Source organism: Lutimaribacter pacificus, from assembly GCF_900142185.1.
In the GTDB taxonomy this organism is placed as follows: Bacteria; Pseudomonadota; Alphaproteobacteria; order Rhodobacterales; family Rhodobacteraceae; genus Lutimaribacter; species Lutimaribacter pacificus.
Window position 1 is genome coordinate 1 of record NZ_FQZZ01000002.1, and the last position, 57671, is coordinate 57671.

Below are 57671 nucleotides of genomic sequence, written 5' to 3' on the forward strand. Positions count from 1 at the left end.
CGAAATCCGAAAGGGCAAAAGTGGACGACTTTTACGCCGCCCGCGACAACACTATGCCGTCGCTACCGTGGCCGAGTATTGCTCCGCCGTTCACAGACGATGACGACGGGAAACGGCTGGCTTTCCTGCTGTCGTGAAAATGGTTTCATCTACACGGATCACAGTAGCCGGGAATAACCCCTGCAGTCAATCAATTCACAACGTGATTTCATGTAGTTACGGGTGGAATGCCACCTCCTGAACCGGACGCCATGCAGAGCATATTCCGAGTCGTCCGCATCCCCCCTTTCGGGGGTGCGCAGGTCAGGGGCAGGCCCCGCATCGCGGCAAGGTGGACACCCGCCGCCCATCCGGTCTCATCCTGCCAGATCCGGCCCGGCATCGCCTTGCAACCGGGCGGCCCCGCCCCATGGCAATAGGGGCTTGCGCGTTCCCCGCCGACCGTTTACATCGGCGCGCGTGCCGGTGTAGCTCAGCTGGTAGAGCACGTCATTCGTAATGATGGGGTCGTAGGTTCGAGTCCTATCACCGGCACCAGCTTTCCCTGATGGGTTTGAAATTCCCCGATAGCCCGGCGATTTCCCGAGACGCCAGACCGGTGGCGCGCAAGGGTATGCCGGTTACGTGAAGGTTTCCTTCTTTTCTGAAACCGCCGGGGCACATGTCGCGCCGGACATGTCCATGCAGGAGCAGGCCGGCTGAACCCGGGGCACCCCCCAAGAATGACGCTAATTCGCTCCGCTGCCGCTCGACGCAAGAACGGAATGTCGGCCGCGGCTATGATTCTGCGCCAGGAGGACTCGTGCATCCGGGACGAACGGTTGCGCGACTGTTCTGGGCATTCGACTGCCGTAACAATGTAGCCGCAGGGCGCATGGCAGGCGAACACGGGGTCGACAGGAGGAGAAACCCATCATGACTATCTTCAAACGGATTATGCTGGCCGGTGGTTCAATCATTGCGCTTGCGGCACCGGCGGTGCAGGCCGACACCCTGAGCTATGCAAGCGGCTGGCCCCCCAGTGCGAGGGTGACGCCTGTTTTCGAAAAATACGCGGACACGATCGAAGAGAGGACCAATGGCGACCTCTCGATGAAGATATATCCTCTGAGCCTGCTGAACTTTCTTGAGGCGAACGAAGGCGTCAAGAACGGGATCGCGGATCTGGCCACCATGCTGACGCCCTATTTCGCGGCCGAATATCCCCGCATGAACATGCTGTCCGAGGCATCGTCGGTCATGGCGCTGGAAGGCAACGAGTCGTCGGTGCCGGCCATCGCCTATGCCGGGATGATGACGGAGCTGGTGATGCTCGATTGCCCGTCCTGCCAGGACGAGGTGAAGCGGCAGAACCAGGTCTCTCTGGGTGTTGCGATGACCCCGCCGTACCTGATGGCGTGCATGACCGAAATCACCTCGGCCGAGGAGCTGAAGGGCAAGCGGGTTCGTGCAGGCGGCGCATTCTGGTCGCGCTGGGTGGAGGCGATGGAGGCGGTGCCGGTTTCGCTGTCGATCAACGAAACCTTCGAGGCACTGGAGCAGGGCGTTCTGGATTGTTCGCTCGGCACCGCGCCCGACCTGGACAATTTCAGCCTGAACGAAGTCGTCAAGCATGTCTATCTCGGCGCGCCGAGCGGCATGTTCCCGTTCCCGACGAACATGAACCTCAACCGCTGGCAGGGGCTGAGCGAGGAACAGCGCGCGGTGATGCTGGATGCGAGCGCGGAGCTGATCGCCGGCCTGGCATGGGAATATCACCTGACCGGGCAGCAGGCGCTGGAGGATGTCGTTTCCGGCGGGAACGAGCTGACCGAGGTGTCGGACGATCTGCGCGCCAAGAGCCGGGCGTTCCTGCAAAGCGATCTCGACGCGCTGGCCGGCGCCTACAAGGCGAATTTCGGGATGGAAGGCGGCGATGAGCTTGTGCAGAAGATCTCGGCGCTTGCCCCCCGCTGGATCGAACTGGTCGAAGACGTGAACGGCCCCGATGAACTGGCCGAGATCCTCAAGCGCGAGATCTTCTCCAAAGTGGATGCAAAGACTTACGGAATGTAAGTTCCGGCGGCGCGTGGCGTTTCGGACGCCGCGCGCCTGTCTTTCGCTGAATGTCTTTTCACCGGCACGAGTGAACCTGATGAAATTTCTTGCCAACGGTTTGACCTTACTGGAAAAACTGGCCTCCTTCGCCGGCATGGCCTGCGTGGTGCTGATGATGATCCACGTCACCGCCGATGTCGCCGGACGTTCCTTTTTCGGGCACCCGGTTCCCGGAACGATTACCGTGGTTTCGAGCTTTTACATGGTCGCGCTCAGCTTCATACCCCTGGCCGTGGCCGAAAGGCTGAACGCGCATATCTCGGTCGATATCATCTTCGAAAGATTGCCCGCCTGGATGAAGCGCGCCCTCGTGTCGCTGAACTATCTTTTCGTCACGACCGTCCTGGCCTTTGCGACCGTCCGCACCTGGCAGGTGGCCGTCGACAAGACGAATATCGGCGCAGCCATACAGCAGGGAACCGCCATGGTTCCCGTCTGGCAAAGCTACTGGCTTCTCCCCGTCGGTCTGGGGCTGATGGCGCTGCTCTGCGTGACGAAACTCGGGCTGAGTCTGGTGAACCCCGACGCGCTGCTGGACGAGCAGGGCCCGAAAACGGAGAACATCTATGAGTGATGTTGCGATCGGGCTGAGCGGGCTCGGCATTCTTTTCGTGCTTATCGCACTGCGTTTTCACATCGGATTCGTGCTGATCGGCGTGTCTTTCTTCGGCCTGTGGCTTTTGCGGGGCTGGGGCCTGGCGTGGGGATCTCTTGGCCTCATTCCGTATCAGTTCACGGCGAACTGGGTGCTCAGTTCGATCCCGATGTTCCTGTTTCTCGGCTATATCAGCTACTATACCAACCTGACGGCCGGGCTGTTCAGCGCCGCGCGGGTCTGGACCTCGGCCCTGCCCGGCGGGCTGGCGATCGCCTCGATCTTCGGATCGGCGGGGTTCGCGGCGGTTTCGGGATCGTCGCTGGCCTGTTCGGCGGCCATGGGGCGGATCGCCGTCCCGGAAATGATCAAGCACAAGTATCACCCGGAACTGGCGACCGGGACGGTCGCCGTGGCGGGCACGATCGGTGCGCTGATCCCGCCCTCGATCATCCTTATCCTCTATGGGGTGATCGCGCAGGTCTCGGTGTCCGATCTGTTCCTTGGCGGAACCGCGGTCGGTATCATGACCATGGTCGGCTATGTTCTGGTGGTGTTCCTGCGGGTCAAGCTGAACCCTTCGCTTGCGCCGATGAGGGACGAGACGATGACCTTCGCCGAGCGAGTGTACCACCTCAAGGACACCTGGCCGATCCTGCTGGTCATGCTGGGCATCTTCGGCGGCCTTTTCGGCGGGATCTTCACGCCGACCGAGGCGGGGGCGGTGGGGGCATCGCTTGCCTGCCTGATCGCCCTGCTGCGCGGTGACATGACGCTCGAGCGGTTCAGCGACGCGGCCCGCGACACGATGACGGCGACCGGCTCGCTTATCATCATCGCGGTAGGGGCAAGCCTGCTGACCCGGTTCCTGGTGCTTTCCGGCGCGGGCGACTACCTGTCCGAAGCGATCATCGCCTTCGGCGCCAATCCCGTTTTGCTGATGGCCTGCGTGATCCTGGTCTATCTCGTCCTGGGCATGTTCCTGGAGCCCATCGGGTCGATGTTGCTGACGCTTCCCATCATCCTGCCGGTCATCGACGACGCGGGGTGGAGCCTGCTGTGGTTCGGCGTCGTGCTGACCAAGCTGCTGGAAATCGGGATGATCACGCCCCCGGTCGGCATGAACGTGTTTGTCATCAAGGGGGTTGTCGGAAAACTCGTATCCGTCGGCGCGATCTTCCGGGGTGTGGCGTGGTTCATCGTGTTCGACCTTCTGCTGGTCGTGCTGATCTCGATCTTCCCGGGAATGGTCGAGTTTCTGCCTGCCTTGCTGAAATGAGGTAAGCCGGGAAATCCCTGCCGCGACACCGTGTCTTGACGGCATGTTATGGCGCGCCCCGGCTATGCGCCCGATGCGAGAGGAGATGAGGATGGACAAGACCACTGCGACGCTTGCCGATGCGGTTGCCGGGATTCATGACGGGGCGACCGTCATGATCGGCGGCTTCGGCGGATCGGGTGCTCCGATAGAGCTGATCCACGCGCTGATCGACAAGGGCCCCAGGGGGCTGACGGTGATCAACAACAATGCCGGGAACGGGCATGTCGGCATCGCTGCGATGATCGAGCAGGGACTGGTGGCCAAAATGATCTGTTCGTTCCCGCGCTCACCGGAAACGGTGGCCTTCAACGAGGCATATATGGCCGGGCGGGTCGAGCTGGAACTGGTGCCGCAGGGCACGCTGGCCGAGCGTATCCGCGCCGCCGGGGCCGGTATTCCTGCATTCTATACCGCGGCCAGCTATGGCACCGAACTGGCCGAGGGCAAATCCACCGAGGAATTCGATGGCAAGCATTACGTGCGTGAACGCTGGCTCAAGGCCGATTTCGCGCTGATCAAGGCCCATACCGGCGACCGTCACGGCAACCTGACCTACCGGATGGCGGGGCGCAACTTTAACCCGGTGATGGCGATGGCGGCGACCCGCACGATCGCGCAGGTGTCGCGGCTTGTCGCGCCGGGCGGGATCGACCCCGAACATGTCGTCACCCCCGGTATCTTCGTGAATGCCGTGGTCGAGGTGCCCGACCCGGTGCAGGAGGAAATACTTATCCGTGAAGGAGCCGTCTATCCATGACCCTCGCACTCGACACGATCAAGCTGAGCAATGCCCAGATCGCCTGGCGCGCGGCGCAGGACATCGAGGATGGCGCCTATGTCAACCTCGGCATCGGTTTCCCCGAGATGGTGGCGCAATATACCGTCGCGGGGCGTGTTCCGGTCTTTCACACCGAAAACGGCGTGCTGGGTTTCGGCCCGACCCCGGCCCCCGGGGACGAGGACTGGGACCTGATCAACGCGGGCAAGAAGGCGATCACGCTGAAACCGGGCGCCGCGTTCTTTCACCACGCGGACAGCTTTGCGATGGTGCGCGGCGGGCATCTCGACCTTGCGGTTCTGGGCGCCTACCAGGTTGCGCAGAACGGCGATCTGGCGAACTGGTCCACCGGCAAGGGCGCGATCCCGGCGGTCGGCGGGGCGATGGACCTTGTGCAAAGCGCAAAGCGCGTGGCGGTCGTCACCGATCACGTCACCAAGAAAGGTGAGCCCAAGCTGGTCAATCGCTGCACCATGCCGCTGACGGGCGTATCCTGCGTGACCCGTGTCTATACCTCGCTTGCCGTGGTGGATATCGCGGACGGTCATTTCGTTCTGCGCGAAAAGCTTTCGGCCATTTCCTTCGATGACCTGCAGGCGGTGACCGGCGCCGAGCTGAAGACCGAGGGCGCCATAGGCGACCTGGTCGTTCCCGCGGCCTGAACCGGCCGGGTGGGGCGCAGGGCGTTCATCATCCGACGATGTTCCTTGCAGGCCAGCGGCTGCCGCCGGGCTTTGTCGCGCAGGCGACAGACCGGCGGGTGAACCGCCGCTATGGAATGCACAAGCCTAACTGCACGGGAGGACTCGATATGAACAAGCACGCCACGGCGTCTTCGTGGAAGACGGATGTGACCCTCTCGGACAAGTTCGTGAAACGGGACGGGCGAATCCTGATCTCGGGTGTGCAGGCGCTTGTCCGCCTGATGATCCTGCAGGCCGAACGCGACCGGCTGGCCGGCCTGCGGACCGGGGGCTTCGTCAGCGGCTATCGTGGATCGCCGCTCGGCACGCTGGATTCGGCCTTCGAACGCGCCGGCGGGTTGCCGCAGGAGGCCGGGATCGTCGTGAAACCGGCGGTCAACGAGGATCTGGCCGCGACCGCTGTCGCCGGCTCGCAGCAGCTCGAACGGTCGCCGGGGGCAAAGGTGGATGGCGTCTTTGCGCTGTGGTACGGCAAGGGGCCGGGGCTGGATCGGGCGGCCGATGCCGTCCGGCACGGCAACTATCAGGGATCTTCCGCGCATGGCGGTGTCGTGCTGGCGGTGGGGGACGACCATGTTGCGAAATCCTCCAGCATCATTTGCTACAGCGACGAGACGGTCGCCAGCCTTCAGGTGCCGCTGCTTTACCCGTCGGACCCCTATGAAACCGTTGTTTACGGTATGCACGGCTTTGCCATGTCGCGGCACACGGGATCGTGGGCGGCGCTCAAGATCGCCACCGAAGTGGCGGATTCCACCCGCTCGGTTCCTGCGAACGAGCTTGAGACCCCGATCGTTCTGCCGGATATCGGAAAACCGGCGACCGGGCTGCACAACCACTGGCCGGAAACGCCGGGGGATCAGGAAATCAAGCAGCAGACCTACCGGCTGCCGGCGGTCCATACCTATGTCCGCGCGAACGACCTGGACCGGATCGTGATCAAGGGCGACAAGGCCCGGATCGGTATCATGGCCGCGGGCAAGTCGTGGCTGGACCTGCGCGAGGGGCTGCGGCTTCTCGGTCTCGATGACGCCGATCTCGAACGGCTCGGCATCGCCCTTTACAAGCCGGCGATGATCTGGCCGCTGGAACCCCGGCGCCTGGCCGAATTCGCCGAGGGCCTTGAAACGCTGGTAGTTGTCGAGGAAAAGGCGCCTTTCGTCGAGGCACAGGTGAAGTCGATCCTGTATGGCATTGCCGACGCACCGCAGGTGTTCGGCAAGGAAGGCGAGGCGGGGCGCGTCCTGTTTCCCAAGACCGGCGACCTGACGCCGGAATACATCGCGGCCGAGCTAGGCGCGATCCTGGCGCGGGCAACCCACGACAACGCGCTTGGCGCCACTGTCGAGGAACGGCACAAGGATTTGCAGACGCTGATGGCATTCGCCCTGCCGCCGGTCGTGCGCAAGCCGTTCTTTTGCTCGGGCTGCCCGCATAACCGCTCGACCACGACCCTGCCCGACGGAAGCCGCGCGCTGGCGGGGATCGGCTGTCACGGTCTGGCGGCCTATAACCAGCCCGGCACGGAAACCTTCGCGCAGATGGGCGGTGAGGGCGTGCACTGGATGGGCCTGTCGCCCTTCACCGAAGAGCCCCATGTTTTCGTGAACATGGGCGACGGGACCTATTTCCATTCCGGGCTTCTGGCGATCCGTCAGGCGGTCGCGGCAAAGCTGAACGTCACTTACAAACTGCTTTACAACAGCGCCGTGGCGATGACCGGCGGGCAGCATGTCGACGGAGAGCTTTCGGTGGCCCAGGTGATCGACCAGGTGCGCGCCGAAGGGGTGGACACTATCGTTGTCTGCACCGACGATCCAGAGCGGTATCCGGCGCGCAGCGATGTCGGCGCAAAGGCGGACCGGATCGCGCATCGGGACGATCTGAACAAGGTTCAGGACGAGCTGCGCGCGAAACCCGGAGTAAGCGTGATCGTCTACGAGCAGATGTGCGCGACCGAAAAGCGCCGCCTGCGCAAGCGCGGCAAGCTGCCCGATCCCACCACGCGGGTGATGATCAACGAACGTGTGTGCGAGGATTGCGGCGATTGCTCGGCCGCCTCGAACTGCCTGTCGGTCGAGCCGGTGGAGTCGGAATTCGAGACGAAACGGCGCATCAACCAGTCGTCCTGCAACAAGGATTACAGTTGTCTCAACGGGTTCTGCCCCAGCTTCGTGACGGTCGAAGGCGCAACTATCCGCAAGCCCGTGCTTGTCGCCCCGCAGGATGATGCGGACCTGCCGCTTCCGGTCGGGGATGGGGTGGCGCCCGGTCGCCAGCGGGTTCTCGTGGCGGGGATCGGCGGAACCGGGGTGGTTACGACCACCGCCCTGTTGTCGATGGCGGCGCATATGTCCGGCCGGGATACGGCGGTGCTCGACCAGGTGGGCATGGCGCAAAAGGGCGGGGCAGTGACCAGCCACGTCCATATCTCGGACGGTGTGCCGATCAACGCCCTGCGCATTCCGGTCGGGACGGCCGATACCGTCATCGTCTGCGACGAGGTTGTGGGTAATGCCCGCGATGTGATTTCTGCAGTCGATCCAAGCCAAAGCTACGTGGTGGCAAATGCCGATGTGGCCATTACCGGGGATTTCACCCGGAACAGATCGGCACGCCCGGATGCCAGCCTGCTGGCCCGGCGGCTGGAAAAACGGGCGGGTGAAGGGCGTTTCGCTGCCTATCCGTTCACGCGCCTTGCCGAAAGGTTGTTCGGCGATGCCATCGCCTCGAACCTGATGATGGTGGGGTTTGCCTATCAGAAAGGGTGGCTGCACCTGGACAAGGCTGCGTTCGACGGGGCCATCGCGCTCAACGGGGCAGGTGTGGCGCTGAACCGGCAGGCGTTTGCTTGGGGCCGTCAACTGGCGCTGGACCCAAAGGCGGTGTTCAAGGCGGCGGATCTTCTGGAAAAGGCCCCCGAGACACTGGACGAGCGTATCGCGCGGCGTGCGAAATTCCTGTCCGAATACCAGGATCAGGCCTATGCCGACAGATACCTTGCCCGGATCGCGCGGCTGCGAGAGGCCGAGGCGCGTGTTTCCCCCGCCACGGCTGTCACCGAGGCGGCTACGCAGGCGCTGTTCCGGCTGATGTCCTACAAGGACGAATACGAGGTTGCGCGCCTTTACACTGACGGGGCCTTTGCGCAGTCTCTGTCCGAGCAGTTCGAAGGACCAGCCCGGTTGTCGTTCCACCTTGCCCCGCCCATCCTCGGCCGGCGGGACAAGCAGACGGGGCACCTGAAAAAGCGGAAATTCGGCCCGTGGGTTCTGCCGCTGTTCAGGACTATGAGCAGGTTCAAGGGGCTGCGCGGAACGCGCCTCGATCCGTTCGGATACACGGCGGAACGGCGCATGGAGCGGGCGCTTGTCACCGAGTTCGAGGCGATCCTCGACCGGATCGCGGCTGAGCTGACGGCCGGGAACCTGGGTGCAGCGGCGGAACTGGCTGCAATGCCGCTGTCAGTGCGTGGCTATGGCCACGTCAAGGAACGTGCCGTCACGCAATACCGGGCCGCGCTGGCAGGGAAACTGCGGGATTTCGCCGACAGTCCGCCCGCTGGCGGCAATGCCCCGTCCGCCCCGGCAAGTGCGATGGCCGCCCCCGCCGGACAGAATTGAGGCAAGCGCCGGAGGATATCCGGTTACGGCCTGCCGTCAGTGGGGACCGGAGCCTAGAGTACGAAAAGATCCTTCTCCGGCTGTGAGCCCGGAACGGCGGCGTATTCGCTGAAATCGCGGATGCCCGCCGATGCCAGAGCGTCCTCGTCGAGAAAGAAGTTTCCCGTACATGCCGCTGCGTCCTGCACAAGGATCGCATGTGCCGCATCGGCCATGATCCGGGGGTGCCGGCATCTGGAGGCTTCCGCGCCGACATGGTTCATGGCCGCGGTGTTGATCAGGGTCGCGGGCCAGAGGGCGTTGACGGCGATTCCCACATCGCGGAATTCCTCGGCCATGCCGAGCACAGTCATGCTCATTCCGAACTTGGACATGGTGTATCCGCAATGATCCCCGAACCATTGCGGCACCAGGTTGAGGGGCGGGGACAACACCAGGACATGCGGGTTTTCCGCCCTGACCAGATGGGGATAGCACGCCTGCGTCATGGCAAAGGTGCCGCGGACATTGACCTGATGCATCAGGTCAAACCGCTTCATCGGCAGTTCCGGGGTCTTGGACAGGTTGATGGCGCTTGCGTTGTTGATAAGGATGTCGATCCCGCCGAAGGTTTCGACCGCCTGTTCCACGGTGGCGGCGATCGCATCGTCATCGCGCACGTCCAGCACCAGCGGCAGGGCCTGCCCGCCCGCGTTGCGGATTTCCTCTGCGGCGGAATGGATCGTGCCCTCAAGCTTGGGGTTGGGTGACGACGTCTTTGACGCGACGACGATATTGGCGCCATCGCGCGCCGCACGCAGTGCGATTTCGCGTCCGATTCCACGGCTCGCGCCGGTGATAAGGATCGTCTTGCCCTTCAGGGATGCGGTCATGTTTTCGTGCCTCGCGCCGGATGTCTGTCTTGATTAGTCCGAATGATATGGTATGATTCGGACTATGTCAAAGCCAAAGACCACGCTGCCTGCATCCGATCCCATCCGCCTGAGCCCTGTTTCATACGTGGTGCTGGGCTTGATCCGGCTGCGCGGGCCCTCCACCTCCTATGACCTCAAGCGTGCCGTGGGGCGGTCCATCCAATACTTCTGGCCGTTCCCGCATTCGCAGCTATACGTCGAACCCAACCGGCTGGCGGATGCGGGCCTGTTGACGCAGGAACAGGAAAGCGACGGCCGCCGGCGCAAGCTGTTTTCGCTGACGGATGCCGGACGGGACGCCTTGAATGATTGGCTCGGTTCAGCGCCCGAACAGGTCTTTGATCTGCGGGACATGGCGATCATGCAGCTGTTCTTTGCCGATTTCATGAATGCCGGGCAGTTGACCGAACTGGCCAGGGAACAGGTAAGGTTCCATACCGACCGGATTTCGAGATTCGAAGAGATCGCGGAAAATACGACGGGCTTCGCCGGTCAGAACCGGATGCTACCGCTGGATCTGGGGCTCAGGATTTCGCAGGCCTGTGTTGAGTTCTGGTCCGAGGTGCTGGAGAAAAGAGGCGACACATGACACCGCCACGCCGGGCCATGCCTTCGGGCTGCGCCCCGGGACCTGACGCGAGGAGCGAAGGGATGACGCCGGCCACGCAGTATCGCATGTTCGACCTAGTGCAATGGCTGCCGGCGGACGCCGCCGACGCCTTTGCGCGGCGGGTGAAGCGCCGACAATACCAGGCCGGGCAACTGATCTATGCGCAGGGCGATGAGGGGGCCGAGATGTATCGGATCGTTTCCGGTCATGTGCGGATGCTTGCCCGGACCGAAGAGGGCCGCGAAGTCGTTTTTTTGCGGTTCGGCCCCGGCGATTGCTTTGGTGTATCGAGCCTTATCGACGATGCCCCCCGCCCACATACCGCAGAGGCTGCGAGTGCCGTCGAAATGGAGGTGCTTTCCCGCCGCGATTGCAACGAACTCCGGTCCGAATACCGTGGTTTCGACGCGGGTCTGTTGCAACTGATGTCGCGGATGATGCGATATTCCAGCGGCCTGTTCCGGGAACTCAGCCTGGGCGGGATCGAGCAGAGAATCGCCCTGCGTATCCTGCAGGGCGTGGAGGCCGCAAGCAAAGCCGCGCCTCGTGATGGCCCCGGCGAACTGGCGCTGTCACAATCCGAAATCGCACTGATGGTCGGCGCATCGCGTCAGACGGTCAACCGTATCCTGAACCGGATGCAGGACGCTGGCATAATCGCGACCGAATACAACAACATAGTCGTAAAGGATATGACGGGGCTGCGCGGATTGGCGGTGTCCGCACCGGACGATTGAGGGCGTCCGTTCCGGCCGATCCGGTTCGGTTTTGCCTGGGACTCCGGGTCGTCTTGACCGGGTTCCCCGAGAGCGGCATGATCGCTTCGCCGTTCGGGAAGGAGCTGTTTGCGATCAAATGTGTGGTATGGGGCATGGCCCCGCTTTAAGTGGTTTCTGCCGTCGACATCCGGCACGTATTATCAGGCCATTCGTCGATACGATGATTGCGATTGAGGACATTCCGACTGTTCCCGGACCGAACTGGCGCCATCCGGGTGGATGACCGGATACTGGTTGCACAAGACTGTCACTTTCCATCCGGCCGGTTTTGCCCCGGGGAGGAGCAAGGATGAACACACAGCCCATGATAATGGTTGCGCCCGACAGGGTCCTGCATGTTTGCAGGCTTGGTTCGCGGCTCGATTACCGCGTTATCGGGGCGCATGTCATATATGTCGGGCTTGAGGAGGAAATCACCGTTTATCAGCCCGACGGTTCCTCGACGAGATCGCGCGTAATCTCGGTCAAACCGTATCAGCGGCATCGCATCGCCGCTGGCAGGCAATACGTGAAAACGATCCTGGTTGAGCCGGAAACCGCAACCGAGCGGTGCCTCGACGATCTGCACGACACCATCGGCGACACAACGCTGGTCGAGCCGCTTTTGGCCGGATTGCTTGATCCCAATCCCCTCAGGCGGGCATTTTCCTGCGAGTCCACAGCCCCGATCACCAAGCACGAATTCGACCGCCTGAATTTCGGGTACGAACTGGAGTCCAGAGAGATGGACGAGCGGATCGAAGTCGCCACCAAGATGCTCCGGGACAGTATCGGCGACGCAATCCTGACCGACGATTGTGCCGAGGAATTTTCAATCTCAAGCTCCAGGTTCCGTCGCCTGTTCGTAGGCGATACCGGCGTTCAATTTCGGAAATACAGAATGTGGAGACGCGCCCGGGCGTATCTTGAGCAGGTGCTCTCCATGTCCTCGCTGACGGAAATCGCGCTGGATCTGGGATATCCCGATTCCACGCATTTCAGCCGCTCGATCCGTTCCACATACGGTTTGCCGCCGCGCGAGATGAAGACCAGAATGCAGGGGTCCGATTTCCTGATTTCGAACGAGCGCAGCCGGTCCGTCCGGCTTTACGACCACAGCCGCTGAGATCTGCGGGGCTGACCCTCGTTCCGGTATCGCGTCGGTGTCATGGCTCGTGGGCATGAGGCAACAGCGCAGGAAATATCTCCGCGCATAGTGCCGTTCGACGCAAGATTGTCTGAAACGGACGACGTATGCATCCTCCAACGATCGAGGAGGAGTCCATGGGCAAACTGGTAAGCATTTCGACGCGCGACAACGTCGTGATCCTTGAAATCGACAATCCGCCGGTCAACGCATTGTCACGGCAGCTTATCGAAGAGCTTTCCCGGCAGGTGGATGCTTTCCTCGATATGCCGGATGCGCTGGGGCTGGTCATCCATGGCGCGGGCAGGACATTCGTCGCAGGCGGGGATATCGCTGATTTCGAGCGCCCCGATTTTTCCCCTAAGCGGCTGAACGACACCCTCCTCCGGCTTGAGGGCAGTTTGCGCCCCGTTGTTGCCCTGGTGCACGGGACCGTCCTCGGCGGTGGGCTGGAGCTTGCGATGGCGTGCCATCACCGCATCGCCGCCACCGGGACCAGGTTCGGAATGCCCGAGATCAATCTCGGCCTGATCCCCGGATCGCACGGCACCCAGCGATTGCCGCGCCTTGTGGGGCTGGGGCCGGCGGCGGACATGATCGCAACAGGCAAGATGATCGGCGTTGAACAGGGGCAATCGCTTGGCCTTATCGACGCGGTGTCAGGGAAGGACGACCTGCTGTCGGCCGGGGTGGCGGCCGTAAAGAAACTGGCGGGCGCAGAGCCACGCCGGACATCCGCCCTGAACGTGGCTGCGACCGGTGCGGACGACCTGTCGTCGCTTGAGGCGAAGGTGGCGGCCAGCCCCGGCCAGCCGGCCTATGACGCTGCGCTGAAATCCATGATCGCGGCACGGGACATGGGTTTTGCCGACGGCATCGGGGTCGAGGCAGAGCTTTTCGCCGACCTTGTCAAATCTCCGGCGTCCCGCGCGCTGCGGTATCAGTTCTTCGCGGAGCGGACGGCCATGAAGATTCCCGGGCTTGGCGATGTCTCGCCGCGTGCGGTGGAAACGGTGGGCGTTCTCGGCATCGGGACGATGGGTGCCGGTATCGCCCTGGCCGCGGCGCTGGCCGGTTTTCCGGTCACCCTGGTCGAGGTCGATCAGGCGGCGCTCGATCGCGGGATGAACAGGGTTCAGGATACGATCGGTGGCATGGTCAAGCGCGGGCGCCTCGGTGAGGCCGAGGCCGCGGCCTGCCGGGCGCGCATGACGGGCGCGGTCGGTCTTGAGGCGCTGGGCAAGGTCGATCTGGTGATCGAAGCGGTGTTCGAGGATATGCAGCTGAAATGCGACATCGCGGCGTCGCTTGGGAATACCTGCAAGCCCGGTGCGATCATTGCGACCAACACCTCGACACTGGATGTGGACGTGATCGCCGGCAAGACCGGGCGCGCGGGCGATGTGGTCGGAACACATTTCTTCTCGCCCGCGCATATCATGAAACTGCTCGAAGTGGTGCGCGGCGACAAAACCGCCCCGGACGTGCTGAAGGCGATCCTCGCATTCGCCCGGAAGATCGGGAAAACCGTGGTCGTCAGCGGCGTCTGCTATGGTTTTATCGGCAACCGCATGGCCGAGGTCTATATGCGCGAAAGCGAGCGGATGCAGCTTGAAGGGGCGACGCCCGGCGATATCGACAATGTGGCCGAAGACCCCGGTACCTGGGGCATGGCCATGGGGCCAAGCCGGATGCTGGACATGGCCGGCGTCGATGTCGGTGCACGCACGGTGATCGAATGGATCAAGTCGGGCGAAGGGCCGCAGGACCCCTCTTACCGCATTCTCTGCCGCGAGATGTTTGCCGCCGACCTTCACGGCCAGAAGACCGGGCAGGGCTACTATCGGTACGAGGGACGCAAGGCCCTGCCGAACCCCGCTACGCATGACCTTGCCCGCGATCTGGCCGGGAAATACGGCGTGGACCGCCGCGATGCCCTGAGCCGGGAAGAGATCCTGGAGCGGCTGCTTTTCCCCATGGTGAACGAGGCGGCGCGGATACTGGAGGAAGGTATCGCCTATCGCGGCGCGGATATAGATGTGGTCTGGACCAACGGCTACGGCTTTCCGCGCTGGCGCGGCGGGCCTCTTTTCATGGCCGACGAGATCGGGCTGCAAAAGGTGGTCGACCGCATGGATTACTACGCCCGGGAAACGGGCAATGCCTGGGGCTACTGGGATGTCTCCCCGCTTTTGCGGCGGCTCGCCAGCGAAGGCGGCCGCCTGAGCGATTGGGAAAACGGAAACGGAAACGAAGGAACCCCCTGATGAGAGACGCTGTCGTCGTAAGCACCGCCAGAACCGGCATCGGCAAGGCCTATCGCGGTGCGCTGAACATGACCAAATCGCCAAGCCTGACCGGGTTCGTCCTGTCCCACGCGGCCGAGCGGGCCGGCGTCGACCCGGCCGAGATCGAGGATTGCGTTCTGGGCACGGTGCTGGCCGCGGGCACCGCCGGGATGAACCTGGCGCGCAATGGCGTGTTTGCGGCGGGGCTGCCGGTAAGCGTTGCCGCGCAAACCATGGACCGGCAATGCGCCTCGGGCCTGATGGCCATCGCAACTGCCGCCAAGCAGGTTATCGTCGACGGGATGGACGTGGTGCTGGCCGGCGGGCAGGAAAACATCTCGGCGGTGCAGGCACCCTATTTCGACTGGGTGCAGAAAGACGCCGATCCCAACGTGATCGCAAAGGTTCCCGGCGCCTATATGCCGATGCTGAAGACGGCGGAAACGGTCGCCGAACGGTACGGAATCACCCGCGAGGCACAGGATCTGTACGCGCTGGAATCGCAGCAACGCACCGCCCGCGCGCAGGAGCAGGGCCTGTTCGACGATGAAATCGTGCCCTTGACCACGACCATGGCGGTAAAGGACCGTGACACCGGCGAAATCTCCGAGGTCGAGGTCACATTGTCCAAAGACGAAGGGAACCGCCCCCAGACCACTTTGGAAAGCCTGTCCGCGCTCAACCCCGTTCTCGAAGGCGGTTCGGTAACGGCGGGAAATGCCTCGCAACTGTCCGATGGCGCCTCGGCCTGCGTGATCATGGAGGCAGGGGTTGCCGCACGACGCGGTCTTGCGCCCCTGGGTATCTATCGGGGCATGGCAGTGGCCGGTTGCGAACCCGACGAGATGGGGATCGGCCCGGTCCACGCCATCCCCAAGCTGCTGAAGCAGAACGGGCTGACCGTCGACGATATCGGCGTGTGGGAACTGAACGAGGCCTTTGCCTGCCAGGCAGTCTATTGCCGCGATTTCCTTGGCATCGACCCTGCGCGCTACAACCCGAACGGCGGCGGGATCTCGGTCGGGCATCCCTATGGCATGACGGGTGCACGGCTGGTCGGTCACGCGCTTCTGGAGGGGCGGCGGCGCAGGGAAAAATACGTCGTCGTAACGATGTGCGTGGGCGGTGGCATGGGCGCGGCGGCCCTGTTCGAAACCGCGCTTTGACGGAGCGACGACAACGGATGGACATCCGTTGAAACCGCAGGGGCGGCAACTGGGAAACCGGCCGCTGCCCCCGCGGCACAAGCGATAAGACAGGCGTTCCGCTATCCTGAACGGGACGCGAAGGAACCGGGTGGAGGATTGCGTTGTGAAGATCGGCAAGGACGATATCAGAAGAGAACTTCACTTCTCCGACAGGGTCATCAAGTGTTTCGCGGATCGCCCGCAGCGTATCATGGACGCGCTCGAATCCGTCATCGACCGGCATTCGGATAAGACCGCGCTGGTGGATGGCGAAAAGCGTCTGAGCTATGGCCAGCTGGGTGAGCGTGTTTCGGTGCTGGCGGGGCAGATTCGGACATTGGGGTTGGCGCAGGGCGATCGGGTCGGCATCGTGATCCCGAACCGTGTGGAGTTCGTCGTCACGCTGTTGGCCATCTGGCGGCTCGGCGCCGTGCCGGTGCCCGTCAACACCCGCGAGGCCGGGCCCGAAACGGCTTATATCCTTGAGGATTGCAAGGCGACCGGCCTGATCTATGACCGGGACTATCCTCACGCGATTCCGCCGGACGAGGCGACGCCTTCGCTGTCCTGGCGTCTGACCGTCGACGATTTCCGCGACACGGTCGACGCGCCGGTCCGCGCCTCGCCGAAGGATGGCATTTCCGAGGATGACCTGGCCTGTATCCTTTATACGTCGGGCACGACGGGCCATCCGAAGGGTGCGATGCTGTCGCATCTCGGCATCATCCATTCGATGCTGCATTACACGCACCATCTGGGCCTTGGGCCCGACGACAATGCGCTTCTGGTCGTGCCCGCCACCCATATCACGGGGCTGATCGGGCTTGTCATGGCATCGCTCGGGGTCGGCGCGAAGCTGGTGATGATGCAGGTCTTTCAGACCGGCGAGGTCATGCAGATCGCCGCGCAGGAACGCATGACCTATTCGATCATGGTGCCCGCCATGTATAATCTGTTGTTGTTGCGAGAGGATTTTTCGAAACACGACCTGTCCGACTGGCGGGTGGGGGCCTATGGCGGTGCTGTCATGCCGCTGGATACGATCGAAAAACTTGCCGCTTTCCTTCCGGGGCTGAACCTCGTCAACGCCTATGGCGCGACCGAAACGACCTCGCCCACCAGCTTCGTGCCGCTGGGGTCGGATTCCTCGGTCTTCAACACGATCGGCAAACCGGTCGCCTGCGCCGAGGTGATCGTCATGAACGACGAGGGCCACGAATGCGCCCCCGGCGAAGAGGGCGAGTTCTGGATACGCGGCCCGATGGTCATATCCGGTTACTGGAACCGGCCCGACGTCAACGCATCCGATTTCGTCAGCGGCTTCTGGCGCTCGGGGGATCTGGGCGAGATCACCGAAGACGGCTTCATGCGTATCCACGACCGGATAAAGGATCTGGTCAATCGCGGCGGCTACAAGATCTTCAGCAGCGAGGTTGAGAATGTCCTGATGACGCATGACAACGTTGTCGAGGTGGCCGTTGTCCCGCGCCCCTGTCCGGTTCTGGGAGAGCGTGTCCACGCCTTCGTCCACGTGAAAACGCCGATGAACAGCCCCGACGAACTGATCGCCCTCTGTGCTGCGGAACTGTCGGACTACAAGGTGCCCGAAACCTTCACCCTGACGGATGAGCCCCTGCCGCGAAACGCCAACGGGAAGGTTCTCAAGCGCAAGCTGCGCGAAAGCCTGACCTGAACCGGCCCGTCCCGAGTGAAACATACGAGCGACAGCATGTCCGACCCGACCCCCTCCGACCCGCTGATCCAGGTGGCGCCCACCGAACAGGGCCTGCGTACCTGCCTGATCATGCTGAACGACGTTGCCCCGGCTGACCCCCTTGAGGCCAAGACGCTCAGGCAGGCGCGACAGATGACAATTTCCGCGAAAGGACTCTGAGCGATGGCTGACGGTATGCGACGCGAAATCGACTTTCTTCTTTATGACTGGCTGCGTGCCGAAACCCTTACGCAGTCGGATGTCTTCTCCGGCCAGGAGCGGGGGGACTGGGAGGCTTTCCTCGATCTGTCCGGCGCGATTTCGTGGAACGAGTTTCTGCCCTGCTACAAGATCGCCGATCATGAGGAACCGTTCCTGCAGGACGGACAGGTGATCGTCCAGAAGGACCTGAAACAGGCACTGCAGACCTATATCGAAGCCGGTTTGCACCTTGCGACGGTCGATCCCGAAAACGGCGGCATGGGCTTTCCGTTCGCTGTCGCTTCGGCCGCCATGGCCGAACTGATGGCGGCCAACGTGGCGGGGTCGGGCTTTGTGATGCTGTCCATAGCGAATGCACGGATGATCGCCGATTTCGGCAGCCCTGAACAGATCGCCGCCTTTGCGGAACCTCAGTTCCAGGGCGCAGCCCTCGGTACGATGTGCCTGTCCGAGCCCGACACCGGGTCGTCGCTGGGGGACGTCACGACCCGCGCCACACCGGACGGCGAAGACAGCCTGGGCCTGCGATACCGTATCCGGGGGCGGAAGATGTGGATTTCCGCCGGCGATCAGGACGTGACCGGAAACGTCATTCACCTCGTGCTCGGCAAGGTCGTGCAGCCCGACGGCAGCACCGTGCCCGGGCCGAAGGGGACATCGCTGTTCGTTGTCCCGAAGATCCTGCCCGAAAATCTGGGATCGACGCGGAACGACGTGGCTGTTGCCGGCCTCAATCACAAGATGGGATACCGGGGCACGCCCAACTGCCTGCTGAATTTCGGCGAAAACGACGGTGCAATCGGATGGCGCATCGGCGCGGAAGGCGACGGGTTGCGGATCATGTTCCAGATGATGAACGAGGCGCGGACCAATGTCGGCCTCGGTGGTGCGGCCGTGGCCTATCGCGGCTACATGCTTGCCCGCAGCTATGCGAGCGAACGCATCCAGGGCCGCCCCGTGCACGACAAGCAGATCGAAAAGCCCGTGCCGATCCTGTGTCACCCCGATGTCCGGCGGATGCTGCTGGTGCAAAAAACGATCTCGGAAGGTGCACTGGCGCTTTGCCTCAAGTCGGCGATGCTCTGCGATCTGCTGCGCGCGCACCAGGACCCGGTGCAGAAGGATCGGGCCAGGTCGTTGCTGGAACTCCTGACGCCGGTCATCAAATCCTGGCCGTCCGAGCAGGGGCTGGTCGCGCTGCATCAGGCGATCCAGGTCCACGGGGGCTATGGCTATACCCGTGATTTCGATGTCGAGCAGCTTTACCGCGACAGCCGCCTCAACCCGATCCACGAGGGCACGACGGGCATTCAGGCGATCGACCTGCTGGGCCGCAAGATCCTCGGGGATGGCGGCGCGTCCTTTGCCGTATTCCTGGACGAAGTGCGCGGGACAGTGGCACGCGCCGGCGCCTTCCCGGACGAGGCGGAAAAACTGTCCGGCCTCTGCGATCTGTTCGACGGGCTTGTGCGCGATCTCCTTGCACAGAACGCCCCGGCGGATGCGCTTTCAAACGCGGGCGCATTTCTGGACGGGTTCGGGCACATGGTTCTGGCATGGATCTGGCTGGATCTCGCCATCGCCGCCCAGGCGGCGACCGACGCCGCGATGGCCGAGGAAAAACGCTGGGCCTGCCGCTTCTTCTATGCCGTCGAGGTGCCGAAGATCCCCGGTATGCTTGCCCTTCTTCGTGAACAGCAATCCCTGACACGCGACGTCCCCGACCACGTCCTGATCTGAAGGGCGACGATACCCCGCCTTCGGCCCCTTGATGTGGGTCAAGACAGCACCCGTGCAATATGGCAGGGTGGGGCCGGATGCCGTGTGGATTGGGAATGTCGGATAACGCAACAGACCCGGCTGAGATGGTGTTTCGCACCCGCGGCCTGACCAAGATTTACGGCGGGGGCGGCACGGCCGAGGTGCGCGCGCTGGACGGGGTGGACCTGGACCTGCCCGAGGGGGAGCTTGTGGTGCTGCTGGGCCCGTCGGGCAGCGGCAAGTCGACGCTGCTGAACATCATCGGCGGGCTCGATCACGCGACATCGGGGCAGGCCTGGTTCCGCGATCAGGAACTGACGGCCATGACCGACCGGCAGCTGACCCGCTACCGGCGCGATCACGTGGGGTTTGTCTTTCAGTTCTACAACCTGGTGGCCAGCCTGACGGCGCGCGAAAACGTCGCCCTCGTGACCGACGTGGCGGCCGATCCAATGGACCCGGACGAGGCGCTTGACCTTGTCGGTCTGTCGGGGCGGCTGGATCATTTCCCCGCCCAGATGTCGGGGGGCGAGCAGCAGCGCGTCGCCATCGCCCGCGCCATCGCCAAGCGCCCCGGCGTTCTGCTGTGCGACGAACCGACCGGCGCGCTGGACAGCAAGACGGGCACCGCGGTTCTGGCCGCGCTGGAACAGGTGAATACCCGTTTCGGCACCACCACGCTGGTGATCACCCACAATGCCGGTATCCGAAAGATGGCCCATCGCGTGATCCGCTTCCACGATGGCCGCGTGGTCGAGATCGAACAGAACGCCACGCGCGTGTCCGCGTCGGAGATCGAATGGTGATGCTGCACGCGCTCGACCGCAAACTTGTCCGCGATCTGTGGCGCCTCAAGGCGCAGTCGCTGGCCATCGCGCTGGTGCTGGCCTGTGGCGTGGCGATCTTCCTGACCGGGCTGGGCATGGTGCGCGCGCTCGAAGCGACCTTGCAGGATTACTACAGCCGCCAGCATTTCGCCCATGTCTTTGCCAGCGCCCGCCGTGCGCCGCTGTCGGTGGTGCAGGACGTGGCCGCGATCGACGGTGTCCAGACGGTCGAGGCGCGGATCACGGGGCAGGTCATTCTGGATCTGCCGGGCCGCGTGGCGCCGGCCTCGGGGCGGGTGCTGTCCCTGCCCGAGGGCGGGCCGGTCCTGAACGTGCCGCTGCTGGTGCAGGGGCGCCTGCCCGACCCGGACTCGGACACCGAGGTCGCCGTGACCGACCGGTTCGCCCACGCCAACGGGTTTCGCCCCGGCGACCGCTTTGCCGCCGTCGCCGACGGCACAAGGCTGGACCTGACCGTGACCGGCACCCTGCGCAGCCCCGAGTTCCTGTATACCGTGCCACCCGGCGGGCTGATGCCGGACGACGAAGGATACGGCATCATCTGGATGCCCGAGCGCGCGGCCGCCGCCACCTTTGGCCTGACCGGGGCGTTCAACGACCTGTCCCTGAAGCTGCGGCGCGATGCCCGGCTGCCGGAGGTGATCGGCCGGGTCGACGCGATACTGGACCCGTGGGGCGGCACCGGCGCGCATGACCGCGAATTGCAGGTCAGCCATTCCTTCATCAAGGCCGAACTGGACCAGCTGCGCAGCATGTCCGTGGTCATGCCGCCGATCTTTTTCGGTATCGCCGCCTTCCTGGTCAACATGGTGCTCGGGCGGATCGTGGCGCTGGAACGGTCCGAGATCGGGCTGCTCAAGGCGCTGGGATACCGGGATACCGAGATCGCGCTGCACTATCTCATGCTGGCCGCGCTGGTGGCCGCCATCGGGATCGGGATCGGATGGGCGGTGGGCGCGTGGCTGTCGTCGGGGATGTCGCGGCTTTATGCCCGGTTCTTCGATTTTCCCTGGCTGGTGCAGCCGCACGATCTGGATGTCTATGCGCTGGCGGGACTGATCGGGCTGACGGCAGCCGCGCTCGGGGCAATCCGCGCGGCATGGGGCGCGGCGCGGCTGGCACCCGCCGTGGCCATGGCCCCGCCCGCACCGCCCAGTTTCCGGCGTGGGCATATGGATGCGCTGGCGCACTGGCTGCGCCTGCCGCAGACTGCGATGATGGTGCTGCGCGGCATCCTGCGCTGGCCGGTGCGCGCGGGGATGACCGCGCTCGGGCTGTCGCTGGGTGTGGCGATCCTGGCAGCGTCGAGCGCGATGCTGGATTCGCTCGACGTGATGATGGAGTCGGCGTTCTTCAAATCGAACCGGCAACACGCATCCCTGAGTCTGGCGCAAGAGGTGGGGCTGGACGCCGTGACCGACGCGCGCCACCTGCCCGGCGTGCTGGTGGCCGAGCCGCAATTCAACCTGCCCGTGACGCTGCATAACGGTGCCCGGTCCAAGCGGCTGGCGATCAGCGCACGGATGCCGGGGGGCGATCTGGCGCGCACGCTGGATGTAGAAGGCCGGCATGTTCCCCTGCCGGAAAAGGGGATCATGCTGTCCGATCAACTGGCCGATTACCTGGGGCTTGTCCCTGGCGACCAGGTGCTGGTCGAACTTTCGGGCACCCGCAGTGGCCAGTTCCACGTGCCGGTCGCGGGGGTGACCACGCAATATATCGGGATCGGCGCCTATATGCAGATGGATGCGCTGGCCGCGCACCTGCGCGAGGGCCCGCGCGTCACCACGCTCAACCTGTGGATCGACATGGCGCAGCTGCCGGAACTGCAGGCCGCCCTCAAGGAAACACCGATGCTGGCGACCGTCGCGATGCTGACGGACGTGCGCAACAGTTTCCAGGCCACGATCAGCGAAACCGTGCAGATCTACTCGGTTCTGTTCATCACCATCTCGGTGCTGATCACGGTGGGCGTCGCCTATAACGGGGCGCGTATCCAACTATCGGAACGCGCGCGCGAACTGGCCAGTTTACGCATTCTCGGGTTTACCCGGACCGAGGTGTCGTCGATCCTGCTGGGGGAAACCGCGCTGCTGGCGCTTTTCGCGCAACCGCTTGGCTGGCTGATCGGGGCGTGGATTTCCTGGGCGATGGTGGCGGGTTTTCAAAGCGATCTCTACACCATCCCCCTGGTTCTGACGCCTGCGAATTTCGCCAGCGCCAGCCTGATAACCCTTGCCGCCGTCGCGGCGGCTGCGCTGCTTGTGCGGCGCCGGCTTGACCGGGCCGATCTTGTCGCGGTTCTGAAAACACGGGAGTGAGTGATGCACCGACGCACCCGCCTGATCCTGATCCTGACCGCCGCCGTGCTGGTCGTCGGCGCGCTGTTCTGGGCCGCGTTCCGCCCGGTGCCCGTATCGGTCGATCTGGCCCGCGTGACGCGCGCGCCGATGCAGGTCACGGTCGAGGCTGACGGCACGACCCGCATCCGCGAGATGTACGATGTCGCGGCCCCGATTACCGGCACCGCCAAGCGTGCGCCTGTGCGGGTGGGCGAAGCGGTGATCGGGGACGAAACCATTGTCGCCATCGTCGAACCCGTCGCGCCCAGTCTTCTGGATGCGCGCAGCCGCCAGCAGGCGCAGGCCTCGGTTCAGGAGGCGCAGGCCGCGCTTGCCGTCGCCAACAGCGAGCGCGCCCAAGCCGAGGAAGAGCTTGTCTATGCCCAGAGCCAGTATGACCGCGTGCAGGAACTGGTGGAGCGCGGCGTCGCATCGCTGGTCCGGCTCGAGGATGCCTCGCAAATGCTGAACGTCCGCCGCGCCGCGCGCGACGCTGCGCAATCGGCCAGCGAAATGGCGCAAAGCACGCTTGAGCGCGCGCAGGCCGCGCTGATCGGCCCCGATACCGGGGGGTATTCCAATGGCGATTGCTGTGTCCAAATCACCGCGCCCGCCGATGGCGTGGTGCTGTCCATCGACCGGATCAGCGAACGCCCGGTAACTGCGGGGGAAACACTGCTGTCCATCGGCGATCCCGCCGATCTGGAGATCGTGGCCGACCCCCTGTCGCGCGACGCGGTGCGCATCCCGCCCGATGCCCGTGCCACCGTCGACCGCTGGGGCGGGGCGACGCAGCTTGAGGCGCGGCTGCGCCAGATCGAGCCGTCCGCCCGCACCGAAATATCGGCGCTGGGGATCGAGGAACAGCGCGTCGAGGCGATATTCGACATCACCGATCCCGCCGACCGGCGTCCGGGTCTTGGCAACGGCTATGCGGTGCGGCTGGCCATCATCGTGTGGGAGGCCGAAGAGGCCCTGCAGGTGCCGCTGGGCGCGCTGTTTCGCGTGGGCGACGCTTGGGCGTGTTTCGTGGCGCAGGGCAGCGTGGCGCGGCAGGTGACCGTCAACATCGGGGAACGCAACGACCGCATGGCGCAGGTGCTGGACGGGCTGGCCGAAGGCGATCAGGTGATCGTCCACCCCGGAGATACGGTGGCCGACGGTGTCCGTATCGAGGCAGCAGAGCCGGGATAGAGCCTGTTCAGGGTCGCAATACCGTCTTAGACGAAGGATCGGATTGTATTTAACGCGCCATCCAGCGCCGTGCCCTCCTCGTCCTGCAACGCGGCCTCGCGCAGGCGGGCAACCCAGCCGGGCCCGTCCTTGCGCCCGGCGACCAGTGCGGCGCCTTCCAGCACGCGGTCGAATTTCGACAGCCCCCGCGCGTGGGTGTCGGAATAGCCCTTGATCAGGCGCCGGCAGCGGATGATCTCGATCGCCATGCCATAGCGGTCGGGCAGGTGCGCCAGCGCGGTTTCCAGCCAGCGATCCAGATGCGCCACCTCGATCGCGTGGCGATGGGTTTTCAGCCGCCAGCCTTTCAAGCCGCCGACGACATAGAGCATCACGAACGCGCGCAGGCTGTCGGTGCGCATCCGGCGCCCCTTGTTGAACCAGCGGTCCAGCCGCGCCATCCATTTTGGATCGGCCTCGATCCGTGCGCCCATACGGGCGGGCAGCATCCCGGCGATTTCCTCGGCGCGGGGGTGCAGGAACTCGGTCAGGTGTAGCACCTGACCGTCACCGGCTCCCATCTCGGTGCGGATACGGTCGAACCGTCGCGCGCGGGTCTTCAGGTCGGCCACGCGAATGATGTCGTCATAGGCCATCGCGTTCGCCACGTATTTCGCGGCCTCGCGGGTCAGCTCATGGCCCTTTTCAGCGCTGTCCCGGGCAAGAATAGTCTCGATTCTGTCCAGATAGGCCGCGCCGTAATCCGCGTCCTGAAAATTCACAACCTTGCGCAGCCCGGGCAGGGCCATTTCGGCCACCGGCGCGGGCAGGGCGTTTGCGCGGGCGGCCAGCGCCTCCCATTTTTTCAGGGCCGCGTCCGGCCCCTTTGCGCCTGTGCCCGGCTTTGCCTGCGGTTGGGCGGATGGTGCATCACCGTCTTCCGGGTTCTGCGCGGCCTCGTATCCGGCGGCAAAGGCGCGCAGGCTGGCCTCGACCCCCTTGCCGCTGGCGCGGATCGCGTCCTCGAATGCCGTGCGCTCGAAGGGCAGGGTGCCCGAGCCGGCCAGCGCCCCGAAAAGCGAGGCAGAGATGACCGAGCCCTGCTGCACCGCCGCCTGTTCCATGTCGCCCATGATCACACGCGCGGCGGCGATTTCGGCGGCTGCGCGCACCTCGTCTGCATCGGCGATGCCGTCGCCGGGCGCCATCTTTTCCGACACCGCCAGCGCCCTGTGGGTCGATGCGATCAGGGTCGTGCGGTCCGGCGTGACAAAGCCGCGCATGATGGCGCGCCCGGCCTCCATCATCTCGGCGGCGATCAGGATGTCCACATCGCCCGATGCCGGCGCCAGCGAAAACACCGGATCGGGCTGGCCCTCTTCTTTCGGGGCCATTTCGACGTAATAGATCGTGGCCCCGGTGCGCTGCGCCACGCCCGCAACGCTTGTGGCCTGGCAGGCATAACCCTGCGCGCGCGCCAGCGATTCGATCCAGCCGGTCAGAACCCCGCCGCCCTGGCCGCCCACGGCCATGACCGCCAGCTTGATGATGCCGGCCAGCCGTTCATCCGGCGTGCGCTGGGCCAGTGCCCCGGAAATGCCTGTCTCTGCGTTCATCACGCCACCTCCGTCACGTCGAGGCGCCTGGCATCGCGCCGCGCCTGCAGCCAGCCGATCACCGCCTTGCGCTTGCCGGCCCACCATCTTTCGAATCCGGCGGGGTTATGCACCACATCCGCGCGGTAAAAGCTGGGGCACAACACGGCGGCATCGGCCACCTCGCCGCAATTGCCGCAGCCCACGCAAGTCTGGTCGATGCTGGCTACCGGATCGTCGCGCAGCGGATCGTCCAGCGTTTTCAGCGACAGCGACGGGCAGCCCGACAGCCGGATACAGGCGTGATCGCCGGTGCACACGTCCTCATCGACCCCGAAACGGGGCGCTTCGACACGACGGCCGTCCGCGATGGCCTTTTTCTTCAGCGGCTTTTCGCGGCGCTGGCGGTTCAGCATACATTCCGAGCTGGCAACGATCACCTTGGGCCCGTCGTATTCGGTGGTCAGCGCCTCATGTATGACCTCGCGCATCTTCGGCACGTCATAGGTGCGGTCGATCTGGCGCACCCATTCGACGCCCACGCCTTTCAGCGCCTTGGAAATGGGATTGTTCGTCGACTTCGTGTCGTTCTGCGCCCGTGACGACAGGATGTCCTGCCCGCCGGTGGCGGCGGAATAGTAATTGTCGACGATGATCGCCACGCTGTCGGATTTGTTGAACACCATGTTCCCGATCGAGGAACTGAGCCCGTTATGCCAGAATCCGCCATCCCCCAGGATCGAGATCGCGCGCCTTTCCCCGCCGCCATCGAAGGCGGCGTTCGACGCCGGGCCAAGGCCATAGCCCATCGTCTGCCCGCCGATCTCGAACGGCGGCAGCGAGGCGAACAGGTGACAGCCGATATCGCCCGAGATCTGGTGCTGGCCCAGTTCCTGCTGCACCAGCTTCATCGCGGCGAATATGGGGCGTTCCGGGCAGCCGGTGCAGAAGCCCGGCGGGCGGATCGGCACGGTGCCGGACAGGTCGGGAATTTCGGGTTTCGGTTCGTTCGGGGCCAGAACCGCGCCGGGCAGCATATCGGATGCGTGTTCCTTCAGGAACGCGGCCACACCGTCCAGCATCACCTGCCCGGTATATTCGCCCGCCAGCGGCAGCATGTCCTTGCCATGCAGTTTCACCGTTGAACCGGCACGATAGAGCATCGAGCCGAGTTGCTGCTCGATGAATTCCGGCTGGCCCTCTTCGATGACAAGAACGGCCTCTTTTCCTTCGGCGAAGGCCATGAATTCGTCGCGCACCAGTGGGTAGGTCACGTTCAGGCAATAGATCGGAATGTCGGTCTGGCCATAGATGTCGGCCAGCCCCAGCCGCTGCAGCGCGCGGACCACGCCGTTATACATGCCGCCCTGGCAAATGATGCCGATGCGGCTCTGTTCCGGCCCGAAACGTTCGTTCAGGCCATGTTCCATGATGTATTTCCCGGCCGCCGGCCAGCGTTTCTTAACCTTGTCCTGTTCATGCATATAGGACATCGGCGGCAGCACCACGCGGGAAAAATCCTTTTGCGGATTCGACAGCGCGTCACGCACCGAAAGGTTGGGGCGCTTGTTGTCGCGCGTGGCAAAGCTGCCGGTCACGTGGCACGCCCGGATGCGCACCATCAGCATCACGGGGGTGTTGCTGGCCTCGCTCAGTTCGAAACCGTCGCCCACCGCCTTGACGATCGAGCGCAGGTTGGGCCGCGGATCGAGCAGCCAGAACTGCGATTTCATGGCGAATGCGTGGCTGCGCTCCTGCATGATCGAGCTGCCTTCGCCGTAATCCTCGCCCACGATGACCAGCGCGCCGCCATTCACGCCCGAGGAGGCAAGGTTGGCCAGCGCGTCGGATGCCACGTTGATGCCGACCGACCCTTTGAACGTCACCGCCCCGCGAATGGGATAATGCACGCTGGCCGCCAGCATGGCGGCGGCGGCGGCCTCGGACGCATTCGCCTCGAATCGCACGTCCAGTTCCGACATCAGGTCTTCGGCATCGGCCAGAACGTCCATCAGGTGGGAAATCGGCGCGCCCTGGTAACCGCCGACATACCCGACGCCATTTTCCAGCAGCGCCTTGGTCAGGGCCAGGATGCCCTCTCCGGTAAAGGTATCGCCATCGCCCTTGCGAAGATGCGCGACCTCGGCCTTGAATGAGCGTTCCGCCATCTGTCCCCCTCAGAAATCGTGAACCCGCACGTTGCGCAGGATCTTTTGCAGCGTGCCGACAAGGGCACGCTGTTCATCGGCTGGAATGCCCTTGAACATCTGGGCATGGCTGTCCGCCATGTGCGGCCACAGCCGGTCATAGGCGGCGCGGCCCGCATCGGTCAGGTAGACGCGGGTGGCGCGGTTGTCGGTGCTGTCGGTTTCGCGCCGGATCAGATCCTCGCGCGCCAGACTGTCCAGCGCGCGCGACAGCGTCGACTGCTCGACCACCGCGTAAACCGCCAGCTCGCGGATCAATATACCGTCGACCACCGACAACACCGCCAGCGAGCGCATTTGCGGCGTGGTCAGCCCCAGCGCCGCCATCTCGTCGCGCAGGGAGGCGTTATACCGCCCCATGATGCGGTTCATCAGGTAGGGCGCGAAATTCTCAAGCCCCATGTCCCCAAGCCGCGGCGATGCCTCGGCGGTGATTTCGCGGTGTTCCGTCATGTACCCAACCTCTTGACCGGACTGTATGTGGACGTCTTGCGCCCTGCCTTTTGGCGGGCCTGGCGGCCCGTCGGTGCATCGGGGGCACAATATGGACAAATAAATGCATTTGCAAATATTAATCGGCAATTGAGATCGGGTACGCATGTCCCGTCTGGCCAAGGCGCGGGCGCTGTGGCATCTGGATTCCATGCCTGTTGCGCTTTCATCCCTGACCGATCTGGCCCACCTGCCGTTTGACGAGGTGATCGATGTGCGATCCCCCGCCGAATTCGCCGAGGACCATATCCCCGGAGCGATCAACCTGCCCGCGCTGGACAATGACGAGCGTGCGCTGGTCGGTACGATCTACAAGCAGGAAGACCCGTTCAAGGCGCGCAAGGTGGGCGCCGCGCTGGTCGCCCGGAACGCGGCGCGGCACCTTCAGGGGCCGCTGGCCGACCGAACCGGCGGATGGCGCCCACTGGTCTATTGCTGGCGGGGTGGGCAGCGATCGGGTTCCTTCACCTCGATCCTGCAGCAGATCGGCTGGCGTGCCGACGTGATCCAGGGCGGTTACAAATCCTACCGGCGGCTGATTGTGCAGGCGCTTTACGGTGAAACAGTGCCGCATCGTATCGTTCTGATCGACGGCGGAACCGGCACGGCCAAGACCCGGATACTGGCGCTTCTCGATCAGGCCGGCGCCCAGGTGATCGACCTTGAAGGGATGGCGAACCACCGTGGCTCCCTCTTCGGGGCGGTGGGCGAGCAGCCGGCGCAAAAGATGTTTGAATCGCGTATTGCCATGGCACTGGCGCAATCCGATCCGGCCAAGGCCCTGTTCGTCGAGGCCGAAAGCAACAAGGTGGGTGACCTGCTGATCCCGCCCGCCCTGTGGCACGCCATGCAGCGCGCCCCGCGCATCGCCCTGCGCGCGCCCGTGGCCGAGCGGGCGGCCTATCTGGTCCGCGCCTATGCGGACGTGACTGAAGATGCCAACCGGCTGGCCGCCACGCTGGACGCTCTCAGGCCCTATCACGCTGCGAAGCGGATCGAGGACTGGCAGGCGCTTGCCGCCGAACGCGCTTTTCAGGCGCTTGCCGCCGAGTTGATCGGGGCGCATTACGATCCCCGCTATCTGAAAAATGCCGGGGAGAGGGCGGAACATGAAACGCCCATCGACCTGCCCGCGCTGGACGATGACAGCCTGCGCGCGGCCGTGGCGCGAATCCTGTCTATTGCAGGGTGATACCGGCCGGGCCGTCGCCCAACCTGCCGATCAGCGCCGCACGGTGCCCCCGATCCACCAGTTTCGCCACCAACCCTTCGGCCCGGTCCTCCGGCACCGCCGCCAGGAACCCTCCTGCCGTTTGCGGGTCGTGCAGCAGGCGTGCCTTGGGGCTGTCCGGGCCAAAGACCGGCGCGGCATCGCGGTTGGGCTGGAACAGGGTCGAATAATGCCCCTGCTCTGCCAGTTCCACTGCGCCCTGATAGGTCGGGATGGCATCGAGGATCAGCGTGGCCGACACGCCCGATGCCCGGCAAATCGCCATCAAATGCCCGGCAAGCCCGAAACCGGTGACATCGGTCATCGCATGCGCGCCGCCCAGAATTTCGGCGGCATCGCCCTGCGTGCGCGCCATTTCCTCCAGCATCGCCGCGACATGCCGCCCGTTCGCCGCACGCAGCATGTCGGCGGCCAGGATCGTGCCGCTGCCGATCGGCCGCGTCAGGATCAGCGTGTCGCCGGGACGGGCGCCTGCCACGGTGATCGGCGGGGCCTCGGCCAGTCCGGTGATCGAGAACCCGACCGTCAGTTCGCTGCCCATGGTGGAATGCCCGCCGACAATGGCCGCACCGGCGGCGGTAAAGACATCATTCGCCGCGCCCATGACCTCGTCCATCGTGCGGGCCTGCAACTCGGGCGACATGCGCGGCAGGATGACCTGCGCCAGCGCCGCCTGCGGCCGGGCGCCCATCGCCCAGATATCGCCAAGCGCGTGCACCGCCGCGATCCGCGCCATCAGCCAGGGATCGTCGATGAAGGCGCGCAGGTGATCGGTGGTGATGACCTGCCGCTGCCCCCCGACCTGCAACACCGCCGCATCGTCCCCCGGCCCGGTCAAGATGTCGCCGCGTGCCGGCATTTTCAGCCGTGTCAGAGCCTGTTTCAGAACATCGCTGCCCACCTTGGCCCCGCAACCGCCGCATAGCGGCTTGTCGTCCAGGATCGCCGCGACACCATCCGCCATCTGTTCGGGCCGCGCGGGCGGGGCCATCTGCGGCAGGTCATCGAGGCTTTGCATGAATTTCGTGTCGATCCGGTTCTTCCACCGCCACAGCAGCGGGCCTGCAACGGCAAAGCCCAGCTTTTCGGCCAGCGCCGATTTCCCGCCCAGCGAAATAAGCTTCAGATAGTCCCTTTGCGGCCTGAACCGGCGCAGCGGCCGGCCGGTCACCGCCGCGCGCAGGTTGTCATGCAGGACCGGCGCGGCGCGCACGGCGAAAACCCCCGCCTTGGGGCGGGGATGGGCGGCCATATGCGCGCAATCCCCGCAGGCGAACAGCGCCGGATTGCCCTGCACCTGCAGCGTTTCGTCGATATTGATGAACCCGTCTGTCAACGGCAGGTCGGTGTTTGACAGCCACGGGTGCGGATAGGCCCCCGCCGCCCCGACGACCAGCGCGGCGGATACCGTGCCGCCATCCGGCAGGGTCACGCCCGCGTCGGTCACGGCCTCGACCCGCGTGTTGGCAAGAAAACGGATACCTTGCCTTGCCATTTCTTTCTGCAGCTTGCGGCCCGTCGCGGGCGGAACGCCGGTGATGCCGCCGGTGCCTTCGATCACGGTGATCTCGGGCACCGCCCCGTCCTGCCGCAGCGCGTGGCCCATCGCCATCGACAGCTCGACCCCCGCAACACCGCCGCCGATCACGGCAACGGCGGGCAGGCTTTCGCCTTTCGCCACCCCGGCCCGAAAGCGCCGCCAGCGCTCGGAATAGAGATCGAGCGGCTTGGCGCCCGTCGCATGGTCGGCAAACCCCGGCAGACGGGGCATTTCGGCAGTAATGCCGATATCGACCGAGGCAATGTCGTAGGCGACCGGGGGCCGCTTTTTCAGGTGAATCAGTCTCTTGTCACGGTCGATACCCACCGCCCGGTCGATGATGACGCGTGCACCCGCGAACCGGGCCAGCCGCACCAGGTCGATCTCAAGCTCTTCACGGGTGTAATGGCCCGCGATATGGCCGGGCAGCATACCGGAATAGGGCGCGGTGGGGCCGGGGTTGATGACCGTCAGCCGCACGCCGGGCAGCGGGTCCATCCCCCATTTCCGCAGCACCAGCGCATGGGTGTGTCCGCCGCCGACCAGAACGATATCGCGCGTCAGGGGGATGGGCATCTGCATGGTCGGGCCTCCGGCTGATCCGAAACTGGTCTGTCACGCAGGCCCGGGCGCGGCAAGGCGCCCTGTTGTCACAAGCGGGCCATCACCCTGAAAAGGCTCTATTCCGGCTGAAACAGGCCTTTGTATGCGTCGCGCAGCACGTTCTTTTGCACCTTGCCCATCGTATTGCGCGGCAGCGTGTCCACCACCACCAGGTCGCGGGGATGCTTGAACCGGGCAAGGCTGTCGCCAAGCCCGGCCATGATCGCGTCGCAATCGGGTTCTTCTCCGGGGCGGCGGGCCAGGATGCCCACCGGCGTTTCGCCGAAATCGGGATGCGACACGCCGATCACCGCGCTTTCCAGCACGCCGGGCGCCTGGTCCAGCACCAGTTCGATCTCCTTGGGATAGATGTTGTAGCCGCCGGAAATGATCAGATCCTTGCCGCGCCCCACGATGGTGACATAGCCATCCTTGTCGATCATCCCCAGGTCGCCGGTGATGAAGAACCCGTTTTCGCGCAACTCCTCGGCCGTCTTTTCCGGCATCTGCCAATAGCCCTTGAACACGTTGGGACCGCGCACCTCGATCGTGCCTATTTCACCCTGGGGCAGTTCGTTCCCGGCCTCATCGCAGACCTTCAGCTCGACACCCGGCAGCGGAAATCCCACGGTGCCGGCGCGGCGCTCACCCTCGTAGGGGTTCGAGGTGTTCATATTGGTTTCGGTCATGCCGTAACGCTCAAGGATGCGATGGCCCGTGCGCGCCTCGAACGCGCGGTGCGTTTCGGCCAGCAACGGGGCTGACCCGGAAATGAACAGCCGCATGTTCCGTGCCACATCGACGGTGAAATCGTCCCGATCCAGAAGGCGGGTGTAAAAGGTGGGCACGCCCATCATCGACGTGGCACGCGGCATGTCGCGGATCACCGCCCCGGCATCGAAACCGGGGTAAAAGATCATCTGCGCGCCCGTGAGCAGGCAGATATTCGTGGCCACGAACAGCCCGTGGGTGTGAAAGATCGGCAGCGCGTGCAGCAGAACGTCATCCGACGTGAAGCGCCAGTAATCGCTCAGCACCTGTGCATTCGACAGCAGATTGTCCTGCGTCAGCATCGCGCCCTTCGACCGCCCCGTCGTTCCCGACGTATAAAGAAACGCCGCCAAATCGTCCTTTTGCCGTGGAACAGTCTCGAATTCCTCGGGGTTGCCCGCGGCCGCATCGGCAAAGCTGCCGCTGCCGTCGGCGTTCAGAACCTCCTGCCGCACGCCGGCCTTTTCGGTGACGGGTGCCAGCGCCCCGGCGTTCCTGCCATCGCAGAGAAATAGCCGTGCCCCGCTGTTCTCCAGGAAATAGGACACCTCGGCCGGCGTATAGGCGGTGTTGAGCGGCAGAAAGATCACGCCGGTCTGGGCGCAGGCGGCATAGACGGCCAGCGCCTCGGGCGACTTGCCGACCTGCACCGCCAGCCGGTCGCCCGGTTCCAGCCCGAACCGCGCGATCTGATGGGCAAACCGCGCGGTCATGCGCAAAAAGGCATCGTGGGTCAGCGTGCCGCCATCGGGCAGATGCAGAAATACCGTGTCACGCCCTGCATGGCGGGCGAAAAGCGTGTCGTAAAGCGGATTGGCCATCTGGTTTCCCCTGCGTCTTTGGTGTTGTAGTGCCATAGGGTGCAGGGCCGGTCCAGCGGTCTTGCCTGTCCGGGGTTTTCGACATGCAGCCGATCAAGGGCATATTCTTCAAACTGGGGTCCGTCACGCTGTTCATCGTGATGTCCTCGCTGATCAAGGCCACGGCGGATCACGTGCCGCCGGGGCAGGCGGTATTCTTCCGGTCCTTTTTCGCCATTCCGGTGATCTTTGCCTGGCTGTGGATGCGGGGCGACCTGGCAACGGGGCTGCATGTGCAGTCACGCCTTGCGCATTTCTGGCGCGGTTTCGCGGGCACCTGCGCGATGGGGTTGATGTTTGCGGGGCTCGGTCTGCTGCCCTTGCCCGAGGTTACGGCGCTTGGATACGCCGCGCCGCTGCTGACGGTGATCTTCGCCGCGATGTTTTTGGGCGAGGATGTGCGCGCCTTCCGCCTTGCCTCGGTCGCGCTGGGCCTTGCGGGGGTTCTGATCGTGCTGTCGCCGCGCCTGACCGTCTTTTCCGGTGAACAGGTGGCAAGCACCGAGGCGCTGGGCGCGATGCTGGTACTGATGGGCGCGGTCTGCGCGGCGCTGGCGCAGATCTACGTGCGCAAACTGGTGCAGAGCGAGCAGACATCGGCCATCGTGTTCTATTTCTCGCTGACTTCGACGGCGCTGTCGCTGCTGACCCTGCCCTTTGGCTGGGTCGTCCCCTCCCCTTGGGAGGCGGGCCTGCTGGTGCTGGCGGGGCTGCTGGGCGGCACCGGGCAGATCTTCCTGACCTCGGCCTATCGTTATGCCGATGCCAGCGTCGTGGCGCCGTTCGATTACGCCTCGATGCTGATGGCGATCCTGATCGGGTATTTCGTGTTTTCCGAAGTGCCGACGGTACAGATGCTGATCGGTGCGGGGCTGGTGGTCATGGCGGGTGTCGCGATCATCTGGCGCGAGCATGCGCTGGGATTGAAACGCGACAAGGCGCGGCAGGGCATGACCCCGCAAGGCTAGCGCGGGGCGCGGGTGGTGTGGCAGTGAGTATTTCAAGAACGATGAAGCTCAGGACAGCCGGTCCCTGATCGCGGCCATCGCATAGATTGCGGGCATGATCGCGCGGCGGAACTGTCCCAGCGGAAAGCGTTTGGCCGGGGCTTGCATGATCGCGGGATAGCGGCGTTCGGGTGTGCGCCCAAGCGCCAGATCGGCCAGCAGCGCGCCGGTATAGCTGCCCATCGCCACGCCGTTGCCGTGATAGGCGAAGCCGGCAAAGCTGTTCCGCAGGCCCGGAATCGGCCCGCAATACGGCACAAGGCCGGCCGACAGGCATACCATGCCCGACCAGTTATGCGGGCTTTCGACATGGGCCCAGGCGGGGAACATGGTTTCGAAATGCTGCCGCGTGGTGCGGATCGCGGCGGCATCGGCGCGGGGCGACGACATCAGCCCGCCCCGCCGCCCGAACAGGAAACGGTTGTCGGGCATCAGGCGGAAATAGTGCAGCAACACCCGTGAATCGAACGCCATCTGCGCGCTGGTCCATCCCGCGGCCTGTGTCTCGGCCCCGGTCAGCGGGCGGGTGACCAGCACGTTCGATTGCGCCGGCATATAGCGCGCGGCCATCCAGCCCGGCACATCCTCGGAGCTGTAGCCGTTCGTCGCCAGGATCAGGCGACGGGCCAGTATGCGTCCGTTGGGCAGGGTCAGAGACTGGTTTTCACCCTCTTCCCCGATGCGAATGACCGGGCTTTGACCATGGATGCGGGCGCCTGCGGCCTCGGCCGACAGAAGAAGGCCGTTCAGGTATTTCCGGGGGTTCAGGGCAAAGCCCAGCGGCAGCGTGGCCCCGCCGTGAAACGGACCCGACAGGCCCAACCGGTCGAGATCGCCCGCATCGTGCAGGGTCGGGGTTACGCCGTAATCGCGTGTCGCGTTGCCGGCCTCGGCCTCGATCCCGCGCATGGCTGCGGGGGAATGGGCCAGCAGGGTTTCGCCCCTTGAATGGGTGTCGGCGTCGATGCCGTGGCGGTTCAGCAGGTCGGCGACAAGGGCGATGGCATCGGCCTCGGTCCGGCGCCAGTCGGCGCGCGCGGCCTCGCCGAACTGGCGGCGGATCATGGCGTCGTCGGCCTTGGCCCCGCCAAGGCAGCAGAACCCGCCATTGCGCCCGGACGCGCCCCAGCCGGGATGCTGCGCGTCGACAACCACCACATCGGCCCCGGCCTGCGCCAGGTGCAGCGCGGCGGAAAGCCCTGTGAACCCGGCCCCGATCACCGCCACATCGGCGCGGATATCGCCGGTTGCGGATGGGCGCATCAGGGCGGAATCAGGCACTGTTTCGGCCCAATAATTGCCTGCCACGGGGGCAGGGCCATAGGCGTGGTCGCTGAAGATATGCCTCATGCGGTGCGGGCGGCGGCCTGTTCGTCGCGCTGCTGCATCAGGGTGGCCCGTTTCGAGATGACCGAGGCGGTGATGACCCCCACCGTCACGATGGCGATCATGATCGTGGACAGTGCGTTGATCTCGGGGCTGACGCCCAGCCGCACCGCCGAGAAGATCTTGATCGGCAGGGTCGTGGCCGACGGCCCGGCGGTAAAGCTGGCGATCACCAGGTCGTCCAGCGACAGCGTAAAGGCCAGCAGCCAGCCCGAGATAACGGCCGGCGCGATGATCGGCAGCGTGACAAGGCGGAAGGATTCGAACGGCGTGCAGCCCAGATCCAGCGCCGCCTCTTCCAGCGAGCGGTCGAAACCGACCAGCCGCGAGGACACGACGACCGAGACATAGCACATCGAAAAGGTGGTATGCGCCAGGATGATGGTCAAAATCCCCCGGTCCAGCCCGATACCGATGAACAGCAGCAACAGCGACAGGCCGGTGATCACCTCGGGCATCACCAGCGGCGCATAGATCATGCCGGAAAACAGCGTGCGGCCATGAAACCGCCCCGCGCGCACCAGCACATAGGCCGCCATCGTGCCGAGAACCGTCGCGATGGTCGAGGATGCGACAGCCACCTGAACCGTGACCCAGGCGGCATCCAGGAACGCCTCGTTACGGAGGAGTTCACCATACCATTTCGTGCTGAACCCCGCCCAGACCGTCACCAGCTTGGATTCATTGAAGCTGTAGATCACCAGGATCACCATCGGCAGGTACAGAAAGGCAAAGCCCAGCGTAAGGGAGGTGGCGTTGAACCAGGTCATGCGGCGCATGGCTTACCCCTCTCTCTCGCGTTGTTTCTGTTCGTTGCGCTGGAACAGGATGATCGGGATGATCAGGATCAGCAGCAACAGGACCGCCACGGCGCTGGCCACCGGCCAGTCGCGGTTGTTGAAGAATTCCTCCCACAGCACCTTGCCGATCATCAGCGTGCCCGACCCGCCCAGCAGCGACGGGATCACGAATTCGCCTATGACGGGGATGAAGACAAGGAAACAGCCCGCGATGATGCCCTGTTTCGACAGCGGGATGGTGACCAGCCAGAACGCCGACAGGCGCGAACAGCCCAGATCCTCGGCCGCCTCCAGTAGCGAACCGTCCAGCTTTTCCAGCGTCGCATAGATCGGCAGGATCATGAAGGGCAGATAGGTATAGACGATGCCGATATAGACCGCGGTATTGGTGTTCAGGATCGTCAGCGGCTGGTCGATCAGGCCGATCCATGACAGGAACTGGTTCAGCACGCCCTCGGACGACAGGATGCCCATCCAGGAATAGACGCGGATCAGGAAACTGGTCCAGAACGGCAGGATCACCAGCATCATCAGCGTGGGCCGCCACTGGTCGGGCGCCATCGCCATGCCATAGGCGATGGGATAGCCCACCAGCAGCGTCAGCAGGGTCGATATCGCGGCGATTTGCAGCGAGCTGAGATATGCCTTCCAGTAAAGGTCATCCTCGGTCAGGAACCGGAAATTCTCGAAATCGAGCTCGGCAAAGAACGCCTTTATGCCGACCCAGCCCTCGGACAGGTCCAGCGTGGGCAGGTAGGGCGGGATGGCCAGCGCGGTGTCCGACAGGCTGATTTTCAGCACGATCAGGAACGGGATCAGGAACAGCGCCAGCAGCCACAGATACGGCACCGATATGAGGACCAGCCGCCGCATCCGTCACGACTCCAGCAGCACGGGGGCGGTGTCGGTCCAGCTTAGCCAGACGTGATCCTCCCATGTCAGGCTGCGGCGCGACAGGCGGCGGGTGTTGGCGATCTGGGCCTTCATCATCGTGCCGTCGGCCAGTTGCACGTGATAGGTGCTGAGGTTGCCCAGATAGGCGATGTCGATGATCTGGCCCTGCACCTTGTTGGCGGCGTCGGTCGGTTCCTCGGCCGAGATACCCACCTTTTCCGGCCGGATCGCCAGGAAACATTTCTGCCCCGGCGCAAAACTCTTGCCGGTCTTGACGTGCAGCACCGGCTGCCCTTCGGCCCAGGCGATGTCGTAACCGTCGCCTTGCGGGGTGGCCGCGCCTTCGATGATGTTCACGTCACCGATGAAATCGGCCACGTAGACGGAATTGGGCTGCTCGTAGATCACCGCCGGCGTAGCGACCTGCATGATCTGCCCCTCGTCCATCACCGCGACGCGGCTGGCGACGGTCATCGCCTCTTCCTGGTCGTGGGTGACGATGACGAAGGTCGTGCCTGTCTTTTCCTGGATGTCCATCAGCTCGAACTGCGTGTCCTGCCGCAGCTTGGCGTCCAGCGCGCCCAGCGGTTCGTCCAGCAGCAAAAGCTTGGGCGCCTTGGCAAGGCTGCGCGCCAGTGCCACGCGCTGCCGCTGCCCGCCGGAAATCTGGTGCGGCTTGCGCCGGGCGAACCGTTCCAGCCGGGTCAGGCGCAGCATTTCGGTCACGCGGGCGTCGATCTTCGCCTTTTCCATACCCTCGCGTTTCAGGCCGAAGGCGATGTTTTCCCAGACCGAAATATGCGGAAACAGCGCGTAAGACTGGAACATCATGTTCACCGGGCGCTTGTTCGGCGACACGCCCGCCATGTCCTGCCCGGCGATCAGGATCTGCCCTTCGGTCGGGGTTTCGAAGCCGGCCAGCATCCGCATCATCGTGGTCTTTCCGCAGCCCGACGGGCCCAGCAGCGCAAAGAATTCGCGCGCATAGATATCCTGCGAAAGATTGTCGATGGCGGTGAAGTCACCGAACCGCTTGGTGACGTTGCGGAACTGGATAAGCGGTTTTTCGTTGGGGTCGTCCCAAGGGGCAAAGACGGTTTGAGCCATTCCCGGTCCTTGTCAGAGAAAGGCCCGCGCGGGGTGCGCGCGGGCCGGGAAATCAGGGCCTCAGATGCCCGACTTGATCTTTGTCCACAGGCGCGTGACGGTGCGCTGGGTGCGCGCGTCATAGGGCGTGGTGGTGAAGAGGTTGTTCAGCGCCTCTTCCGACGGATAGATCGCCGGGTCGCCGATCACGTCCTCGATCAGGTATTCCTGCGATGCCTTGTTGCCGTTGGCATAATAGACGTAGTTCGAGGCGGCGGCCATGTTCTGCGCGTCCATGATGAAGTTCAGGAACTTGTGCGCACCGTCGGGGTTCGGCGCATCGACGGGGATGGCCATCTGGTCGAACCACATCTGCGCGCCTTCCTTCGGCGCGTTATAAACGATCTCGACACCGTTTTCGGCCTCATCTGCGCGGTCGCGGGCCTGCAGGATGTCGCCCGACCAGCCGACCGCAACGCAGATATCGCCATTGGCCAGTGCGTTGATGTATTCCGAGCTGTGGAATTTCTGGATATACGGGCGGACTGCGGCATAGACAGGCTCGATCTTGGCGATCACGTCATCATCATGGCTGTTGGGGTCCTCGCCGATAAATTTCAGCGCGGCGGGGATCATCTCGGCCGGGGCGTCAAGGAAATGCACCCCGCACGCGGCGAGTTTTTCCATGTTCTCGGGCTTGAACACCAGGTCCCAGCTGTCGATCGGCGCATCCTCGCCCAGCACTTCCTGAACCTTGCCGACATTCACGCCCAGCCCGGTCGTGCCCCACATGTAGTTGATCGAATAGGCGTTGTCGGGGTCGTATTGTTCGGTCCGTTGCGAAACGACATCCCACATGTTTTCGAGGTTCGGCAGCTTCGACGGATCGAGCTTCTGGAACGCGCCGGCGACGATCTGCCGCTGCAGGAAGGTGCCGGTGGGCACCACGACGTCATAGCCCGAGCCGCCGGCCAGCATCTTGGTTTCCAGAACCTCGTTACTGTCGAACACGTCATAGATCAGGTCGATTCCGGTTTCCTGCTCGAACTTTTCCAGCAGTTCCTCGTCGATATAATCGGACCAGTTGTAAACGCGGACCTCTTCTGCGGCCGCGGCTCCTGCCAGCAGGGCGCAGGCGGCGGTCATGGTCGTCAAGCGTTTCATCATGTGTTTTCTCCCGTTGGTCATGGATCTTTCGTCCTTGACCTGAAATTTGATCATATCTTGCCCCGTCGGACAATATGGAAATGTTTTCACGACACCGCTAAACTCGCAAGAGAGCGCGCACAGCAGCCAAGGGAAATCCTCTGACATGAACGATCTGGCCCAGAAAACAGGCGCCCCGAATGCGGGCAGCGCCGGCACCCCGGCGCATCAGGTGATCTATGGCCAGCTGCGCGAACTAATCCTTTTCGGTGAAATCGCTCCGGGCGAGGCGGTGACGATCCAGGGTTTGTGCACCCGATTGGGTGCCGGCATGACGCCGGTACGCGAAGCGATCCGCCGCCTGATCTCGGAAGGCGCGCTGCAGTTCCAGGGCAACCGCCGCGTGACCGTGCCGCAACTGACCGCCGCCAACGTGACCGAAATCATCTTTGCCCGGCAATGGCTGGAATCGCATCTCGCCCTGCGCGCGACCGAACGGGCGACGGCCGAGGATCTGACCCATCTCGCGCGGATTGACGCGGCGCTGGACGCCGCCATCGAACAGGGCGAGCTGCACGCCTATCTGCGGCAGAATTATCGTTTCCACGAAAGGATTTACCATATCGCCGACGCACCGATCCTGGCCGAGATGGCCGAGCGGCTGTGGCTGCGCTTCGGCCCCTCCCTGCGGGTGATGATCGGGCGCGTCGGCACGCAGAACCAACCCGACAAGCACCGCGCGCTGATGGATTGCATGCGCACGGGTGATGCCGAGGGTGCGGCGCGCGCCATGCGCGAGGATATGTTGCAGGGCATGGAGCATATTCGCGCGATGCTGGAACGCGGCGCCCGGAACGGGTGATTCGATTGACAGGCTGAAATTTGATCATATTCTGGCGACAACACGCGCGACGCGCGCGATCCTTCCCGAACAAGAGGCCGCCATGACCCAGATCACCAATCACATGCCCACAGCCGAGTTGCAGGCGCTGGATGCCGCGCATCACATGCACCCGTTTTCCACCCAGGGCGATCTTGCCGCGCGCGGGGCCCGCGTCATCACCCGTGCCGAAGGCGTCTGGATTCACGACAGCGAAGGCAACCGGATTTTGGACGGGATGGCGGGGCTGTGGTGCGTGAATATCGGCTATGGCCGTGATCGGCTGGCCGAGGTCGCGGCCCGTCAGATGCGCGAACTGCCCTATTACAACACCTTCTTCATGACGACCCACGTGCCCGCCATCGCGCTCAGCCAGAAGCTGGCCGAGGTCGCGCCGGGCGATCTGAACCACGTGTTCTATGCCGGTTCGGGGTCCGAGGCGAACGACACCAATATCCGCATGGTGCGCACCTATTGGGCCGAACTGGGCAAACCCGAGAAAAGCGTCATCATCAGCCGCAGGAACGCCTATCACGGCTCGTCCGTCGGCAGCGGCAGCCTTGGCGGCATGGCAGCGATGCACGCGCAGGGCGGCCTGCCGATTCCGGGCATTCACCATATCGGCCAGCCCGACTGGTGGGCCGAAGGCGGCGCCATGTCGCCCGCCGAGTTCGGCCTGGAACGCGCGCGCCAGCTGGAACAGGCGATCCACGATATCGGCGCCGACAAGGTGGCCGCCTTCATCGCGGAACCCGTGCAGGGCGCTGGCGGCGTGATCGTGCCGCCCGAAACCTACTGGCCCGAGATTCAGCGCATCTGCCGCGAAAACGATATCCTGCTGATCGCCGACGAGGTGATCTGCGGGTTCGGCCGCACCGGTAACTGGTTCGGCTCGCAGACCGTGGGCTGGCAGCCCGATATCATGACCATCGCCAAGGGCCTGTCCTCGGGCTATCAGCCGATCGGCGGCTCGATCGTGTCCGACCGCATCGCCGAAGTGATCGGCAAATGCGAATTCAACCACGGCTACACCTATTCCGCCCACCCGGTCGCCGCCGCCGTGGCGCTGGAAAACCTGCGGATCATGGAAGAGGAAAACATCGTCGGTCATGTCCGCGACGTGATCGGGCCGCACATGGCCGCGAAATGGCAGACCCTGACCGATCACCCGATGGTCGGCGAGGCCAGGATCGTCGGCATGATGGGCTCCATCGCGCTGACCCCGCACAAGGACAGCCGCGCCCGCTTTGCCTCGGACCCCGGCACCGTGGGGTATATCACGCGCGAACGCTGTTTCGCCAACAACCTGGTGATGCGGCACGTGGGCGACCGCATGATCATCAGCCCGCCGCTGGTGATGCAGCCCGAAGAGGCCGACACCCTGATCGAACGCGCCTGGAAATCGCTGGACGAGGCGATGGCCCAGGTCAGGGAACAGGGCCTGTGGGTGGCGGCAAGCTGACGTAACGGCCGCCTCCGGCGGGAGTATTTGCAGAACGATGAAGAGCCGGGCGTATCAAGGCTGGCGCGCAGCGTGTTTCATCGTTCCCGAAATACTCCCGCCGGAGGCATCGGCCTTTTGCCGGCAACGACCGACCCCGGTTATTCCTTGACGAAAAGCTGCCGGGGGCGGTTGCAGAAGGTTTCGGCCGGGCCATCCTCGGTGATCAGGATCGACTCGGTGATCTCAAGCCCCCAGTCCTTCATCCACAGGCCGGGCATGAAGTGGAAGGTCATGCCCGGTTCCAGCACGGTTTCGTCCTCGGAGCGCAGGGAGACCGTGCGTTCGCCCCAGTCGGGCGGATAGGACAGGCCGATGGGATAGCCGCAGCGCGCCCCGCGTTCGATGCCCGCCTTCGTCAGGGCGGCACCCAGCGCCTCGGCGATATCGCAGGCGCGGTTGCCGGCGCGGGCGGCGTCCAGCCCGGCCTCCAGCCCCTCGATCAGCGCCTCTTCGGCGCGGCGTGCCTCGTCCGGGGGAGTGCCCAGCCAGACGGTGCGGCAGAACGGCGTGTGATAGCGGCGATAGACGCCGGCCAGTTCGAAAAAGGTGCACTGGTCATACTGCATCTGGTCGCCGTTCCAGGTGATATGCGGCGCACTGGAATCCGCGCCCGACGGGCACATCGGCACGATCGCGGGGTAATCGCCCCAGTCGTCGCCGACACCCGTCAACGCATCGTTGTAGATCGCCGCGACCAGTTCGTTCTTGCGCAGGCCGGGGCGGGCGCGGGCGATGGCGCCGTCGATCATGGTTTCGGTGATCCGCGCCGCGCGGCGCATGAAACCGATCTCTTCGTCGGATTTGATGCCGCGCTGCCAGTTCACCAGCCCGGTGGCATCGACAAGCGTCGCCTGCGGCAGCGTCGCGTCGAGCGTCATGTGTGCCTTGGCGGAGTAGTAATAATTCTCCATCTCGACCCCGATCCGCGCCTTTTCGCCGCCGAGTTCCGCCAGCAGCGTGCCCAGGTGCTGCATCGCGTGGCGTTCGGTCGATTGCACGAAATTATCGGGATAGGGGCGGATATGGTCCTCGGTCATCCAGACGGTGCGGCGCGCGCCGTTGCCGTCCATGCCGCGGCCCCACCAGATCGGATCGCCCTCGTGGCGCAGGATCACGCCCTGGTGCACGTAAAAGGACCATCCGTCATAAGAGGTCAGCCATGCCATGTTGGACGGATCGGTGACGAAAAGGATGTCGATCCCCGCCTGCTCCATTGCCTTCCGCGTCCTGGCGATGCGGCGTGCGTATTCCCTGGGGCTGAAGGGGATATCCTTGTCCGTCATATGATCCTCGTCTTTTAATGTCGCAACAGGGTCGTTTTTGACAAATCTGGTGGCGCGATTCTGGGCCAGAAACGACCATGCGCAGTCCCTTTGCACCATCCTGGCAGGCGGAGTCCAAGCCCTGTGAACAGCTTTTGGGCATTTGGCGCGCGATTGACCGGAAAATAGCAGCCCGCTGTTGCATGACCGGCCAAGAGGCGCTTTAGTCGGCTCTGGAAAATAAGAAGCAGGACCACCTGCAAGCTAAAAAAACGGGGAGCCACGTTTGGCTGACGTAAATCGTGACGACGTGTTCGTGGTCTTTGACCGCGTACAGAAAAGCTATGACGGCGAGACACTTGTCGTCAAAGACCTGAACCTTTCCATGCCGCGCGGCGAATTCCTGACCATGCTGGGGCCGTCAGGGTCCGGCAAGACGACCTGCCTGATGATGCTGGCCGGGTTCGAAACCGCAACGCATGGCGAGATCCTTCTGGGCGGCAAGCCGATCAACAACATTCCGCCGCACAAGCGCGGGATCGGCATGGTGTTCCAGAACTACGCGCTGTTTCCGCACATGACGGTGGCCGAGAACCTCAGCTTTCCGCTCGAGGTGCGCGGCATCGACAAGTCGACGCGCGAGGAAAAGATCAAGCGCGCGCTCGACATGGTGCAGATGGGCCGGTTCGGCAACCGCCGTCCGGCGCAGTTGTCCGGCGGGCAGCAGCAGCGGATCGCCCTCGCCCGCGCGCTGGTGTTCGAGCCCGAGCTGGTGCTGATGGACGAGCCGCTGGGCGCGCTGGACAAGCAGTTGCGCGAACATATGCAGTTCGAGATCACCCGCCTTGCGCATGAGCTGGGGATCACCACGGTCTACGTGACCCACGACCAGACCGAGGCGCTGACGATGTCGGACCGCGTGGCCGTGTTCGACGATGGCCGCATCCAGCAGCTTGCGGCGCCCGACACCCTGTACGAAGAGCCGCAAAACAGCTTTGTCGCGCAGTTCATCGGCGAGAACAACACGCTCGAAGGGGTCATTACCGAGATCAAGGGCGACCTGTGCGAGGTCAGGCTGGACAGCGGCGAGATTATCGACGCCAAGCCGGTCAACGTGTCCTCGGTGGGCGACCGGACGCGGGTGTCGATCCGTCCCGAACGGGTCGAGATGAACAAGGCCCGCCTGCAGAAAGGCGCCCATACGCTCAAGGCCGAGGTGCTGGAATTCATCTATATGGGTGACATATTCCGCACCCGTCTGCGGGTGGCGGGCAATGACGATTTCGTCGTCAAGACCCGCAACGCGCCCGATCAGGTCCGAACGGAACCCGGCCAGCAGATCGAGATCGGCTGGCTGCCGCAGGATTGCCGCGCGCTGGATGCGTGAGCGGTAGAAGCTTCGCGCCCCGGTCCCCGGGGTGCGGACAACTCCGGGGGGCGGATGGTCAGCCCGTAACGCCGCCTCCGACACAATCAAAACGGGCAATTATGGGAGTTATGACATGAAACTCAAAACAGTTCTTATGGCGACGGCACTGGCCGGTGCCGGCTTTGCCGCGCAGGCGCAGGAAGTCACCGTGATGTCCTGGGGTGGCGCCTATGCCAAGAGCCAGGTCGAAGCCTATCACAAACCCTTCACCGCCGAGACCGGCATCAAGGTGAACTCGGTCGATGCCGACAACCCCGCCACGCCGATCAAGGCGCAGGTCGAGGCCGGCAACGTGTCGATCGACGTGGCCGACGTTGAATTCTCGGACGCCGTGCGCCTGTGCGACGAGGGCCTGCTTGAACCGATCGACGTGGGCATCCTGCCCGCCGCGCCCGATGGCACCCCGGCGACCGAGGATTTCATCGAAGGCGCGTTGCAGGATTGCGCGGTGGCCAACATCGTTTGGTCGACCGTCGTCGCCTACAACTCGGAAAACGTCGAAGGCACGCCGGCCACGATCGCCGATTTCTTCGACACCGAAACATTCCCCGGCAAGCGCGGGCTGCGCAAATCGGCCAAGGCCACGCTGGAAATGGCCCTGATGGGCGATGGCGTGCCCGCCGCCGAGGTCTATGACATGCTCGAAACCGACGAGGGCGTCGACCGCGCCTTTGCCAAGCTCGACACGATCAAGGGCGATATCGTCTGGTGGGAAGCCGGCGCGCAGCCGCCGCAGCTTCTGGCCGACGGCGAGGTGGTTATGTCGACCGCCTATAACGGCCGGATCTTCAACGCCGCCGTTGGCGAGAACCAGCCGCTGGAAATCGTCTGGGACGGCCAGATCCTCGATTTCGACCTGTTCGTGGTGCCCAAGGGCGCACCGAACCTGGAAGAAGCGATGCAGTTCATCGCCTTCTCGACCGACACGCAGCGCCTTGCGGACCAGGCAAGCTGGATCAGCTACGGCCCCGCGCGCAAATCGTCGGGCGACCTGGTGGGCCTCTATTCGGACGGCAAGACCGAGATGGCGCCGCATATGCCGACCGCAGCCAAGAACCTTGAAAACGCGCTGGTCAACAACTTCGAGTTCTGGGTCGATATGGACGCCGAACTGAACGAGCGGTTCAACGCCTGGCTGGCGCAATAAGCCGGCCCCCGGTCCCGGCCATCGCGGTCGGGGCCGTTCTGATAAAAGGGCGGGCCGCGCAAGGCCCGCCCCGCCAACGGGACAAGGTATGACAGGGACATGACCGACGCGACCGCGAACGGAAAGCCGCAGATGCTGACCACGGCGGACGGCAAGCCGCTGAAAGAGGCGCTGAAACGTGCCCAGGCGCGCGCGCGCCGCAAGGCCTTCCTGCTGGTGTTGCCGCTTCTGGCCTTTATCCTCATCACCTTCGTGACGCCGATCGCGCAGATGCTGCATCAGTCGGTCTATAACGAGGGGTTCGTGATGCACGAGGATATCGGCACCCGCACCCGCACCCCCATCATGACGAATATCAAGGCGTGGTTCGACGGGAACTCCGCCGGAACCGAGCCTGACGAAGCCGCCTTTGCCGCGCTGCACCAGGATTTCCTGTTGCTGCGCGAACTGCGCGCGCCCGGCCAGGTCGGAACCCGCGTGAATTACGAGCGTGGCGGCTCGCGCTCGATGTTCACCAAGGCCGCGCGTTCGGCCGAGCGGATGGAGCCGCCCTACCGCGAGGCGTTTCTGGACGTCGACGAAGAATGGACCGACCCCGAGCTGTGGCGCGTGATGCGCGATGCCTCGTCGGCCTACACCTTCAACTTTTACCTGGCCGCGCTGGACCGGACGAAGAACGTCGATGGCGAGATCGTCAGCGTGGACCAGAACCGCCAGATCTATATCAAGCTGTTCACCCGCACGCTGTTCCTGTCGGTGCTGATCACCTTCCTGACCTTCCTTCTGGCGTATCCCATCGCGCATCTGCTGGCGACGCTGCCGCTGCGCTATTCCAACCTGCTGATGATCTTTGTGCTGCTGCCGTTCTGGACATCGCTTCTGGTGCGAACGACCAGTTGGATGGTGCTGCTGCAAAGCCAGGGCGTCGTGAACGACGCGCTGGTGGGCATGGGTATCCTGGGCGACGAAAACCGGCTGCAGATGATGTATAACCAGATCGGCACCGTGGTCGCGATGACGCATATCCTGCTGCCCTTCATGGTGCTGCCGCTCTATTCCGTGATGCGACCGATCAACCCGTCCTATGTGCGCGCCGCGCGCAGTCTGGGCGCGACAAGCTGGACGGCGTTCCGGCGCATCTACTTCCCGCAGACCGTGCCGGGGATCGGGGCGGGCGCGCTGCTCGTCTTCATCCTGGCGGTCGGGTATTACATCACGCCCGCCCTTGTCGGGGGCGCCGACGGGCAGCTGATTTCGAACCTCATCGCCTTCCACATGCAGAACTCGCTCAACTGGTCGCTTGCTGCGGCTTTGGCGGCGCTGCTGCTGGCGGGTATCCTGATCCTGTATTGGCTCTATGACCGCCTGATCGGCATCGACAACCTGAAGCTGGGGTAAGACATGGCACTTCCGAACCACGCCTCGACGCTCGAACGGGTCTGGCACTATGCCTACCTGGTGATCTGCGGGCTGATCTTCCTGTTCCTGATCGCGCCGATCCTTGTGGTGATCCCGCTCAGCTTTAACATCGAGCCTTATTTCACCTTCACGGAGAAGATGCTCAAGCTCGATCCGACCGGTTATTCCCTGCGCTGGTACGACCTGCTGCTGACCTTCGGGATGCTGGAGCCCGACGCCCCGCGCGACGCGAGCTGGTGGGCCGATGCCTGGGCCAATGCGAACTGGATCAACGCGGCCAAGAACTCGATCATCATCGGCTTCTTCTCGACCATCATCGCCACCGGGTTGGGCACCGTCGCGGCACTGGGCCTGTCGCGGCCCGAAATGCCCTGGCGCCGTGCGATCATGGCCACGCTGATTTCGCCGATGATCGTGCCGATCATCATCGTGGCGACGGGCCTGTTTTTCTTCTATTCGCGCATCGGCATCCAGGATTGGGGCATTCCCTATCTGGGCGTCGTTCTGGCCCATGCGACGCTGGGCATTCCCTTTGTCATCATCACGGTCACGGCAACACTGGTGGGCTTCGACCATTCGCTGACGCGCGCCGCGGCCAATCTGGGTGCCGATCCGGTGACGACCTTTCGCAGGGTGCAGATGCCGCTGATCCTGCCCGGTGTGATTTCCGGCGCGCTGTTCGCATTCGTCACTTCGTTCGACGAGGTGGTGGTGGTGCTGTTCGTCGGTGGCCTCGACGAACAGACGATCCCGCGCCAGATGTGGAACGGCATCCGCGAACAGATCAGCCCGGCGATCCTGTCGGTGGCGACGATCCTTGTCGTGATCTCGATCCTGCTGCTGACCACGGTCGAACTGCTGCGCCGCCGGTCCGAGCGGCTGCGCGGGCTGAGCCCGGGCTGATGCAGGTCACGGGAACCATCGCCATCGTCACCGGTGGCGCGCAGGGCATCGGCGCGGCGCTGGTGCGCGCGTTGAAAGATGCGGGTGCGGCGAAGGTGATCAGCGCCGACCTGCGCGAGCACGCGACCGAAGGCGCCGACGAATGCGTGATCTGCGACGTGTCGCAGCAAAGCCGGATCGAGGCGATGATCGACCATGTCGAGGCCGTGCATGGCCCGGTGGGGCTGATGTGCTCGAACGCCGGTATCCTGACCGGCAAGGACAGCACGTTCGACAACATCGCCTTTGCCGATACCGAGGTGTGGAATACCGCCTGGGCGGTCAACGTGATGGCCCATGTCCACGCGGCCAGGTACTTGATTCCAAAGATGAAATCGCGCGGCGGCGGGTATTTCCTGCACACGGCCTCCGCCGCGGGTTTGCTGAACCAGGTGGGCAGCGCGGTCTATGGCGTGACGAAACACGCCGCCGTGGGCTTTGCCGAGGCGCTGGCCTTCGGGCATCGGGACGACGGGATCGGGGTCAGCGTGCTGTGCCCGCAGGGTGTGGACACCGATATGGTGCGCGATGCCGGGAACAATCCGGCCGTTCTGGACGGTGTCCTGCCGCCGGAACAGGTGGCGGCGGAATGTCTCCAGGCAATCGAAAGTAACAGGTTTCTTGTCCTTCCGCACAAGGAGGTGGCGCAGTATATGAAGGTGAAGGCCGGGGATTACGACCGCTGGATCGGTGGTATGGCCAAACTGCAACGCGCGATGAAGGACGGGATGTAACGCATGGTGGGCGAGGCGGAAAGCTACAAGGCAAGGATGCAGGCGGTGCAGAAGGCGCACCGCGAAAAGCAGCAGGAATTGCGCGATCCCGACAAGGGGCTGGTTCTGGTAAATACAGGAAATGGCAAGGGAAAATCCTCATCCGCCTTTGGTGTGGCGATCAGGGCGCTGGGCTGGAAACAGCGCGTGGGCGTGGTGCAGTTCGTCAAGGGCACGTGGATCACCGGCGAGCGGCGGTTCTTTGAACGGCTGGGCGAAATCGACTGGTTCATGATGGGCGAGGGCTTTACCTGGGATACGCAGGACAAGGAACGCGACCGCCGCGCCGCCGAGGCGGCGCTGGAAAAGGCCGCGGAAATGCTTGCCAGTGGCGATTACGACCTTGTTATCCTTGATGAAATCAACATCTCTCTGCGCTATGGCCAGATCACGCCCGAGGCGGTGATCGCCGCGCTGGACGCCCGCGACGCCCGCACCGGCGTGATCCTGACGGGACGGGATGCGCCGGCCGAGATTTGCGATTACGCCGACCTGGTGTCGGTCATCGACGAGGTGAAGCACCCCTACAAGGCCGGGATCAAGGCGCAGCGCGGCGTCGATTTCTGAGGCCGCGATATATTCAAGCCTGCACTGAATATGCAAAAACCGCGCGGTTTCGGGGTGAAACTGCGCGGTTTTTCAAAGGGGGTGCCGGGTTGAAGCCCGGCCTACCGTTCCGCCGGATTCCGGCGGCGGCGCGCCGCGAATGCACCGAACAGTCCGAGCGCACCGGCCAGGAGGCCGGCCGTGGCGGGCACCGGCACCGGAGAGGCCGCGGGCGTGACGTCGGCATCGGCCGACTCGAGTGTGGTGGGTGTTTCGGACGGCGAGAACTGCAACTCGCCATTGTCGAATTCCAGGACCGGGCCGGGAGCCGCGGCAAGAGGACCATCCAGCGCGCCGGCTTGCCCGCCGGAACCGCCTGAACCGCCACCGCCGCTGAACCCAAGTTGCAGCCGCCCGCGTTCGAGAGCGGGGGTCGCCGGGTTGTCGATATTTTCATACAGCAGGAAGGACAGGTCGCCATTGGCAAGCTGCACCGTTGCGCCGCTGTCATCCTCGCCCGGTTCGCCATCGCTGAGGAAGGTCAGCGAGGGGGCGACGCCCACGGGCGTCACGGCCACGTAATAGCTGATCAGGTTGTAGGTGATCGCATGGCTGATATTGGTCTTGACCGACGCGGTGTCGACGGTGACCGATCCCCGGAATGTCGCGTTGTCGAAGGCGTCGTTGACCGAAAGCCCGTCATCGGACAGCTTGCCGCTGACCGTGAAAGCCACCGGCGCCGCCAGGGATGGCGCGGCCAGCCCGGCAAGGATCAACATGGATAGGACAGAATTTTTCATTTTGATGCCGATTGATTACGAAATGTCCACAAACCAGCGGAAAATTTGTCAGAATTGAGGCCCTCAGCCTTCCACGCTTTATGGTTGCAGGTCAACTGTTTTCGGTGGCAGCCGGATGGCGGGTGCAATCCGGCCGGGGCCGGGTGCACGAAAAACCCCCGCGGTGATCCGCGGGGGGTCGGTGAATTCCCGTGTTGTCGCGGCTGCGATCAGCTGCGCACGAGCTTTTCGTATTCCTCGGCGATTTCGCGGGTCAGGGCGCCGACCTCGAAATTGTAGTCGCCGATCTGACCCACCGGTGTGACCTCGGCCGCAGTGCCGGTCAGCCAGCACTGTTCGAACCCTTCCAGCTCGTCCGGCATGATATGGCGTTCGTTCACCTTGATGCCCTTTTCCGTGAGCATCTGGATCACGGTCTGGCGCGTGATGCCGTTCAGGAAGGCGTCGGGCGTGGGTGTGTGCACCTCGCCATCCTTGACGAAGAAGATATTGGCGCCCGTCGCCTCGGCCACGTAGCCGCGGTAATCCATCATCATCGCGTCCGAGCAGCCCTTGGCCTCGGCCGTGTGCTTGGACATGGTGGCGATCATGTAGAGCCCGGCGGCCTTGGCCTGGCTGGGCGCGGTGGCCGGATCGGGGCGGCGCCATTTCGCGATGTCGAGCTTTGCGCCCTTCATCTTGGCATCGCCGTAATAGTTGCCCCACGACCAGACGGCCACGGCCATGCGCACCGGGTTGCGCGCGGATGCGACACCCATATCCTCACCCACGCCGCGCCATGCGAAGGCGCGCACGTAAGCGTCGGTCAGGTTGTTGGCCTTGAGCGTCGCCTCTTTCGCGGCTTCGATTTCATCGACGCTGTAGGGGATTTCGAAATCTATCAGGCGGCCGGATTGCACCAGCCGTTCGGAATGTTCGCGGCTTTTGAAGATCTTGCCGTTATAGCACCGCTCGCCTTCGAACACCGAGCTGGCGTAGTGCAGCGCGTGGGTCAGCACATGCACGTTGGCCGCGCGCCAGTCCACCAACTGCCCGTCCAGCCAGATCTTGCCGTCACGATCGTCATAGCCCGCCATCTTGTCTCTCCCTCGGCTCAAGCTTTTCATAAGTTGCGCAAGAAATGTCCGATGTGGACATAAAATTGCGCAAAAACTGCGATTCGCTACCAGTTACGTCTTGGAATGTCAACAAGGCTGACTTAAACTGCCCATCAGACAGGCACAGGGCGCAGGCCCGAAAGGGGGGAGCACATGTCAGACTCGTCCACCGGCGAAAACCTGCTCTATCTGACCGACGAGCAGTTGAGGCAGGGAATCGAGGCGATGTTCTTTGCCTATCGCGGCTTTACCGCCGATCCCGATCGCATCCTTGCCGACATGGCCTATGGCCGGGCGCATCACCGGGCGATCCATTTCATCAACCGCGCGCCGGGCACCACGGTCAACAACCTGCTGGCCATCCTGGGCGTGACCAAGCAATCGCTGAACCGGGTGCTGCGCACCCTGATCGAGGACGGGCTGGTGGAAAGCCGCGTGGGAAATGCCGACAAGCGCGAACGCCACCTGTACCTGACCGAGAACGGCCGCGCGCTGGAGCAGCGCCTGTCGGATGCGCAGCGGGCGCGGATGCGCACCGCCTTTCGCGCGGCGGGGCCGCAGGCGGTGGTGGGGTTCCGGCAGGTGCTGGAGGCGATGATGGACCCGGACATGCGGCGGCGTTACCTCGCCCTCAAGGAGAGCGGGTCATGAGCGATATCGACACCCATCTTCTGATCGTCGACGATGACGAGCGTATCCGCACGCTGCTGGCGAAGTTCCTGATGAAGAACGGGTTTCTCGTGTCCTCGGCGCGCGACGCGGCCCATGCGCGGCGGCTGCTGGAGGGGCTGGAATTCGACCTGATCGTGATGGACGTGATGATGCCGGGCGAGGACGGCATCAGCCTGACCCGCGCGATCCGAGAAACCGCGATCACGCCGATCCTGCTGCTGACCGCCAAGGGCGAAACGAAGGACCGGATTACCGGGCTGGAGGCGGGGGCCGACGATTACCTGCCCAAACCGTTCGAACCGCGCGAGCTGCTGCTGCGGATCAACGCCATCCTGCGCCGCATGCCCGAACCCGAGCCCGACAGCACTGTGCCCAAGGTGTTGCACCTGGGGCCGATCCGCTACGATATCGAGCGCGGCGAGCTGTGGCACGGGCAGGACCCGGTGCGCCTGACCGCGACGGAAAGCCAGCTTATGCGGATATTCGCGGCGCAACCCGGTGAGCCGATCAGCCGCACCCGGCTGGTCGAGGACCTGGGCCGCGGCGGTGCCGCGGGCGGCGGCCAGGCGCAGGAGCGCGCGGTCGACGTGCAGATCACCCGGTTGCGGCGCAAGATCGAGCAGGACCCCAAGCAGCCGCGATACCTGCAGACGGTGCGCGGCGCGGGCTACATGCTGGCGCCGGATTGAGCCTTGTTCGCCGGCAGCGCGCGTGGCACGGTCTGCCCCCGGTGAGTATTTTCCGAACGATGAAGACGAGGCAGAGACATGGGAACCGCGCTTTACTGGCATGACGATTGCCTGGGCCATGTGACCCCGCCGGGCCACCCCGAGCAGGTGGCGCGGCTGGAGCATATCCGCGCCGCGCTGGCCGGGATCGGGGGGCTGGACCGGCGCGAGGCGCCGCTGGCGGGCGACGACCTGATCCTGCGCGGGCATCCGCAGAGCTACCTTGACAAGATCCTGTCGTCGGAGCCGGAAGAGGGCTTCGTTACGCTGGATTCCGACACCCACATGTCGCGCGGCTCGGTCGCAGCGGCGCGGCGTGCGGTGGGTGGCGCGGTGGCCGCCGTGGATGCGGTGATGGCGGGCGAGGTCACGAATGCCTTTGTCGCAACGCGCCCGCCGGGGCACCATGCCGAGCGCGAGACCCATATGGGGTTTTGCCTGTTCGGCAACGTGGCGCTGGCCGCGAAGCACGCGATGGAGGCGCATGGCCTGACCCGCGTGGCGGTGGTGGATTTCGACGTGCATCACGGCAACGGCACGCAGGACCTGTTGTGGGACGAGGCGCGGGCGCTGTTTTTCTCAAGCCACCAGATGCCGCTGTGGCCAGGCACCGGGGCGCCGGGCGAAAAGGGCGCGCACGGGCAGATCGTGAACCTGCCGCTGGAGCCGACATCGGGCGGGGCGGAAATGCGCGCGCTGTATGAAGACAGGGTGTTTCCCCGCATCGACGACTGGGCGCCTGAACTGATCCTGATTTCCGCCGGGTTCGACGCGCATCGCGCCGACCCTCTGGCGCAGCTGAACTGGGACATCGCGGATTTCACCTGGCTGACGGAAAACCTGTGCGATCTGGCGGCGAAACATTGCCGGGGCCGTGTGGTATCCGCGCTGGAAGGCGGCTATGACGTGGAGGCGCTGGCGGCAAGCGTGGCCGCCCATGTCACGGTTCTGAAGGAGAGGGGCGCATGAGCGACAAACCCGTAGCCGAAATGAGTTTCGAAGAAGCGATGCGCGCACTGGAAGAGGTGGTGGGCAAGCTGGAGCGGGGCGACGTGCCGCTGGAAGAGTCCATCACGCTCTACGAGCGCGGCGCCGAGCTGAAGAAACGCTGCGAGGCGAAGCTGAAGGAAGCCGAGGAAAAGGTGGCCGCCATCACGCTGGATGGTGAGGGCAACCCCACGGGAACGACCCCGGTCGAGGGGATGTAGGCCTTGCTCGACCAGGTGCGCAACGATGTGGCCGCGCGGGTGCAGGCGCATCTGGAGGCGGAGATCGGGCGCTATGGCGGCGTGGTGGCCGAGGCGATGGCCTATGCCAGCCGTGGCGGCAAGCGGCTGCGCGCGCTGTTCGTGATGGAAGGGGCGCGGTTGCATGGCGTGGCACCGGACCACGCGATCTGGCCCGCCGCCGCGATCGAGGCGCTGCACGCCTACAGCCTTGTGCATGACGACCTGCCCTGCATGGACGACGATGACGAGCGGCGCGGGATGCCCACCGTTCACAAGCAATGGGATTACGCCACCGCCGTTCTGGCGGGGGATGCGTTGCAGACGCTGGCCTTTGAACTGGTGACCGACGGCCGGGGCCATCCCGACGGCGCGGTGCGGGCGGACCTGGCGCTGACGCTGGCGCGCGCCGCCGGGGCGGGGGGCATGGTGCTGGGGCAGGCGATGGATATCGCGGCGGAAACCGCCGACAGCCCCCTGACGCTGGCGCAGATTACCGCGTTGCAGGCGGGCAAGACCGGGGCGCTGATCACCTGGTCGGCCTGCGCCGGGCCGCTGATGGCGCGGGACGATACGGGCGCGATGAAGACCTATGGCGATTGCGTCGGGCTGGCGTTCCAGATCGCCGACGACGTGCTGGACGTGGAAGGCGATGCGGACATGGTGGGCAAGGCGGTGGGCAAGGATGCCGCCGCCGGCAAGGCGACCTTTGTTTCGCTGCTGGGCCTCGATGCGGCGAAACGCCGTGCGGCCGATCTGGTGACCGAAGCCTGCGACGCCCTATCTGCCTATGGCGGCGAGGCGGAAACCTTGCGGCAGGCCGCCCGCTTCGTTATTGCGCGCGATAGCTGAGCCAACCCCCGGGAGGGGAGCCAAGATGAGTGACAGACCAAAAACCCCGCTTCTGGACACGATCCATGCGCCCGCCGATCTGAAACGATTGTCGGATGCGCAGTTGCGGCAGGTCGCGGACGAGTTGCGGGCCGAGACGATATCCGCCGTCAGCGAAACCGGCGGGCACCTGGGCGCGGGGCTGGGCGTGGTCGAGTTGACCGTGGCGCTGCACAGCGTATTCGACACCCCGCGCGACAAGCTGATCTGGGACGTGTCGCATCAATCCTATCCGCACAAGATCCTGACCGGGCGGCGCGACCGTATCCGCACCCTGCGGCAAAAGGGCGGGCTGTCGGGTTTCACCAAGCGGTCGGAATCGCCCTACGACCCGTTCGGCGCGGCGCATAGCTCGACCTCGATCAGTGCGGCGCTGGGCTTTGCCGTGGCGCGCGATCTGGGCGGATCGGTCGAAACCGGACTGGGCGAGGCCATCGCGGTGATCGGCGACGGGGCGATGAGCGCGGGCATGGCGTTCGAGGCGATGAACAATGCCGGCCACCTGAACAAGCGGCTGTTCGTGATCCTGAACGACAACGAGATGAGCATCGCGCCGCCTGTCGGGGCCTTGTCGTCTTATTTGTCGCGGCTTTACGCGGGCGAGCCGTTCCAGGAGTTCAAGGCCGCGGCCAAGGGGGCCGTCAGCCTGCTGCCGGAACCCTTCCGCGAGGGGGCAAGGCGTGCCAAGGACATGCTGAAGGGCATGGCAGTGGGCGGCACGCTGTTCGAGGCGCTGGGCTTTTCCTATATCGGGCCGATCGACGGGCATGACCTCGACCAGCTTTTGCCGGTGCTGCGCACGGTCAGGGCGCGGGCCACCGGCCCGATGCTGATCCATGTGCTGACGAAAAAGGGCAAGGGCTATGCCCCGGCGGAACGCGCCGACGACAAGGGCCACGCCACGGCGAAATTCGACGTGGTGACGGGCGAGCAGAGAAAGGCGCCGTCGAACGCGCCCTCCTATACCTCGGTTTTCGGGCGCACCCTGACCGCGATGGCGGCCGAGGACCCGCGTATTTGCGCGGTCACCGCCGCGATGCCGGGGGGCACCGGGCTGGACCTGATGGCGGAACGCTATCCCAGCCGGGTGTTCGACGTGGGCATTGCCGAGCAGCATGGCGTGACCTTTTCCGCTGCGCTGGCGGCGGGCGGGATGCGCCCGTTCTGCACGATGTATTCGACATTCCTGCAACGCGGTTACGACCAGGTGGTGCATGATGTGGCGATCCAGCGCCTGCCGGTGCGGTTCGCCATCGACCGGGCCGGGCTGGTGGGCGCCGACGGGGCGACCCATGCGGGCAGCTATGACATCGCCTACCTGTCGAACCTGCCGGGTTTCGTGGTGATGGCGGCGGCGGACGAGGCCGAGCTGACCCACATGATCGCCACTGCCGCAGCCCATGACGACGGGCCGATCGCGTTCCGCTATCCGCGCGGCGAGGGGGTGGGCGTGACCATGCCGGAACGCGGCGAGGTGCTGGAAATCGGCAAGGGCCGGATGATCCGCGAGGGCAGCCGCGTGGCGATCCTGTCCTACGGCACGCGGCTGGGCGAGGTGATGAAGGCCTGCGAGGCGCTGGAGGCGCGGGGCGTGTCGCCCACCGTGGCCGATGCGCGGTTCGCCAAGCCGCTGGATCGTGACCTGATCCTGCGGCTGGTCGCCGGGCACGAGGCGCTGATCACCATCGAAGAGGGTGCGGTGGGCGGTTTCGGCAGCCATGTGGCACAGCTTCTGGCCGGGGAAGGCGTGTTCGACCACGGGCTGAAATTCCGCTCGATGGTGCTGCCGGATATCTTCATCGACCAGGCCAGCCCCGCCGACATGTATGACGTGGCCGGGCTGAGCGCCGCCGATATCGAGGCGAAAGTGCTGGAGGTCATGGGCGTCGAGGTGATGGGGAAACGGGCGTAGGTGCGGCCGCGCGCCTACCACACACTGTCCCACAGTTGCCAGATCGCCGCCCCCAGCGCGGCGATGAAGGTATAGCCCAGCACGACGAACAGCCCGTCCCGCGTGACCAGCCCGATGGCCAGAAGCGATACGGCGGTGGCGCCGATCGAGGTGACCATCGGCAGCGGTTCGAGGATCGGCCAGGGCAGGGCGGTGGCCATGATCGTCAGCACCACCATCCATTTCAGCGGGCGATGTGTCAGGAAGGGCAGGCGGCGTCTTGTGCGGCGGTCGATCCAGCCCAGCGGCCCGTGCAGGAAGTCGATGGCGCGGTCCATCCGGTCGCGGTGCAGGCTGCGGTCGAGCAGCAGGGCCGGCAGCCACAGGTGATCGCGCCCCAGCAGATATTGCGCCGTTATCGTCACGATGATCACCATGCCCGCCGTCGGCAGCCCCGGGATCGCCGAAAGCGGCGAGACCAGGATCAGCCCGGTCAGCAGGATCGTCGCAGAAAACGACCGGTCGCCGATATGGCCGAGGATCTGGCGCAACGACACCTGGTCGGCGCCGTCGTCGGGGCGCAGCGCCTCGAGCAGGTCGCGCAGGGTGTCGGGGCCGGCGGCGGACATCAGGGCGCTCCGTCGAGGATCGCGCGCAGCCCCTCGCGGTAGGTGGGGTAGCGCAGGGTCACGCCCAGGTCGTCCTTGATCCGGTCGTTCGAGACACGCTTGGATTCGGAATAGAAGCTGCGGGCCATGGGGCCG

At 64.4% G+C, this 57671-nt stretch carries 49 protein-coding genes and 1 tRNA gene (1 of these 50 running past the window's edge); 34 read left to right on the top strand and 16 right to left on the bottom strand.

Annotated elements, in window-relative coordinates; translation table 11 throughout:
• Positions 1 to 461 precede the first annotated feature (461 nt).
• The 7 genes from F3H87_RS06050 to F3H87_RS06080 all read left to right on the top strand — a co-directional run bounded on the left by F3H87_RS06050 (position 462) and on the right by F3H87_RS06080 (position 9118).
• A tRNA-Thr gene (locus F3H87_RS06050) sits at positions 462 to 537 on the top strand.
• Positions 538 to 915: 378 nt separating this feature from the next.
• Complete coding sequence (locus F3H87_RS06055) at positions 916 to 2055, top strand: C4-dicarboxylate TRAP transporter substrate-binding protein (RefSeq protein WP_149787699.1); 1140 nt, start codon at positions 916 to 918, stop codon at positions 2053 to 2055.
• A gap of 79 nt (positions 2056 to 2134) precedes the next feature.
• Positions 2135 to 2671, top strand: coding sequence for a TRAP transporter small permease (locus tag F3H87_RS06060; RefSeq protein WP_188129173.1), 537 nt, complete (start codon positions 2135 to 2137; stop codon positions 2669 to 2671).
• Positions 2664 to 3971 carry a TRAP transporter large permease gene (locus F3H87_RS06065; protein ID WP_149787701.1) on the top strand — a complete coding sequence of 436 codons (1308 nt, stop codon included), beginning with the start codon at positions 2664 to 2666 and terminating at the stop codon, positions 3969 to 3971. The genes F3H87_RS06060 and F3H87_RS06065 overlap by 8 nt, the downstream gene beginning before the upstream one ends.
• Positions 3972 to 4062: 91 nt before the next feature.
• Positions 4063 to 4770 carry a 3-oxoacid CoA-transferase subunit A gene (locus tag F3H87_RS06070; protein ID WP_149787702.1) on the top strand — a complete coding sequence of 236 codons (708 nt, stop codon included), beginning with the start codon at positions 4063 to 4065 and terminating at the stop codon, positions 4768 to 4770.
• Positions 4767 to 5453, top strand: coding sequence for a 3-oxoacid CoA-transferase subunit B (locus F3H87_RS06075; RefSeq protein ID WP_149787703.1), 687 nt, complete (start codon positions 4767 to 4769; stop codon positions 5451 to 5453). Before F3H87_RS06070 ends, F3H87_RS06075 begins: the two co-directional genes overlap by 4 nt.
• Positions 5454 to 5602: 149 nt before the next feature.
• A complete protein-coding gene (locus F3H87_RS06080; protein WP_149787704.1) occupies positions 5603 to 9118 on the top strand; it encodes an indolepyruvate ferredoxin oxidoreductase family protein in 3516 nt (1171 codons plus the stop codon).
• 53 nt (positions 9119 to 9171) lie between these two features.
• On the opposite strand, the gene F3H87_RS06085 is transcribed toward F3H87_RS06080, so the two are convergent.
• On the bottom strand, positions 9172 to 9990 hold the full coding sequence (locus F3H87_RS06085; protein ID WP_149787705.1) for an SDR family oxidoreductase: 819 nt from the start codon (positions 9988 to 9990) through the stop codon (positions 9172 to 9174).
• Positions 9991 to 10129: 139 nt separating this feature from the next.
• Between F3H87_RS06085 and F3H87_RS06090 the strand changes: the two genes are divergently transcribed.
• From F3H87_RS06090 to F3H87_RS06135, 11 genes are all read left to right on the top strand, one after another.
• Entirely contained in the window at positions 10130 to 10621 is a 492-nt protein-coding gene (locus F3H87_RS06090) for a PadR family transcriptional regulator (protein WP_262974976.1), read from the top strand.
• Between the two features lie 86 nt (positions 10622 to 10707).
• Positions 10708 to 11379, top strand: a complete 672-nt coding sequence (locus F3H87_RS06095) for a Crp/Fnr family transcriptional regulator (protein WP_223228012.1) — start codon at positions 10708 to 10710, stop codon at positions 11377 to 11379.
• A 331-nt stretch (positions 11380 to 11710) separates the two neighbouring features.
• Positions 11711 to 12526: a helix-turn-helix transcriptional regulator gene (locus F3H87_RS06100; RefSeq protein WP_149787708.1), complete on the top strand. Its 816-nt coding sequence runs from the start codon at positions 11711 to 11713 to the stop codon at positions 12524 to 12526.
• Positions 12527 to 12684: 158 nt separating this feature from the next.
• Entirely contained in the window at positions 12685 to 14814 is a 2130-nt protein-coding gene (locus F3H87_RS06105) for a 3-hydroxyacyl-CoA dehydrogenase NAD-binding domain-containing protein (protein ID WP_188129175.1), read from the top strand.
• Positions 14814 to 16001: an acetyl-CoA C-acyltransferase gene (locus tag F3H87_RS06110; protein WP_149787710.1), complete on the top strand. Its 1188-nt coding sequence runs from the start codon at positions 14814 to 14816 to the stop codon at positions 15999 to 16001. Before F3H87_RS06105 ends, F3H87_RS06110 begins: the two co-directional genes overlap by 1 nt.
• Positions 16002 to 16146: 145 nt before the next feature.
• Positions 16147 to 17715, top strand: coding sequence for a class I adenylate-forming enzyme family protein (locus F3H87_RS06115; protein WP_223227988.1), 1569 nt, complete (start codon positions 16147 to 16149; stop codon positions 17713 to 17715).
• A 36-nt stretch (positions 17716 to 17751) separates the two neighbouring features.
• On the top strand, positions 17752 to 17916 hold the full coding sequence (locus F3H87_RS21785) for a hypothetical protein (protein ID WP_188129176.1): 165 nt from the start codon (positions 17752 to 17754) through the stop codon (positions 17914 to 17916).
• A gap of 3 nt (positions 17917 to 17919) precedes the next feature.
• Positions 17920 to 19698 (top strand): acyl-CoA dehydrogenase, encoded by a 1779-nt coding sequence (locus F3H87_RS06120; protein ID WP_149787711.1) that lies wholly within the window; start codon positions 17920 to 17922, stop codon positions 19696 to 19698.
• A gap of 95 nt (positions 19699 to 19793) precedes the next feature.
• On the top strand, positions 19794 to 20525 hold the full coding sequence (locus F3H87_RS06125) for an ABC transporter ATP-binding protein (protein WP_149787712.1): 732 nt from the start codon (positions 19794 to 19796) through the stop codon (positions 20523 to 20525).
• Positions 20519 to 22888: an ABC transporter permease gene (locus F3H87_RS06130; protein ID WP_149787713.1), complete on the top strand. Its 2370-nt coding sequence runs from the start codon at positions 20519 to 20521 to the stop codon at positions 22886 to 22888. The genes F3H87_RS06125 and F3H87_RS06130 overlap by 7 nt, the downstream gene beginning before the upstream one ends.
• A 3-nt stretch (positions 22889 to 22891) precedes the next feature.
• Positions 22892 to 24103 carry an efflux RND transporter periplasmic adaptor subunit gene (locus F3H87_RS06135; RefSeq protein ID WP_149787714.1) on the top strand — a complete coding sequence of 404 codons (1212 nt, stop codon included), beginning with the start codon at positions 22892 to 22894 and terminating at the stop codon, positions 24101 to 24103.
• 26 nt (positions 24104 to 24129) lie between these two features.
• On the opposite strand, the gene F3H87_RS06140 is transcribed toward F3H87_RS06135, so the two are convergent.
• From F3H87_RS06140 to F3H87_RS06150, 3 genes are read right to left on the bottom strand one after another with little or no spacing between them, the layout of a single operon-like run.
• On the bottom strand, positions 24130 to 25698 hold the full coding sequence (locus F3H87_RS06140; protein ID WP_149787715.1) for an indolepyruvate oxidoreductase subunit beta family protein: 1569 nt from the start codon (positions 25696 to 25698) through the stop codon (positions 24130 to 24132).
• The gene (locus tag F3H87_RS06145) at positions 25698 to 27845 is read right to left on the bottom strand and encodes a thiamine pyrophosphate-dependent enzyme (protein ID WP_149787716.1); all 2148 of its coding nucleotides are present in this window, start codon (positions 27843 to 27845) and stop codon (positions 25698 to 25700) included. The genes F3H87_RS06140 and F3H87_RS06145 overlap by 1 nt, the downstream gene beginning before the upstream one ends.
• Positions 27846 to 27854: 9 nt before the next feature.
• Entirely contained in the window at positions 27855 to 28337 is a 483-nt protein-coding gene (locus tag F3H87_RS06150) for a MarR family winged helix-turn-helix transcriptional regulator (protein ID WP_149787717.1), read from the bottom strand.
• A 190-nt stretch (positions 28338 to 28527) separates the two neighbouring features.
• Between F3H87_RS06150 and mnmH the strand changes: the two genes are divergently transcribed.
• Positions 28528 to 29568 (top strand): tRNA 2-selenouridine(34) synthase MnmH, encoded by a 1041-nt coding sequence (mnmH, locus tag F3H87_RS06155; RefSeq protein WP_149788204.1) that lies wholly within the window; start codon positions 28528 to 28530, stop codon positions 29566 to 29568.
• Here mnmH and selD read toward each other — a convergent pair.
• The gene (gene selD, locus F3H87_RS06160; RefSeq protein WP_149787718.1) at positions 29555 to 31729 is read right to left on the bottom strand and encodes a selenide, water dikinase SelD; all 2175 of its coding nucleotides are present in this window, start codon (positions 31727 to 31729) and stop codon (positions 29555 to 29557) included. The two genes, mnmH and selD, sit on opposite strands and share 14 nt — an antisense overlap.
• A 98-nt stretch (positions 31730 to 31827) precedes the next feature.
• Entirely contained in the window at positions 31828 to 33342 is a 1515-nt protein-coding gene (locus F3H87_RS06165) for a malonate--CoA ligase (protein ID WP_149787719.1), read from the bottom strand.
• 83 nt (positions 33343 to 33425) lie between these two features.
• Between F3H87_RS06165 and F3H87_RS06170 the strand changes: the two genes are divergently transcribed.
• Entirely contained in the window at positions 33426 to 34349 is a 924-nt protein-coding gene (locus tag F3H87_RS06170; protein WP_149787720.1) for a DMT family transporter, read from the top strand.
• Positions 34350 to 34397: 48 nt separating this feature from the next.
• Here F3H87_RS06170 and F3H87_RS06175 read toward each other — a convergent pair whose 3' ends face one another.
• From F3H87_RS06175 to F3H87_RS06195, 5 genes are all read right to left on the bottom strand, one after another.
• A complete protein-coding gene (locus F3H87_RS06175; RefSeq protein WP_317511117.1) occupies positions 34398 to 35651 on the bottom strand; it encodes an NAD(P)/FAD-dependent oxidoreductase in 1254 nt (417 codons plus the stop codon).
• An 83-nt stretch (positions 35652 to 35734) separates the two neighbouring features.
• Complete coding sequence (locus F3H87_RS06180) at positions 35735 to 36553, bottom strand: ABC transporter permease (RefSeq protein ID WP_149787722.1); 819 nt, start codon at positions 36551 to 36553, stop codon at positions 35735 to 35737.
• Between the two features lie 3 nt (positions 36554 to 36556).
• On the bottom strand, positions 36557 to 37447 hold the full coding sequence (locus tag F3H87_RS06185; RefSeq protein WP_149787723.1) for an ABC transporter permease subunit: 891 nt from the start codon (positions 37445 to 37447) through the stop codon (positions 36557 to 36559).
• Positions 37448 to 37450: 3 nt separating this feature from the next.
• Positions 37451 to 38575, bottom strand: a complete 1125-nt coding sequence (locus F3H87_RS06190) for an ABC transporter ATP-binding protein (RefSeq protein ID WP_149787724.1) — start codon at positions 38573 to 38575, stop codon at positions 37451 to 37453.
• Positions 38576 to 38635: 60 nt separating this feature from the next.
• The gene (locus tag F3H87_RS06195; RefSeq protein ID WP_149787725.1) at positions 38636 to 39721 is read right to left on the bottom strand and encodes a polyamine ABC transporter substrate-binding protein; all 1086 of its coding nucleotides are present in this window, start codon (positions 39719 to 39721) and stop codon (positions 38636 to 38638) included.
• 145 nt (positions 39722 to 39866) lie between these two features.
• Here F3H87_RS06195 and F3H87_RS06200 point away from each other — a divergent pair, with 145 nt between their 5' ends.
• Both F3H87_RS06200 and F3H87_RS06205 read left to right on the top strand, forming a co-directional pair.
• The gene (locus tag F3H87_RS06200; RefSeq protein WP_149787726.1) at positions 39867 to 40562 is read left to right on the top strand and encodes a GntR family transcriptional regulator; all 696 of its coding nucleotides are present in this window, start codon (positions 39867 to 39869) and stop codon (positions 40560 to 40562) included.
• 82 nt (positions 40563 to 40644) lie between these two features.
• Complete coding sequence (locus F3H87_RS06205) at positions 40645 to 42042, top strand: aspartate aminotransferase family protein (RefSeq protein ID WP_149787727.1); 1398 nt, start codon at positions 40645 to 40647, stop codon at positions 42040 to 42042.
• Positions 42043 to 42182: 140 nt separating this feature from the next.
• On the opposite strand, the gene F3H87_RS06210 is transcribed toward F3H87_RS06205, so the two are convergent.
• Positions 42183 to 43367: a M24 family metallopeptidase gene (locus F3H87_RS06210; protein WP_149787728.1), complete on the bottom strand. Its 1185-nt coding sequence runs from the start codon at positions 43365 to 43367 to the stop codon at positions 42183 to 42185.
• Between the two features lie 265 nt (positions 43368 to 43632).
• Here F3H87_RS06210 and F3H87_RS06215 point away from each other — a divergent pair, with 265 nt between their 5' ends.
• The 6 genes from F3H87_RS06215 to cobO all read left to right on the top strand — a co-directional run bounded on the left by F3H87_RS06215 (position 43633) and on the right by cobO (position 49623).
• Entirely contained in the window at positions 43633 to 44733 is a 1101-nt protein-coding gene (locus F3H87_RS06215) for an ABC transporter ATP-binding protein (protein WP_149787729.1), read from the top strand.
• 115 nt (positions 44734 to 44848) lie between these two features.
• On the top strand, positions 44849 to 45922 hold the full coding sequence (locus F3H87_RS06220; RefSeq protein ID WP_149787730.1) for an ABC transporter substrate-binding protein: 1074 nt from the start codon (positions 44849 to 44851) through the stop codon (positions 45920 to 45922).
• Positions 45923 to 46021: 99 nt separating this feature from the next.
• The gene (locus F3H87_RS06225; protein ID WP_223227989.1) at positions 46022 to 47320 is read left to right on the top strand and encodes an ABC transporter permease; all 1299 of its coding nucleotides are present in this window, start codon (positions 46022 to 46024) and stop codon (positions 47318 to 47320) included.
• A 3-nt stretch (positions 47321 to 47323) separates the two neighbouring features.
• The gene (locus F3H87_RS06230; protein WP_149787731.1) at positions 47324 to 48244 is read left to right on the top strand and encodes an ABC transporter permease; all 921 of its coding nucleotides are present in this window, start codon (positions 47324 to 47326) and stop codon (positions 48242 to 48244) included.
• Entirely contained in the window at positions 48244 to 49017 is a 774-nt protein-coding gene (locus F3H87_RS06235) for an SDR family NAD(P)-dependent oxidoreductase (protein WP_149787732.1), read from the top strand. The genes F3H87_RS06230 and F3H87_RS06235 overlap by 1 nt, the downstream gene beginning before the upstream one ends.
• Positions 49018 to 49020: 3 nt before the next feature.
• Positions 49021 to 49623 carry a cob(I)yrinic acid a,c-diamide adenosyltransferase gene (gene cobO, locus F3H87_RS06240; protein WP_223227990.1) on the top strand — a complete coding sequence of 201 codons (603 nt, stop codon included), beginning with the start codon at positions 49021 to 49023 and terminating at the stop codon, positions 49621 to 49623.
• A gap of 101 nt (positions 49624 to 49724) precedes the next feature.
• On the opposite strand, the gene F3H87_RS06245 is transcribed toward cobO, so the two are convergent.
• Positions 49725 to 50402 carry a PEP-CTERM sorting domain-containing protein gene (locus F3H87_RS06245; protein WP_149787733.1) on the bottom strand — a complete coding sequence of 226 codons (678 nt, stop codon included), beginning with the start codon at positions 50400 to 50402 and terminating at the stop codon, positions 49725 to 49727.
• 209 nt (positions 50403 to 50611) lie between these two features.
• Positions 50612 to 51478, bottom strand: coding sequence for a branched-chain amino acid aminotransferase (locus F3H87_RS06250; RefSeq protein ID WP_149787734.1), 867 nt, complete (start codon positions 51476 to 51478; stop codon positions 50612 to 50614).
• Between the two features lie 174 nt (positions 51479 to 51652).
• On the opposite strand from F3H87_RS06250, the gene F3H87_RS06255 reads away from it, so the two are divergent.
• From F3H87_RS06255 to dxs, 6 genes are all read left to right on the top strand, one after another.
• Complete coding sequence (locus F3H87_RS06255; RefSeq protein WP_149787735.1) at positions 51653 to 52150, top strand: MarR family winged helix-turn-helix transcriptional regulator; 498 nt, start codon at positions 51653 to 51655, stop codon at positions 52148 to 52150.
• On the top strand, positions 52147 to 52860 hold the full coding sequence (locus F3H87_RS06260; RefSeq protein WP_149787736.1) for a response regulator: 714 nt from the start codon (positions 52147 to 52149) through the stop codon (positions 52858 to 52860). The genes F3H87_RS06255 and F3H87_RS06260 overlap by 4 nt, the downstream gene beginning before the upstream one ends.
• A gap of 78 nt (positions 52861 to 52938) precedes the next feature.
• The gene (locus tag F3H87_RS06265) at positions 52939 to 53868 is read left to right on the top strand and encodes a histone deacetylase family protein (protein WP_149787737.1); all 930 of its coding nucleotides are present in this window, start codon (positions 52939 to 52941) and stop codon (positions 53866 to 53868) included.
• The gene (locus F3H87_RS06270) at positions 53865 to 54107 is read left to right on the top strand and encodes an exodeoxyribonuclease VII small subunit (RefSeq protein ID WP_149787738.1); all 243 of its coding nucleotides are present in this window, start codon (positions 53865 to 53867) and stop codon (positions 54105 to 54107) included. Before F3H87_RS06265 ends, F3H87_RS06270 begins: the two co-directional genes overlap by 4 nt.
• A gap of 3 nt (positions 54108 to 54110) precedes the next feature.
• Positions 54111 to 54977, top strand: coding sequence for a polyprenyl synthetase family protein (locus tag F3H87_RS06275; protein WP_394852158.1), 867 nt, complete (start codon positions 54111 to 54113; stop codon positions 54975 to 54977).
• Between the two features lie 25 nt (positions 54978 to 55002).
• Positions 55003 to 56928 (top strand): 1-deoxy-D-xylulose-5-phosphate synthase, encoded by a 1926-nt coding sequence (gene dxs, locus F3H87_RS06280; RefSeq protein ID WP_149787739.1) that lies wholly within the window; start codon positions 55003 to 55005, stop codon positions 56926 to 56928.
• A 14-nt stretch (positions 56929 to 56942) separates the two neighbouring features.
• On the opposite strand, the gene F3H87_RS06285 is transcribed toward dxs, so the two are convergent.
• The gene (locus tag F3H87_RS06285) at positions 56943 to 57536 is read right to left on the bottom strand and encodes an exopolysaccharide biosynthesis protein (RefSeq protein ID WP_149787740.1); all 594 of its coding nucleotides are present in this window, start codon (positions 57534 to 57536) and stop codon (positions 56943 to 56945) included.
• Positions 57536 to 57671 carry the 3' portion of an SDR family oxidoreductase gene (locus tag F3H87_RS06290; RefSeq protein ID WP_149787741.1) on the bottom strand. 719 nt of this gene lie beyond the right edge of the window, so the window shows 136 of its 855 coding nt (coding positions 720-855); its start codon lies beyond the right edge, outside the window; the stop codon is at positions 57536 to 57538. The genes F3H87_RS06285 and F3H87_RS06290 overlap by 1 nt, the downstream gene beginning before the upstream one ends.

Bases quoted from the DNA above. Each gene is read 5' to 3' on its own strand.
- F3H87_RS06055 (WP_149787699.1), top strand. From the start codon at position 916: ATGACTATCTTCAAACGGATTATGCTGGCCGGTGGTTCAATCATTGCG.
- F3H87_RS06060 (WP_188129173.1), top strand. From the start codon at position 2,135: ATGAAATTTCTTGCCAACGGTTTGACCTTACTGGAAAAACTGGCCTCC.
- F3H87_RS06065 (WP_149787701.1), top strand. From the start codon at position 2,664: ATGAGTGATGTTGCGATCGGGCTGAGCGGGCTCGGCATTCTTTTCGTG.
- F3H87_RS06070 (WP_149787702.1), top strand. From the start codon at position 4,063: ATGGACAAGACCACTGCGACGCTTGCCGATGCGGTTGCCGGGATTCAT.
- F3H87_RS06075 (WP_149787703.1), top strand. From the start codon at position 4,767: ATGACCCTCGCACTCGACACGATCAAGCTGAGCAATGCCCAGATCGCC.
- F3H87_RS06080 (WP_149787704.1), top strand. From the start codon at position 5,603: ATGAACAAGCACGCCACGGCGTCTTCGTGGAAGACGGATGTGACCCTC.
- F3H87_RS06085 (WP_149787705.1), bottom strand. From the start codon at position 9,990: ATGACCGCATCCCTGAAGGGCAAGACGATCCTTATCACCGGCGCGAGC.
- F3H87_RS06095 (WP_223228012.1), top strand. From the start codon at position 10,708: ATGTTCGACCTAGTGCAATGGCTGCCGGCGGACGCCGCCGACGCCTTT.
- F3H87_RS06100 (WP_149787708.1), top strand. From the start codon at position 11,711: ATGAACACACAGCCCATGATAATGGTTGCGCCCGACAGGGTCCTGCAT.
- F3H87_RS06105 (WP_188129175.1), top strand. From the start codon at position 12,685: ATGGGCAAACTGGTAAGCATTTCGACGCGCGACAACGTCGTGATCCTT.
- F3H87_RS06110 (WP_149787710.1), top strand. From the start codon at position 14,814: ATGAGAGACGCTGTCGTCGTAAGCACCGCCAGAACCGGCATCGGCAAG.
- F3H87_RS21785 (WP_188129176.1), top strand. From the start codon at position 17,752: ATGTCCGACCCGACCCCCTCCGACCCGCTGATCCAGGTGGCGCCCACC.
- F3H87_RS06120 (WP_149787711.1), top strand. From the start codon at position 17,920: ATGGCTGACGGTATGCGACGCGAAATCGACTTTCTTCTTTATGACTGG.
- F3H87_RS06125 (WP_149787712.1), top strand. From the start codon at position 19,794: ATGTCGGATAACGCAACAGACCCGGCTGAGATGGTGTTTCGCACCCGC.
- F3H87_RS06130 (WP_149787713.1), top strand. From the start codon at position 20,519: ATGGTGATGCTGCACGCGCTCGACCGCAAACTTGTCCGCGATCTGTGG.
- F3H87_RS06135 (WP_149787714.1), top strand. From the start codon at position 22,892: ATGCACCGACGCACCCGCCTGATCCTGATCCTGACCGCCGCCGTGCTG.
- F3H87_RS06140 (WP_149787715.1), bottom strand. From the start codon at position 25,698: ATGAACGCAGAGACAGGCATTTCCGGGGCACTGGCCCAGCGCACGCCG.
- F3H87_RS06145 (WP_149787716.1), bottom strand. From the start codon at position 27,845: ATGGCGGAACGCTCATTCAAGGCCGAGGTCGCGCATCTTCGCAAGGGC.
- F3H87_RS06150 (WP_149787717.1), bottom strand. From the start codon at position 28,337: ATGACGGAACACCGCGAAATCACCGCCGAGGCATCGCCGCGGCTTGGG.
- mnmH (WP_149788204.1), top strand. From the start codon at position 28,528: ATGCCTGTTGCGCTTTCATCCCTGACCGATCTGGCCCACCTGCCGTTT.
- selD (WP_149787718.1), bottom strand. From the start codon at position 31,729: ATGCAGATGCCCATCCCCCTGACGCGCGATATCGTTCTGGTCGGCGGC.
- F3H87_RS06165 (WP_149787719.1), bottom strand. From the start codon at position 33,342: ATGGCCAATCCGCTTTACGACACGCTTTTCGCCCGCCATGCAGGGCGT.
- F3H87_RS06170 (WP_149787720.1), top strand. From the start codon at position 33,426: ATGCAGCCGATCAAGGGCATATTCTTCAAACTGGGGTCCGTCACGCTG.
- F3H87_RS06175 (WP_317511117.1), bottom strand. From the start codon at position 35,651: ATGCGCCCATCCGCAACCGGCGATATCCGCGCCGATGTGGCGGTGATC.
- F3H87_RS06180 (WP_149787722.1), bottom strand. From the start codon at position 36,553: ATGCGCCGCATGACCTGGTTCAACGCCACCTCCCTTACGCTGGGCTTT.
- F3H87_RS06185 (WP_149787723.1), bottom strand. From the start codon at position 37,447: ATGCGGCGGCTGGTCCTCATATCGGTGCCGTATCTGTGGCTGCTGGCG.
- F3H87_RS06190 (WP_149787724.1), bottom strand. From the start codon at position 38,575: ATGGCTCAAACCGTCTTTGCCCCTTGGGACGACCCCAACGAAAAACCG.
- F3H87_RS06195 (WP_149787725.1), bottom strand. From the start codon at position 39,721: ATGATGAAACGCTTGACGACCATGACCGCCGCCTGCGCCCTGCTGGCA.
- F3H87_RS06200 (WP_149787726.1), top strand. From the start codon at position 39,867: ATGAACGATCTGGCCCAGAAAACAGGCGCCCCGAATGCGGGCAGCGCC.
- F3H87_RS06205 (WP_149787727.1), top strand. From the start codon at position 40,645: ATGACCCAGATCACCAATCACATGCCCACAGCCGAGTTGCAGGCGCTG.
- F3H87_RS06210 (WP_149787728.1), bottom strand. From the start codon at position 43,367: ATGACGGACAAGGATATCCCCTTCAGCCCCAGGGAATACGCACGCCGC.
- F3H87_RS06220 (WP_149787730.1), top strand. From the start codon at position 44,849: ATGAAACTCAAAACAGTTCTTATGGCGACGGCACTGGCCGGTGCCGGC.
- F3H87_RS06225 (WP_223227989.1), top strand. From the start codon at position 46,022: ATGACCGACGCGACCGCGAACGGAAAGCCGCAGATGCTGACCACGGCG.
- F3H87_RS06230 (WP_149787731.1), top strand. From the start codon at position 47,324: ATGGCACTTCCGAACCACGCCTCGACGCTCGAACGGGTCTGGCACTAT.
- F3H87_RS06235 (WP_149787732.1), top strand. From the start codon at position 48,244: ATGCAGGTCACGGGAACCATCGCCATCGTCACCGGTGGCGCGCAGGGC.
- cobO (WP_223227990.1), top strand. From the start codon at position 49,021: ATGGTGGGCGAGGCGGAAAGCTACAAGGCAAGGATGCAGGCGGTGCAG.
- F3H87_RS06245 (WP_149787733.1), bottom strand. From the start codon at position 50,402: ATGAAAAATTCTGTCCTATCCATGTTGATCCTTGCCGGGCTGGCCGCG.
- F3H87_RS06250 (WP_149787734.1), bottom strand. From the start codon at position 51,478: ATGGCGGGCTATGACGATCGTGACGGCAAGATCTGGCTGGACGGGCAG.
- F3H87_RS06255 (WP_149787735.1), top strand. From the start codon at position 51,653: ATGTCAGACTCGTCCACCGGCGAAAACCTGCTCTATCTGACCGACGAG.
- F3H87_RS06260 (WP_149787736.1), top strand. From the start codon at position 52,147: ATGAGCGATATCGACACCCATCTTCTGATCGTCGACGATGACGAGCGT.
- F3H87_RS06265 (WP_149787737.1), top strand. From the start codon at position 52,939: ATGGGAACCGCGCTTTACTGGCATGACGATTGCCTGGGCCATGTGACC.
- F3H87_RS06270 (WP_149787738.1), top strand. From the start codon at position 53,865: ATGAGCGACAAACCCGTAGCCGAAATGAGTTTCGAAGAAGCGATGCGC.
- dxs (WP_149787739.1), top strand. From the start codon at position 55,003: ATGAGTGACAGACCAAAAACCCCGCTTCTGGACACGATCCATGCGCCC.
- F3H87_RS06285 (WP_149787740.1), bottom strand. From the start codon at position 57,536: ATGTCCGCCGCCGGCCCCGACACCCTGCGCGACCTGCTCGAGGCGCTG.